Below are 57045 nucleotides of genomic sequence, written 5' to 3'. Positions count from 1 at the left end.
GGGCTTCGAGCATCGCCTTGTACGCCGTGGTGGTGACGATCGGAATGCCGTACTGGCGGGCCAGCTTGGCCACACCGGACAGCGAGTCGGGATCGGCCGCGACCAGCAGGCGGGTCTGCTTGGTGACCTTGCGGGCGGTCCGCAGGCCGTGGGTCAGGGCGTCGACCTCGAGATGCTCGCGAGGCGGGCGCAGCGTCCCGGTGAAGACGATCTGGTCACCGGGGCTGAGCTGCCACTGAGCGGGCTGGGCGGCCGGTTTCGCGGCGGCGTCGGCGAGGGCCCGGTCGACGTCGGCCGTGGTGAGGCCGAGAAGTTCGGCCACGCCGTCCAGGTCGAGCCGCTCGGCGGGGGTCAGGATCTGGTCGGCGAGGGCGACCGCGGCCAGGCCGGACAGGTAGCGGTGGTGCAGGAACTCGGCGTCGGCCCGGGACAGACCGATCTTCTCGGCCGCGCCGACCAGTTGGTCGGCCTCGCTGGCCGAGATGTGCCGGTCCAGCAGCACCCCGTCGAGCAGGGCGAGGTACGCGTCGGCCCTCGGGTTCAGCTGGCGGGGCAGGCGCTCGACGAGCCGGGTGAGGAAGTGCGGCTCCCGCTCCTCGGGGCGGCGGCGCGACACCGGCGCGATGCCGGTCACCGGCAACACCGGCCACTCCGCCTTCCCGGCCGCGTCGATCAGCTCGGCCCACGGCGGCGGGTCGCCGGCCCGTTCCAGGTAGTACGCGAGCAGTTCACCGGCGGCGCGCGCCCCGTGCAGCGCCGAGTACTCCCGGTGCGGGCCCAGGCCGGCGGCGGCGCGGCAGGCCTTCAGGCTGCGCGAGGCGGTCGGCAGGAAATGCCCGGCCAGGCGCATGGTGCACAGGCCCCGGTCCTCGTCGACCGGCACGCTCACCCCCAGCTTGGCGAACGCCGCGGCCAGGAAACCCGCGTCGAAGAGCAGGTAGTGCGCCACCACTAGCTGCCCGGCCAGCCGCTCGGCGATCGCCCCGGCCAGCTCCGCGAAGACGGGCGCCCGGCGCGCCTCGGCACCGGTGATCCCGTGCAGCTCCTGCGGGCCGAGATCACGGTCCGGGTTGACCAGGGTGCACCACTCGTCGAGGACCTTGCCGGTCTCGTCCAGGCGGACGATCGCGATCTCCACGATCCGGTCGTGCCAGCTGGTCTTCGTGCCGGTGGTCTGCAAGTCCAGAACGGCGTACATGAGGAAAAGCTAGGCGACCGGTTGGGCGCGGCGCCAGGCGGGCACCATGAAGCCATGGGTTCTGGTGAATACAGCCGCGACCAGCGTTACCTCGCCACCCGGATCACCGCCGACGGGCGCGACGGCTACCCGGTGGAGCCGGGACGATATCGGCTGGTGGTGAGCCGGGCCTGCCCGTGGGCGAACCGGGCGATCATCGTGCGGCGGCTGCTCGGCTTGGAGGACAGCCTGTCGATGGGGGTCTGCGGGCCCACCCACGACGAGCGGAGCTGGACCTTCGACCTGGACCCGGGCGGGCGGGACCCGGTGCTCGGGATCGAACGCCTGCAGGAGGCGTACTTCGCGAGGATCCCGGGGTACGACAAGGGAATCACCGTCCCGGCGATCGTCGACGTACCGTCCGGGAAGGTCGTCACCAACGACTTCGCGCGGATCACCCTGGACCTCTCGCTGGAATGGACCGCCCTGCACCGGCCGGGAGCGCCCCGCCTCTACCCGCCGGAGCTGCGCGCGGAGATCGACGAGGTGAACGAGGTCGTCTACCGGGATGTGAACAACGGCGTCTACCGAGCCGGGTTCGCCGGGTCACAGGAGGCCTACGAGGAGGCGTACCACCGGCTGTTCGATCGCCTGGACCGGCTCTCGTCCCGGCTGGAGTCGCGGCGTTACCTCGTCGGGAACACGATCACCGAAGCCGACGTGCGGTTGTTCACCACCCTCGTCCGCTTCGACGCCGTGTACCACGGGCATTTCAAGTGCAACCGGTCGAAGCTGAGCGAGATGCCGGTGCTGTGGGCCTATGCGCGTGACCTGTTCCAGACGCCGGGGTTCGGGGACACGATCGACTTCGAGCAGATCAAGCAGCACTACTACCGGGTGCACCGCGACATCAACCCGACCGGCGTCGTCCCGCTGGGACCGGACGCCGGTGGATGGCTGACCCCGCACGGCCGCGACTCTCTCGGCGGCCGCCCCTTCGGCGACGGCACTCCCCCCGGCGTGGCCTCCGTCAGCGGCCGTTGAGGACTTCTCTCAGCAGGCTGGAGAGCTGGGCTTGCCGGTCCGGGCTGAGGTGGGCGAGCAGGCGCTGCTGTTCGGCGAGGCCGGCGGCGACCGCCTGGTCGACGACCTCGAGACCGCGGTCGGTGAGGCTGACCAGGACGCCGCGGCGGTCCGACGGGTCGGGTGAGCGGGCGACCAGGCCGGCTTTCTCCAGGCGGTCGATGCGGGCGGTGGTGCCGCCGGTGCTGAGCATCATCGAGGCGGCCAGGGCGCCCGGTGACAGCCGGTACGGCCGACCGGCGCGGCGCAGGGTGGCGAGGACGTCGAATTCGGGACGGCCGATCCCGTACGGCGTGTAGGCGCGCTCCTGGACGTCGCCGGCGAGCCTGGCGATCCGGTGGATCCGGCCGAACACCCCCATGGCGGTGGTCTCCAGGTCAGGGCGCTCGGTGGCCCACTGGGTCAGGATGCGGTCGACGCGGTCGGGCTCGGTCATCGGCACATTGTCTGATACGCCACTCTCTCGATGACGATTTTCTCGATCCGAGTTATCTTGATGTCGAGATACTTTACGTCGAGGGAGTTGCGATGCGCCTGCTGCTGGTCACGGCCCTCACGCCGGCTGTCTGGGGCACCACCTACGCGATCACCACGGAGTTCCTGCCACCGGACAGGCCGCTGCTCAGCGGCGTGCTGCGGGCGTTGCCGGCCGGGCTGGTGCTGCTGGCGCTGACCCGGCGGCTTCCGCGCGGCGCGTGGTGGTGGAAGTCCGCGGTGCTGGGGGCGCTCAACGTCGGGTTCTTCTTCGCCCTGCTCTTCGCCAGCGCGTACCGGCTGCCCGGTGGCATGGCGGCCGTGCTCGGGGCGGTGCAGCCACTGCTGGTGGCCGGACTGTCGGCGGTGCTGATCAACGAGCGAGCCACCCTGCGTACCGTGCTCGCGGGTTTGATCGGCGTCGTCGGCGTCGCCCTCGCGGTCCTGACCGCCACCGCCCACCTCGACCCGATCGGGGTGGTGGCCGGGCTGGCCGGAGCCGTCTCGATGTCGGTCGGCCTGGTCCTGACCAAGCGGTGGGGGCGGCCCGGAGTCTCGCTGCTGACCGCGACCGGCTGGCAGCTCACCGCCGGCGGGCTGATGCTGATCCCGATCATGCTGATCGGCGAGGGCCTGCCGGCCTCGCTCAGCGGCGAGAATCTGCTGGGGTACGGATATCTGTCGCTGGTCGGGACCGCGCTCGCCTACACGCTGTGGTTCCGTGGCCTGGACCGGCTGCCGGCCGCGCGACTGTCGCTGCTGAGCCTCCTCTCGCCGCTGACCGCGACCGTGATCGGGTGGGCGGTGCTCGGGCAGTCGCTGACGCCGGTGCAGGTCGGCGGCATGGTGCTCGCCTTCGGCGCGGTGGTCTGGGGACAGCTGTCCCGCTCCCGGCCGGCCGGCGCTGTCCACAGCCACCCGATCGAGTCGGCGAAACGTCATACCGTCGGCCTAGGGTCGTCTCGTGCCCACCGAACGATGGTCAACCGCCCAGGCTGAGTCGCTCGCTCCCGACCCCGCCGCGCTCAAGCGTGCCCGCGGCGTCTCCGGGCAGTTCAGCTCCACCGGGCACCTCGACGACATCCTCTGGGGCCTGTGCCGGGGCTATCAGGTCGCGGCCGACCTGGCCGGGCCCGCGTTCAAGTGCTCCTGCCCGAGCTTCCAGGCGCCGTGCAAGCACGCGGTCGGCCTGGTGCTGCGCTGGGCCGAGTCCGGCACCGGCGACGAGCCGGCGCCGGAGTGGGTCACCGGATGGCAGGCCACCCGGGCGGCCCGGGCGAAACCCCGGACCGCCTCCACGCCCGACCCGGTGGCCGCCGCCAAGCGCGCCCGCGAGCGTTCGGAGCGGGTCGCCGGCGGCATGACCGAGCTGCGCCGATGGCTCGACGACCAGGTCGAGCAGGGCCTGGCGGGCCTGGGCCGGCACGGTCACCAGGTGTTCGAGCCGGTGGCGGCCCGGCTGGTCGACGCGCAGGCGCCGGGCGCGGCGAGCGCCGTCCGCCGGCTCGGTGGCATCGCCGGCATCGGCCCGCAGTGGGCCGACCGCCTGCTCGGTGAGCTGGCCATGCTGCGGCTGCTGGTCGCCGCGCACGAGCGGCTCGACTCGCTCGACCCGGCCACGGCCGCCACGGTCCGCTCCCGGATCGGGTTCCCCACCTCGACCGAGGAGGTGCTCTCCGGCCCGCCGGTCAGCGACCGCTGGCAGGTGATCGGGCAGCACGACACCGACGACGGCGCCCTCACCACCCGGCGGACCTGGCTGCACGGGGCGTCGACGTCCCGGTTCGCGCTGGTGCTGTCGTTCGCCGCGCCCGGGCAATCGCTCTCCGCCGACCTCGTTCCGGGCACCGAGTTCCGCGGCGACCTCTGCTTCTATCCGGGTTCGGCGCCCCAGCGGGCGCTGGTCGCCACGCGGCTCAGCGCCGCCGAGCCGTTCGGCCGGCCGGATGGCGCGGAGCCGGTGCGGGCGGCCCTCTCCCGATGGGCCGCGCTCCTGGCCGCTGAGCCTTTCCGGTACGACGGACCGATGCTGCTCGCCGAGGTCACGCCGACCGCCGACGGCTGTCTCGTGGACGCCGAGGGGGCGGCGCTGCCCCTGGCCGCCGGGTTTCGCGAGCCGTGGTGGCTGCTCGCGGCCGCGGGCGGGCGACCGGCCCCGGTGGCGGCGGAGTGGTCGCCGGGCGGCCTGCGACCGCTGGCCGCCTGGGTGGACGGGGAGTTCGTGCCGGCCGCCCCGCCCGTTCCCGATCCCTGGGCACCACGGCAGCCGGAGCTGCCACCCGAGATGCTCGCGGCGGCGCTGGTGGGGACGGCTCGGCGGCCGTGGCCCGCGCAGCCGGTGCGGGTCGGCTCGATCACGGTCGACCTGGCCCCCTCCCCCGCCACGGCGGCCGGCCTGCTCGACGCGGCGGCGGTCGCGGTGACCGCGCGGCGGGCCGGGGTCCTGCCCGCGACGAAAGCCGCGGTCGTGGCCGCACCCGAGGAGATCGAGCCGCCGTTGCCGATCGCCGCCGGGGCGCGGCTAAGGCGGATCCTGCGCGGAGGCGCGCCCGGCGGCACCCACCTGGAGCAGGAGTTGCTGGCGCAGTGGCTGTCCGCGGCGGCGGCGCGGGGTGGTGTCGTCCCACCGGCGATCCTGCCGGAGCTGCTGGACGCCGCGCGGCGCAACACCACGGTCCGGGCGGACGTGGCCCGGGTCGCCGGGCGGCGCGGCGGCTGGCTGGCCGGGCAGCGGACGGATTGGCGCTGGCTGCTCGAGGAGGCGACACCGGTCACGGTCGTCGACTGGGCCACCGCGACCGGCGCCGAGCGACTGGGCCACCTGATCACGCTGCGCCGCACCGACCCGGCGCGCGCCCGTGACCTGGTGGAGAGCACCTGGCACACCGAGTCCTCGGAGAATCGTGCCCGGTTCCTCGGCACGTTCGCCGAGGGGCTCACCCTCGGCGACGAGGAGCTGCTGGAGCGGGCCCTGGACGACCGCCGCAAGGAGGTCAGGCAGACCGCGACCGACCTGCTCCGGCGGCTGCCCGGGGCGGCGTTCGGCGAGCGGATGCGGCAGCGTGCGCACGCCGCGGTGCGACTGGCGCCCGGCGACCCGGCCCGGCTCGCCGTCCGGCCACCCGAGGAGCTGGACCCGGCCCTGCGGCGGGACGGGGTGGGCGCCACCCCGGCACACGGCACCGGAGCCGGCGCGTGGCTGCTCGAAGAGGTGGTCGCGGGAGCGCCGCTGGAGTCCTGGGCCGAGCTGGAGCCGAGCGGTTATGCCGCCCTGGCCAGGGGAAACGACTGGGCCGCGGCACTGCTGCACGGCTGGGCCAAGGCCGCCATCGCGGAGCACGACGGCCGCTGGGCGGCGACGCTGCTCGGCTCCGACGCGGGGGTGCTGCGCGAGGCGGTCCGCTGGGACCTGCACCTGGTGCTGCCCCGGGATTCGCTGGCCCGGCTCGCCGCCGAGGCGCTGCGCACCGAGGACGGGTCGGCCCATCGACTGCTCGCGCTGCATCCCGGGCCGTGGCCGCAGCCGCTGAGCGTCACGGTGCTGGAGACGATCGCGCACCGGGCCCGCACCGATCGGCACACCTGGCAGCTCGGTGAGCTGTGCCGGACGGCCGCGCTCGCCATGCCGCCGGAGTATGCGGATCTCACCAGCCGCCTGGCCGCCCAGCTGGAGCCGGAGGTCGATCCCGGCCGGGTCCGTCCGGTGGCCGATCTGGCCCGCACGCTGAGTTTCCGCGAGCAGATGCTCCGCGAGTTGAACAGTCCGCCGGAGGTGCACTCCGCGGATTGAACAGCCCGCCCGGTGGCGCACTCCGCGAGTTGAAACAGCCTGGGGTGGCGTCACGAACGGGTGGCGGGCGCGCCCGAAAATGTCGCACCTCAGCGGTAGCTTGCTGTTCGAGCCACCTACCAGAAGGGTCCCGCGGCGGATGAGCCGTGGCGCCGGAGAATCAGGAGTTCGCGTGACTGCTCTGCGACCGCACGCCGAGGATCAGTATGCCGACGAGCTGGCTCTCCTCGCCGCCGCCGACGACCGGTCCCGGCCGCCCGGCTGGCGGTTGTCGCCGCAGGCCGTGGTGACCTATCTGCTGGGTGACGGCGCCAAGATCACCCCGAAATATGTCGGACCGAGGCGTCTGATCGAGGTCGCCGTCTCCACGCTGGCGACCGACCGGGCGCTGTTGCTGCTCGGTGTCCCGGGCACCGCCAAGACCTGGGTCTCCGAGCACCTGGCCGCGGCCATCTCCGGTGACTCCACGCTGCTGGTCCAGGGCACCGCCGGGACACCCGAGGAGGCGATCAGGTATGGGTGGAACTACGCCCGCCTGCTCGCCGAGGGCCCGAGCGACGCGGCCCTGGTGCCCAGCCCGATCATGCGGGCCATGCGGACCGGGTCGATCGCCCGGCTGGAGGAGCTCACCCGGGTCCCGTCCGACGTGCAGGACGCGCTGATCACCATCCTGTCGGAGAAGACGCTGCCGATCCCGGAGCTGAACACCGAGACGCAGGCGCAGCGCGGCTTCAACCTGATCGCCACCGCCAACGACCGCGACCGTGGGGTCAACGAGCTGTCCAGCGCGCTGCGGCGGCGGTTCAACACGGTCGTGCTCCCGGTGCCCGCCAGCGCCGACGACGAGGTGGAGATCGTCGCCCGGCGGGTGGCACAGCTCGGCGAATCGCTCGACCTGCCCGAGGTGCCGGCCGCGCTGGACGAGATCCGGCGGGTGGTCACGGTGTTCCGCGAGCTGCGCACCGGGATGACCGAGGACGGGCGCACCAAGCTGAAGTCGCCGACCGGGACGCTCTCCACCGCCGAGGCGATCTCCGTGATCACCAACGGGATGGCGCTGGCCGCCCACTTCGGCGACGGCACGCTGCACCCGGCCGACGTGGCGGCCGGCATCGTCGGTGCGGTGGTCAAGGACCCGGTCTCCGACGCCGTCGTCTGGCGGGAATACCTGGAGACCGTGGTCCGCGAGCGGCCCGACTGGCTCGCCTTCTACCGGGCCGCGCGCGATGCCTGAACGGTTCTACGGGATCCGGCATCACGGGCCCGGGTCGGCCCGGGCGGTGTTGCGGGAGCTGGCGGCACAGCAGCCGGACATCCTGCTGGTGGAGGGACCGCCGGAGGCCGACGAGCTGGTCCGCTGGGTGGCCGCCGACGGGCTCGAGCCGCCGGTCGCGCTGCTGGGATATGCGGCGGACGATCCGGCGCGGGCGGCGTACTGGCCGTTCGCGGACTTCTCACCGGAGTGGCAGGCGATCCGGTGGGCGGTGGGCAACGGGGTGCCGGTTCGCTTCTTCGACCTGCCCTATGCGTACCGGGTGGGTGCTTCAGATGCAGGCGGGGCGGGTGCTGCCGGCGTACCTCAAGGGGCACTTGAAAGGAAAGAATCCGGCTCTTCCGGCATTCCGGAAGGCGCTGTTGTCCAAGTGGGCGATCCGCCCGCAGGGGCCGGCGGGCCGGACGCCTCCTCACCAGAGCAGGCAGGGTCCGGCGGATCTGACGCACCGGCGCCGAAGGAACCAGGCGCCGGCGGGCCGGACACCGCTACCGACAGCGCGGGCGAGCCGCCCGTCGTTCCCGGCGGGCCGGACACCTCCTCACCAGCGCAGGCAGGGTCCAGCGGGTCTGACGCACCGTCGCCGAAGGAACCAGGCGCCGGCGGGCCGGACGCCACTGCTGACAGCGCGGGCGAGCCGCCCACCGGGAACGGCAGGCCGGACGCCTCGCCACCATCGCAGGCACGGACCGGCCGGCCAGACGCGCCGGCGCCGCCAGGCGCCAGCAGGCCGGACGCCACTGCCGACAGCGCGGGCGAGCCGCCCGCCGGGAACGACGGGCCGGACGCCTCGGCGGCGGAGCGGGCAGGGGCCGGCGCGGACCACCCGGTGGGGACAGGGGCTGGCGCGGGCCAGCCGGAGCAGGCCGGGGACGGCACGGATCAGCCCGAGGAGACGCGGGACGGCGCGGGCCAGCCGGCGGGGGACGGGGCGGGCCAGCCGGTGCGGCCGGTGGATCCGATCGGAGAGCTGGCCGCGGCCGCCGGGTATGACGACCCGGAGCGCTGGTGGGAGGACATGGTCGAGCACCGGGGGGTGCCGGTGTTCGAGGCGATCGCGGAGGCGATGGCGGCGATCCGGGAGGGAGCCCCGGAGGATCCGGAGGATCTGCTCCGCGAGGCCTACATGCGCACGGTGCTGCGGGAGGTCCGGCGCCGGCACGAGAACATCGCGGTGGTCTGCGGGGCGTGGCACGTGCCGGCGCTGACCCGGAAGGTGCCGGTCAAGGCGGATGCCGCCCTGCTCAAGGGGCGGCGCAAGGGCAAGGTCACGTTCACCTGGGTGCCCTGGACCTACGGTCGGCTGGCGTCCCGGTCGGGATACGGCGCGGGTGTGACCTCGCCGGGGTGGTACCACCATCTGTTCACCAACGTCGACTCGGTGGTGCCACGGTGGCTGGTGGACGCGGCGGGCGTGCTGCGCGCCGAGGGCGTTCCGACATCGTCGGCGCACGTGATCGAGGCGACCCGGCTGGCCGAGGCCCTCGCCTCGCTGCGCGGGCGCCCACTGGCCGGGCTGACCGAGGTGACCGAGGCCGCCGAGGCGGTGATGTGCGACGGGGAGCCACTGCGCACCGAGCTGATCAACCGGAGGCTGGTGGTCGGTGAGCGGCTCGGCGCCGTGCCGGACGAGATGCCGGTCGTCCCGCTCGCCAAGGACCTGACCGCTCAGCAGCGCACCCTCCGGCTCAAACCGGAGGCCACCGAGCGTGAGCTGAAACTCGACCTCCGCAAGGACATCGACCTGCGGCGCAGCCGGCTGCTGCACCGGCTACGGACGTTGGACGTGCCGTGGGGCGAGCCGGCGACGGGACGGCGCGGCACCGGGACGTTCCGCGAGGAGTGGGTGCTGCGGTGGCAGCCGGAGTTCGCGGTTCGACTGGTCGAGGGCAGCATGTGGGGCACCACGGTGGCCGGCGCGGCGACCGCCCGGGTGATCCGGCGGGCCCGGGCGGCGCAGACCCTCGCCGAGGTGACCGCGCTGCTGGAGACGTGCCTGCTGGCGGAGCTCGGGGAGGCGTACCCGCACGTGCTGGCGGCCCTGGACACCCGGGCGGCGCTGGACGCGGACATCCATCACCTGATGGCGGCGCTGCCGGCCCTGGCGCGCACGTTGCGCTACGGAGACGTCCGGCGTACGGATCTGGCCGGTCTCGCCGCGGTCACCGCGAGCCTGTTGAAACGGATCTGCGCCGGGCTGCCGTCGGCGGCCGGTTCGCTCTCCGACGACGCGGCCAAGCAGCTGCGCGACGGTATCGACCGCGTGCATCAGGCGGTCAGCCTGCTCGCCGAGGACGAGCTGCGTGAGCTGTGGCTGGTGACGGTAGAGTCGTTGGCGCGGCGCCCGGATCTGCACGGTCTACCCGCCGGGCGGCTGACCAGGCTACTGTTCGACGCGAGCCGGCTGGACGCGGCCGAGGTGCGGCGGCGCCTGCGATTGCCGCTGACCATCGGCACCCCGCCGGCACATGCGGCCGCCTGGGTGGAAGGTTTCCTTGCCGGTGGCGGGCTGCTGCTGGTGCACGACGACGTGCTGCTCGGTCTGGTCGACGCCTGGCTGGCGGATGTTCCGGCAGAGGCGTTCGAGGACGTGTTGCCACTGCTACGGCGTACGTTCGGGACTTTCGACGCGGGTGAACGGCGGGCCATCGGTGAGCGGGTGGCCGGACCGCGGGCGGGTGCGACCCCCACCGGGGTCATCATGATCGACACGGAGCGGGCGGTGACCGTGCTGCCCGCGCTGGGTGCCCTGCTCGGGCGCGAGATCCGGATCCGGGAGGACCAATGAGCGAGCCTGCGAGCGAATCAATCCGCTCAGTCTTCAACCCATTTCGACGCCGGAGCGCAGCGGAGGTGACGGCATGAGCGATCTTGCGAACGAATCGATCAGCTCAGTCTTCAACCCAGGTCGACGCCGGAGCGCAGCGGAGGTAACGGCATGAGCGACGACATCTCTGCGAACTTCTCGCATTTCCTGGAACCGTCCCCGGTGGGTCCCGGCGAGTCGGCCCTGCCCGCGGCGCTGCTCTTCTCGCACCCGACCGAGCAGGCGGACGAGCAGGCCCCGACCCCGGCCGCGCCGCCGGCCCGAATCTTCTCCCATCCAGGCGCGGAGGCGACCGGGAACGACCGGGCGAGCGCGATGGACGGGGTCCGGCGGGGCGATCGAGGGCGAGGGGGCGGTCGAACCGGCCGGGCGGATGGCGCTGCTCAAGGCGCGGGAGGTCGCCGCCGGAACACGAACGGGCGGTCCCGCTCCGGGGAAGCGGATGCCTGACACGGACAAGGCCGCACGGGAACAGCGAGGCGGCCCCGCTCCGGAAACGCAAACGGCCGACACGGACGAAGCCGCGCCGGAACAGCGAGGCGGCCCCACCCCAGAGACGCGGATCGCCGACACGGACAAAGCCGCACGGGAACAACAAGACGGCCCCGTTCCGGAGGCGCGGATGGCGGACACGGACGAGGCCGCGCGGGAGCGGCTGCGGCGGTGGCGGCTCGTGCTGGGTGGGCCGGCCGAGGGGTCGCTCGGCAAGGCTGAGGGACGCGACGGGGCGATGGACGCGGCGCTCGCGGCCCTTTACGACACGGGGGCGGACTCCGACGGGGCGCCGGCCAGACGATCGGCCGGGCTGGGCGGGTCGGCTCCGAAGGTGGCGCGCTGGCTCGGCGACATCCGGGAGTACTTCCCGAGCACGGTCGTGCAGGTGATGCAGGCCGACGCGATCGAGCGGCTCGACCTGACCCGGCTGCTGCTGGAGCCGGAGATGCTCGCCGCTGTGGAACCGGACGTGCACCTGGTCGGCACGCTGCTCTCGCTGAACCGGGTGATGCCGGAGGCCACCAAGGACGCCGCCCGGCAGGTGGTGCGCACGGTTGTCGAGCAGCTCGAACGCCGGATCGCGCAGCAGACCCGCGCGGCGGTGTCCGGCGCGCTGAACCGGGCGGCCCGGATCAGCCGGCCCCGGCACGCCGACATCGACTGGGACAGGACCATCCGCGCGAACCTCAAGCACTACCAGAGCGAGCATCGGACAGTGATCCCGGAACGTCTGATCGGGTACGGGCGGCGGACCTCCGCGGTCCAGCGGGACGTGGTCCTCTGCGTGGACCAGTCCGGCTCGATGGCCGCCTCGGTGGTATTCGCCGGCGTGTTCGCGGCGGTGCTGGCGTCGTTGCGGTCGCTGCGGACGTCGCTGGTCGTCTTCGACACCGCGGTAGTGGACCTGACCGAGCAGCTCAACGATCCGGTCGAGGTGCTGTTCGGCACCCAGCTCGGCGGCGGGACGGACATCAACCGGGCCATCGCCTACAGCCAGCAGTTGATCACCCGGCCGCGGGACAGCATCTTCGTGCTGATCAGCGACCTGTACGAGGGTGGCGCGCGCGACGAGATGCTGCGCCGGGTCGCCGAACTGACGGCGGCGGGCGTGCAGGTGGTGGCGCTGCTGGCGTTGTCCGACGAGGGCGCCCCGGCCTACGACCACGAGAACGCGGCGGCGCTGGCGGCCCTGGGTGTGCCGGCGTTCGCGTGCACACCGGACGCCTTCCCCGATCTGATGGCCGCGGCCATCGAACGGCGTGACCTCACGGCCTTCGCCGAGCGCCTCGCCGACCGTAAGGCCTCCGGCGCAACCCACTGACGCGCGCTATCAAGTTCTGCCGACAACCGTGACGAACCAGCCGCGCAACTCCGGCCGTCACGCTCGCATCCAGGCCACTTTCACCACCACAAGACCCAGCCCAGCCACCCTCAGCTGGCCGCCACGGTCGCATCCAGGCCACTTTCACCACCACAAGACCCAGCCCAGCCACCCCCAGCTGGCCGCCACGCTCGCATCCAGGCCACTTTCACCACCACAAGACCCAGCCCGGCTACCCCGGCTGGCCGTCAGGGTCGCATTTAGGCCAGTTTCACCATCACCGGAACCAGCTCGGTCGTTCCAGCCGGTGGCACGGTTGGTTCGGTCCATCGTCGACACCGGCGGGTTCGGCTCGGCCGTGATGTGCGCCCCAGCACCTGCCGATCGGCCGACGGTACGGGGGTGACCGGCGAGGTGAATGTAACTACCCTAACGAGCATGACTGCTTACCTGAAGAACGTCGAGGTGTGGCAAGAGTCCTGGGACCGACAGCAAGAAGCCTTCCTTCCCGACCGGGAGCAGCGCTTCGAGGCGATGCTCACCGCCGTCGCCGCGGTGACCGGCGGCGCGGCGCCGCGCCTGCTCGACCTGGCCGGCGGCACCGGGTCGATCTCACTGCGGACGCTGACCCGCTTCCCCGGTGCACAGGTGACCGTCCTCGACCAGGACCCGGTGCTGCTGACCATCGCCGAGTCCTCGCTGGCCGGCCGGGCCACCGTCGTCGGCGCGGACCTGGGCGACGCGGGCTGGCGCGCCAAGCTGCCGCACGAGGGTTTCGACGCGGTGCTGACCGCGACCGCGCTGCACTGGCTGCCCGCCGACCGGATCGGCGCGCTCTACTCCGAGATCCGCGAGGTGCTGCGCCCGGGCGGGATCTTCGTCAACGCCGACCACATGCCGGACGAGGGGCTGCCGGAGTTCTCCGAGCGGCTGCTCGACCACGCCCGGGTGAAGCGGAACGCCCGGTACGAGTCCGGCGCCGCGACCACCTGGGCCGACTGGTGGGCCCGCGCCGCCGCCGACGAGCGACTGGCGCCGAAGGTCGTCGAGCGGCAGCGGATCTACCCGACCAGCCACGCCACGGAGTGGAACCCGGCCGCGACGTGGCACCTCGACGCGCTCCGGGCGGCGGGCTTCCGCGAGACCGGCCTGCTCTGGCGCGGCGGCACCGACGCCGCGGTCCTCGGCCTCAGCTGAAACGACTCGCCACCCGTCGATGCGATCTTGGCAAGTATCGGCTGCCATTCGGGCACAGGTAGCCAAGATCGCATCGGGTGGAGCGCCCGAGCAGTGCTCACGGGATCGACACGATCGTCGGCGCCCCTGCGCGGGGCGCCTGTCACTGGGTCCAGCGGAGGAATCGATTGAACAGCTCGGAAGCGGCCGTCTGCGGCATGTCCTTCGCGGCTTCCTCGAGGTAGTTCCACATCAGCACGGCCAGCCCCATCCGGCTGTGATCCCGGCTCAGCTCGCTCTGGGCCGGCTGACAGGGCCACGGCCGGCCACACACCCGGCAGTCCCACGACGGCCGCGCGGGAAGATGCTCCACTCCCTCGGTCACGCGGCCTCCCTCGGCTCCGGACGCGGCGGGACGATCCCGGAGCCGTCCGCCATCCCACCGGTGCACCACACGATCCGCGCGCCGGTTACCGCGGTCAACCGGCAGCGGCCCGGCCCCCTCTTCGGGGTGACACGAGCGACCGAAAGCCGACAGCCACCGGGTACGTACGGCAAAAGAATCGGAAAAAACACGGTATGTATGGATCTTTGGAAACATGAGGTCGGGTAGCTGAACGGAGGACGGCGAGATGAGCGAGCGGGACCGGCACGACCGCCTTCATCAGGGCCAGCTCTACGTCTCCGCGACGGTCACCGCCCAGCGACGCCGCGACTTCCGCCGCAAACTCACCGTGGCCGGCGTGACTGGCGCGGTCGCGGTGCTGGCCGGGGCATACCTGCTGACCACCAGGGTGACGGAGACCGGGCAGGAGGCGGTGCCGGAGCCGGCCGCGCTCGCCCCGCTGACCACGGCGGCGACACCGGCGATCGACGAGACAGGGCGCTCCGCCGTACCGGGGAATCTTCGGGCGTCTCGAGCCACCCGCCCGGCGCAGCCCGCCAAGCGTGCCCCCTCGCCCACGCCGGCGACCCTCGCGGCGCTCTCCGCGCCGGTCGGCGGCCCGTCGGGGCCGGAGCAGCGAGGAATCGTCACTCGCCGCGTCGAGACGGTTCAGAACGGGACGGTACGGGTGTCCAGCGCCCGTTTCGACCTGACCGGCCAGAACGATCTGCCGTTCGCGGCGGATGCCGGTTACGCCGCCGGAAACGACGTTCGCTGCACGACCCGTGTCCGGTTCAGCGCGGACGAGCCGGTCGCGGCCCAGCCCAACCTGCTGCTCTGCTGGCGCGTCTCGGACCGCCGCAGCGTCGTCACGATGGCGGTCGCCGCGCACGGCCTGCCGGACCCGCGGGACAGCGTCGACATCATCGCCCGCGAGTGGGCGTCCCTGGAATAAGAAAACACGAGCGGGCGGCCCCAGAACGGAAAACGCGAGTAGGCGGCCCTGGAACGAGAAGACACGAGCGGGCGGCCCAGGAACGAGAAGAACCGCGGCAGGGCGAGGGTGCCCTGCCGCGGTTGGCGTCTCGTAAGGGGTCAGCCGACGACGACGGCGCTGGTCGCACCGGCGATCGTGGCCGTTCCGGCGACCACGACGCGATACTGCGACCGGCTGGTCAGGTTGCTGACCACGTAGTTCGTGGTGGTGCTCCGGGTGGTGAACCGCAGCCCGGTCCGCCAGGCCCCGCCGACCAGCTGCTGCACGTCGACGTTCACCCCGGCCGGCGAGGCGATCTTGATCGTCATGGACCGGCCGGCGCCGTGGACCGCCGAGACGGTGCTCTGCACGGTGTAGGTGGCCGTGCCGGTCGCGGCCTCGTTCCCGCCGGTCGCGGCGATCCGCAGCTGAAGCTGGTACCCGGCGGTGGCGACCCGGTTGGCGGTGACCACACCGGTGGCCGAGGTGACCACGTCGACGCACTGGAACGCCTTGCCGGTCTCGGCGACGCAGAGCTGGGCGGGCTGCTTGACCCAGGGCCGGCCGGCGGCGGTCACGGTGAAGCTGGTGACCGTGGTGCTGTTGTACGCGACGCGAGCGGTGGTGACGTTCGGGACGACGACCGGCTTGGCCTTCCCGACCGGAGCGGTGGGGACGCCGGGCGAACCCGAGGGCGACTTCGGGGGTGACGCCGGGCTGGTCGGTGCACTGGTCGGCACCTTCGAGGTCGGTACGGTGGTGGGCGGCGTCGTCGGTGCGCTCGACGCCACGGCGGCGAGGGCGGCCACGGCGTCGACCCGGCCGTACCCGAAATCGTTGTCCCTGCCGGACGGCCCGAGGTCGACGGCGGACTTCTCGATCGCCTGCTCGATCTGGTCCGGGGTCAGGCTCGGCTGCGCCGACTTGAGGAGCGCCACCAGGCCCGCGACGTGCGGCGCCGCCATCGAGGTGCCGCTCATCGTGGTGTAGCTCTTGCCCAGCGCGGACGGGTAGGTGCTCATGATGTCCGAACCGGGCGCGGCCACGTCCACATAGCTGCCGGCGTTCGAGTAGCTCGCCACCCGATCCGACGAGTCGGTCGCGGCGACCGCGATCACCCCGGCGTCAGCGCCCGGGTAGCTGACCGGGCTGCCCTTGGCACGCTCGTTGCCGGCCGCGGCCACCACGGTCACCCCCTTGCCACGGGCGTACGCGATGGCGTTGCTGACCGCGGTGACCTTGGAGGTGCCGCCCAGCGACATGTTGATCACCTGGGCGCCGTGGTCGGCGGCCCAGATGATGCCCTCGGCGGTGTCCGACATGTTGCCGCTGCCGTCCTTGCCGAGCACCCGGACCGGCATGATCTTCGTGTCCGGCGCCACCGAGGAGACGCCGATCGTGTTGCCGGTCACCGCGCCGATGGTGCCGGCCACGTGGGTGCCGTGCCCGTTCGCGTCGACGTTGCCGCCGGCCTTGTCGGTGGTCGCGTCCCACCCGGTGAGGACCTTGCCGTAAAGATCGACGTTCGTAGCGTCCACCCCGGTGTCGATCACCGCGACGGTAACGCCCGCGCCGGTCGACTTCTGCCAGGCTTCGGTGGCGCGCATCGTGGCGAGGTCCCACTGCTGGCCGCGGTACTGGTCCGAGCCGGTGGGCGCGCCCAGGGCGTACACCTTCGCGTCGAGTTCGACGCCGACCGCGTTCTCCGCCCGCTGCGCCTTCTCGACCAGCTTGACGGCAGCGGCCTTGTCGGTCGCCGTCTTGACGGTGACGACCGGCTTGCCGCTCTTGTCGACCGTGGTGCTGACCACCCGGGCCGGCTTCTCCGGCGTGACCGTGGCAGGGACGAGCCGGTCCGCACTCTCGGTCAGGCCGTAGGTGACCGGTGTCCAGTCCGCCGTGCCGGTGGGCAGGACGAACGCGGCGGCTCCCGCCAGCACGGCGGTGGCAACGGTTCCGACGGCGTACCTGCGCAGAGCGACCTTCATCAACCACAACCCCCAGCTCGAAGACGAGCCCTACCGTCTTCGAGCCGGGTTGTGCCGTGAGGAGTCGCCGGGGTGCCGCCCAGGTGCAGGATTTCTCGGTGCCGGAAAGCTGGTGATCGTCGATCATGGGCGCCGCATGAGACGAACAGCTACGAGGGGGTGCCTCACCAGCGGTGAGGCACCCCCTCGGCAACCGACCGGAAGCCGTCAGCTCTGGCGTCCGCCGGCGTCGGTCTTGGACGCGGCGAGAAGCATGTCCTGGTGGCGGGCGATGATCGGCTGGGCCTCGGCGGCCAGCGCCTTGACCGAGGACTCGGAGCCCGCCGAAGTCTGTGTCGACGTCAGCTTCAGCGCCTCGCGGTGCGCGGTGAGCTGGGTCGAGATGAAGTACGTGTCGAACGTGGCGGCGGCGGCCGACTCGTAGCTCTTGACCAGCGCCTGCTGTGCCGGCGTCGGCGCGGTCGGCAGGATGACCCGCAGCTTGCGTGCCGTCGTGTACAGGTCCGCGTCCATGCGGATGTGGTCGCGCATCAGGGCGGCGGCCAGATCCTTGAGCTCCGGGTTCTGGGTCGTCGACCAGGCGATCCGGCCGAGCGTGATCTCGGCGAGGTTCACCTGGTGCGCCGCCTTCAGATACGCGGAGTCCTGGACGGACGGCGCGACCTGCACGGCGACGGCCGGCGCGAGATCAGGCTCCGAGTCGGTGGCGCTGGAGGCTTGCGCGGCCGTGCCCGGAAGGGCCAGAAGCCCGGCGACGCCGAGCGCCGCAGAAATTCGGCGAAAAAGCATACTTATCTCCTCGAATAGGTCATCTCAACCCTAGCCAAGGAGACGTGTAGACAATTCGCTTTTCATGACATTGCCGCAGGTCACCGACCCGGAAACACCCGGCGACCGCTCTCAAGGAATTCACAGCGGCAGCTGGCGGGTTTTGGACCGATATGTCGGTATCACTGAGACGATGGCGTGAGGGACCGGGAAGGGTTCCGTAGTCGAGACACAGAAGGACAGCGGAAATGACCACTCGTGATGACGATCGGCCCAGCGACGACAGCCCCCCTCCGCCACTGAACCGGCGTCGCCCGGGTCACCGCCGCACCCGGATCGTGGCCGGAGCCGCCGGCCTGGCCGCCGTGCTCGGCGGCGCCGCCTACCTGACCACCTCCGCCATCGTCTCGAAAGACTCGAACACCACAACGGACGAAGCCGCACCGGTACGACTGATCACTCCAGCACCCAGCCCGTCCAATGAGTCCGCCGCTCCGGCACGCACGACCACATCCGAGACGTCGTCGTCGGCGATACCCACCACCGACGTCACCGGAAATCCCCTCCCCGAGGAGATCCGGGAGAGGATCAGGGAAGCCCGCCGGAAGATGGCCGAGGACGGCGTCCCGGTCCAGCACCCCGTCGCGCCGAAAGCCAAACCGCTCCGGGATGTACAGACGACCACCGAGGGATCCTTTGCCGAGGGCGGCATGATCCGGATCCTGTCCGCACGTGGAGACCTCACCGGCCAGCGGGAGCTTTCCGGCGTCGCCGGCGGAATCGAGAAGCACGGCAACGTTTCCTGCTCGCAGACTTTCAAGTTCGCCACCAGTCCGCGACCGGAGAAGAAGCCGAACCTGCTGATGTGCTGGCGGGCCACTGCCGACAAGAGCGTGGCTGCGATCGTGGTCGACCCAAATGGACACCCGTCCCGAGAAAAGGCGGCCGCCGCGATCGAGAAGAAGTGGAAGGCCATGGGCTGACTGCGAGAACCGGCGCGGCCTGGAGCGAACGAGTTCCGGGCCGCTTCGCATTCGCCAGGCGCGGCGGGACAGCATGGCGGCGACCCGGGGCCGAAGCCCCGGGCCGCCTAAAGATCTTGCAGGATCAGTACGGAGCGACAGTGAACGTAGAACCGCTGGAAAGGTCGGTCTGCGTGAGGTCATCCGCGAGGACCGGTCCGATCTTGCCGATACTGGCGACGGTGAGAGTGTACGTACCGTTGGTAACAGCAGTGGGCGCGACGATCTTGACGCCGGTGGCGGGGGTGTAAGCCGCCGTGGCCAGGTTCAAGCCGCAGATCAGCTCGCGGTCACTGATCACCGCGACGGCACCGCACTCGGCGACCGGTCCGTTCGTGTAGTCGCCGGAATTGTCGGTCGGATCGTAGACGCCATTGACCAGGAACACCCGCGCCTTGGTATCGGCGGCGGGTGCGATCACCCTGCCGGCGCCGCCGACGCCACTCGCCGAATCGAAGCTCAGCCCAGAGAAACCAGAGCCCATGACATCGACGTATACCGCAGCTGATGTATTCGGGGCGGTGTTCGGCGCGATGTTGATGCCATTGGAGTAGGTGTAAGCGCTCGGAAGGCTCACCGATCCGGCATTGGTGGTCACCGTCAGCGTAGCCGCGCCAGGCTTACCGCTCGGCACCGTTGCCTTGAAACTGCCGGGGCCGATGGCAGTGACCCCGGTAAGCGGGTTGCCTCCGAGCGTCGCGGTGATCGCAGTGGATGTGGTCGGGAAGTTGGTTCCACTGACGGTGATCGTGGTGCCACCGACCGCAAGACCGCTTGCCGGGGTGACGCTGGTCAGCGTCGCCGGAACGCCGACAGTATAGACAGCGTTGCCTTGGAGCGGCGCATCGTTGGTACTGCTGGAATAGACACAGATGTTGTACTTCTGGGACGTCGCCCCGGAAGCCATCGGCAAGGCGGCGGGAAGCCCGATCGCCGCCTTGTTGTCCGTCAGCCTGGTGGCGGTAACGCCGGTGACGACATAGCCGGTGGTGGCGGTGACGGTGCCACTGTCCGTGGTGGCGGTAGCGAACTTCGCCGGGCACACCGGGACCGACAGGGTGGCCTGCAGCGGCGCGGAGAGGCCGGCAAGCCATGCCGTCGTGGACGACCCGGTGATGGTGACGGCGGCCGCTCCCGCGCCACCTGGGCCGTAGGCGGAGCTGAGAGTCAACGTCGCCGCCGCCGCGGCCGGGCTCGCCACCCCCGCGACAACGGTCGCGGTGGCCGCCGCCGTAGCGATTCCGCCGCGGAGAATCCGCCTGCGGATGCTGCTGGATTCGGTCTTGCTCATGCGATGTCCTCCTGCGGCCTGAAGACCGCGCAAGTCGGAAGTGTGCCCGTAGCGGGCGCGAACGCCAGTCGGGCCGTCTCGCCGTGAGCGTAACTATTTGTAGCGTCCTAGTAGCACAAAGCAGGAAAGATCCTCATAGATCAGACATCATCCAAACCGAAGCACTACGATCACCAACTCAAACATGCACGCCACGACATGCATGAGTCGAAAAAACTGTACATATAACTTAGGCAAGCCTCTCCTGAATTCCCCCAGGAAAGGCTTGCCTAACAATTATCGGTTCCATAGATATTAACGCCGCAAACACATAATCGTTCGAAGTAATGGCTATATTCAAGGGCAGAAAAACCGGGAGCCAGAGGGAGGACGCGCGATGACCCAGATGATGAACATGCCGAGGGTCCAGACCTGCACGGTTACGGACTGTGGCTACAACCACGACGGTTGCACCGCCTTCGCGATCACGATCGGTGACATGAACGCGGAGTGTGACACCTTCGTCGGCTCCGGCCTCAGTGGCGGAATGGGCGTGGCCACCGCCCAGGTCGGCGCCTGCAAACGCGCCGACTGCAAGTACAACCATGATCTGGAATGTCAGGCCCCGGCGATCACTGTGGGCGCGTCCACGGACCGCGCCGACTGCCTGACATACGAGCAGGAGTAAACACCGCAAAAGATCAAACCCGCTGTCTCATCCCACCGGAGAGGCGGCGGGTTTTTCGTGCCCGGGACGCGTTGACACCGGAGATCGACCGCGCTAGGTTCGTCTCACATCGAGTCTTACTCAATCTGAGAAGTATTGATCACGTTGCGAAGGATGGATCATGGACGAGGCGAGCTTCCTGGCCGGCTACAACCCCCGGGACTACCCCGCCGTCGCCGTGACCGTCGACGTCGTGGCCCTGACGATCCGGGACGGCAAGCTCTGCGTCCTGCTCGTCGAGCGCGGCCAGAGTCCCTTCGCCGGCCACCGCGCCCTCCCCGGCGGCTTCGTCCGTGACGAGGCGCTGGACGAGGCGGCCCTGCGGGAGCTCGCCGAGGAGACCGGCCTGACCCCCGGCGACGGGAACCAGCTCGACCGGGTCCACCTCGAGCAGCTCAAGACGTACGGGGATCCCGATCGCGACCCCCGGATGCGCGTCGTCTCCGTCGCCTACCTCGCGTTCGCCCCGCACCTGCCGGAGCCGACCGCCGGCAGCGACGCCGCCGGCGCCTACTGGGTCCCCGTCGACGAGGCCAAGGACCTGGCCTTCGACCACGACCAGGTGCTGGCCGAGGGCCTGGAGCGGGCCCGCGACAAGCTGGAGTACACGCCGCTGGCCACCGCCTTCGTCGGCACCGAGTTCACCATCTCCGAGCTGCGCCAGGTCTACACCACGGTCTGGGGCGAGGAGCTGCACGCCGGCAACTTCCACCGCAAGGTGCTGTCGGTGCCGGGCTTCGTGGAGAGCACCGGGGAGACCTCGGCCCGCGGCGGCGAGCGCGGCGGGCCCAAGGCGCGGCTCTACCGAGCCGGCGACGCACGGTTGCTGCACCCGGCCCTGCTGCGGCCGACACGGGAGGACAGGGTCAGATGATTCCGGGGTACGCCACCACAGACCAGCCGGCACAGACCCGGTTCCGGATCTCCTTCGAGGAGGCGGCCGCCCGGATCGCGACGGCGAGCACGTTCGCCGACCTGATCGACACGACCGGGGTCGGCATCGAGCGCCACACCGCGACCGGCACGGCGTATGTGAGCGTCCGGCACGCGTACCGGACCCTCGCCAAGATCGTCCACCCGGACGTGGCCGGTGCGGCCCGCCGGGGCCTCGCGAACGAGGCGTTCGCCAAGCTGAACGCGCTCTACACGGAGCGCGACGTCGACGGTGTGGTGTATCCGAACCGGCAGAGCAGGTTCGGCAAGCCGGACCTGCGAGGTGACCTGGCGGATCTCTTCGAGGACGGCGACCTGCTGGTCAAGGTGGTCCGGGACACCGCGAACAACGATCTGATGGCCGCCGAGGCCACCGCCCTGCGCCGCCTGCACCTGTACGGCCGCCCCGACTACCGGGCCTACGCTCCCGCGCTGAAGCAGTCGTTCAGCTACTACGGCCGTACCGTCAATGTCCTGGCTCGGCAGCGAGGGTTCCGCGACCTCGCGGATGCTCCGAATCTGGAGTCCGTCGATCTGGTCTGGATCTGGCGGCGGCTGCTCGCCGGCCTGGGCTGGGCGCACCGCGCCGGCGTCGTGCACGGCGCGGTCTTCGAGGAGCACGTGCTGATCGACCCGCGGGTCCGCGGCCTGGTCCTGGTCGACTGGTGCTACGCCACCGCGGTCGGCGCGCGGCCGAAGGCGCTCATCGCCGAGCGGGAGCACCAGTACCCGCCTGAGGTGCCCGCGGGACGTCCGGTCACCGCGGCCACCGACATCTACCTGGCGACCCGCCTGATGACCCGGCTGTTCGGACCGGACATGCCGCATCCCCTGCGGCGGTTCGCCGACGGCTGCCTGTACGACGCGCCACGGATGCGCCCGCAGAACGCGTGGCAGCTCCTGGCCGAGCTCGACGAACTCATCCCCCCGCGCTACCGGAACTGAAGGAGAACACCATGGGAAGCGGACGCTGGTCCAGGGACGTCTACTCCGCCGCCGAGGACTACCGGGCGTCGAGCGGGCAGAGCGCCTTCGCCTACAGCGACAGCGGCGCCCGGCAGGCGCACCCGGCGCTCGACCCGAAGGGCGTGTTCATGCGGGAGAGCCGGGACAGCGACGAGCACCCGGTGACCACCCCGATCGTGGTGATGTTCGACGTCACCGGCTCGATGGGGAACGTGCCACGGGTGTTGCAGACCAAGCTGCCGCAGCTGCTGGGCCTGCTGACCCGCAAGGGTTACGCGATCGACCCGCAGCTCATGTTCGGGGCGATCGGGGACGCCACCTGCGACCGGGTGCCGCTGCAGGTGGGGCAGTTCGAGTCGGACAACCGGATGGACGAGGACCTGGCCCGGATCGTGCTGGAGGGCGGCGGCGGTGGCCAGAAGCGCGAGTCGTACGAGCTCGCGATGTACTTCCTGGCCCGGCACGTGCTGACGGACTCGCTGGTGCAGCGGCAGCGCAAGGGCTACCTGTTCCTGATCGGGGACGAGCTGCCGTACCGGATGGTCAAGCCGAACGAGGTCCGCCGGGTGATCGGCGACGACCTGCGGGAGCCGATCCCGGTCGAGTCGATCGTGGCCGAGCTCAGGCGCAAGTTCGAGGTGTTCTTCATCCTGCCCCGCGCCGCGGGTCACGGCGGCGACCGGGAGGTGCTGGACACCTGGCGCGGCCTGCTCGGGCAGAACGTGCTGGAGCTGGACGATCTGAACGCGGTCTGCGAGACCATCGCGCTCACGGTCGGCCTCGGCGAGGACAACGTCGACCTGGACGAGGGGCTGGACGACCTGGCGACGTACGGGTCGACCGCCGGCGGCTCGGTGGCCGGGGCGCTCGCGCCGCTCGCGAATCGGCCGGTGCAGATCAGGCGGCTGTGATGCCGGACCACACCGCGGTCGTCGACCTGGGCTACGGGGATGCCGGCAAGGGCACGGTGGTGGACGCGATCTGCGGCACCCGGCCGGTGCGGGCGGTGCTGCGCTTCAACGGGGGAGCGCAGGCCGCGCACAACGTGGTCGCCGACGACGGCCGGCACCACACGTTCAGCCAGTTCGGCTCGGGGACCCTGCACGGGGTGCCGACGCACCTGACCCGGTTCATGGTGGTCGATCCGCTGGCGCTGTCGGCCGAGGCGGCGGCGCTGGGGCACCCGTTCGAGCTGCTCACGATCGACGGGGACGCACTGCTCGCCACTCCGTGGCATCGCGCCGCGAACCGTCGCAAGGAGCGCGCGAACCGGCACGGTTCCTGCGGGATGGGCGTGGGCGAGACGATGGCGTACGCCCTGAAGAACGCGGACGCGCCACGGGTCGCCGACGTGCTGTCCCCGGCGCGGCTGCGGCGCCGGCTGGAGAAGGTGCAGGAGACGTACGGCTTCATCGACGCCCCGGTCGACGACGTGGTGGACGCGTTCGTCGCGTTCGGCCGGGCGGTCCGGATCACGCACGAGAGCTTCACGATGAAGCTGCTGGCCGAGGGCCCGTGCGTCTTCGAGGGCGCGCAGGGTGTGCTGCTGGACGAGTGGCGCGGCTGGCATCCGCACACCACCTGGTCCACCACGACGTTCGACAACGTGGCCGAGCTCTGCCCGTCGTTCCGGCGGCTCGGGGTGGTGCGGTCGTACACCACCCGGCACGGGGCCGGCCCGTTCGTCACCGAGGACCCGGCGCTCGACCTGCCGGAGGCGCACAACGGGCACGACGAGTGGCAGGGCGCGTTCCGGACCGGCCACCTCGACGCGGTCGCTCACCGTTACGCGGTGGAGGTGGCCGGCGGCGTCGACGAGTTGGCCGTCACCCACCTGGACGTCGCCGCCCGGCGGGAGCTGAGGATCTGCACGTCGTACCGCGTGGATGGCGAGATCGTCGGCCGGATCGTCCCCGGCCCGCACCGCGACCTGTCCTACCAGGAGCGTACGACCGCCTGGCTGGGCCGGGCCACCCCCGCTGACCTGCATCGGCCCGAGGACTGGGCCGGCGAGATCGGCGCGCTGCTCGGGGCGCCCGTAACCCTGGAGTCGTACGGCCCGCGTACCTCCGACAAGCGATTCGTCGTCCCTCGAAGGGGTTTCCTTTCCCCGAGGAGTAGCGCGGGCCGCGCGGATACGTCTCCCGGCGTATTGCTGAGGGTGACTGCCTGACGCAACGCTGAGTGCATCGGTTTGAAGGGGGAAGAACCCGATGCGCTCCGTCTATCGTGCTCTGTCCGGTCTCATCACTCTCGGCGTCGTGGTGCAGCTCGCCGCGATCGCCGCCGCCTGGTTCCTGGTCCTCGACGACGTGGACAACGGCGGTGTCTTCGACAACAACTCCCAGAACTGGGGCCACGTCCTGCACAGCGTCGTCGGCATGATGGTGATCCCGCTGCTGGCCATCGCCCTGCTGGTGGTCTCCTTCTTCGCCCCGGTCCCGGGCGGGGTCAAGTGGGCCGCGCTCACGTTCGGCGCCGTGGTGCTGCAGATCGTGCTGGCCTTCGCCAGCTACAGCGTGGCCGGGTTGGGCGCGCTGCACGGCCTCAACGCGCTCGCCGTCGCCGGCCTCGCCCAGATGGCCGGACGTCAGGCCGGTAAGTCGGGAACCACGCCAGAACCGGTCGCCGCCTGATGCGGGCGGTGACCCGGGCCGTCATCGCCGTGTCGGCGAGCCTCGCCGTGGTGGGCCCGATCGGCTTCTTCTGGTCCGACAGCCTGGTCCCCGACACCTACGACATGGCCGAGATGGGCTATCCCGACTACGGCGGCGGCCCGGCGGGCGGCCACAACCTGTACGGCGACCAGCCACCGGCCGAGCACTACCGGTACGGCGACGAGCCGCCGGCCGAGAGCCACCACTACGCCGGGATCTCGGTCGCCGACCTAAAGGGGCCGAGCGGCACGCCCGACGTGGCGGTCACCCTGACCACTCGCCAGTCCGGGAACCGGTACACGGTCAACGGCACCTCCCCCGGCCCGGAGATCCGCGCCGTTCAGGGACAGCTGATCCAGGTGACGCTGGTGAACGAGTCGGTGCGGGACGGTGTGACGCTGCACTGGCACGGGGTGGACGTGCCGAACGCGGAGGACGGGGTCGCCGGGATCACCCAGGACGCGGTCCGCCCCGGGCAGACCTACGTGTACCGGTTCGTGGCCCGCAGCGCCGGGACGTACTGGTACCACTCGCATCAGGTCTCGCACGTGCAGGTCAGGAACGGCCTGTTCGGGGCGCTGGTGATCCTGCCGCGCCCGGACGCGGAGCGCGGTACGGTCGCGGCGGTCCACACCTACCAGGGCAAGCGCACGATCAACGGCGTGCCCGGGGTCTCCCCTCTCACCGGCCGGCTGGTCCGTGTGATCAACACCGACTCAGGACCGATCCGGGTCTGGGTCAGCGGCGCGTCGTTCCAGGTCGTCGCGATCGACGGGCGGGACTTGCACGAGCCGGCCGTCGTCGAGAACAAGGCGATTCTGGTCACCGCGGGCGCCCGGGTCGACCTGCGGTTGAGCAGCTCCGCCCGGGTCGATGTGGGCGGTGGGGCGGCGGTCGCGGCCCCGGGGAGCCGGGCGGCGGCGCTTCCGCGCGCCATCCTCGATCTCCTGTCGTACGGCACACCCGCCCCACTCGGTTTCGACCCGGCCCGCTCCGACCGCAGATTCCGGTACGACATCGGCCGCCGCTTCGGATTTCTGAACGGCAAGCCGGGCAACTGGTGGACCGTCAACGGCCACCTCTTCCCGAACGTGCCGATGTTCATGGCGAGCACCGGCGACATCGTCCGGATGACCATCCACAACGGCACCGGTGAGGTGCACCCGATGCACCTGCACGGTCATCACATGGTGGTGCTCAGCCGCAACGGGGTCGCCTCGACCGGAAGTCCGTGGTGGACGGACTCGCTGGACGTGCTGCAGGGCGACACTTTCGAGGTCGCGTTCGTCGCCGACAACCCGGGCATCTGGGCCGACCACTGCCACAACCTCAAGCACGTCCCGGAGGGCCTGGTCGCGCACCTGATGTACACCGGGGTCCGCAGCTCGTTCCTGGTCGGCGGCCCTGCCCGCAACGTCCCGGAGTGATGGCTTCCCGGTCGGAGAAACGGGTTCCTACAGATACATCCCGGTGGGCCCGAGCTGCTGCTTGGGCACGGTGACCGGCTCGGCGCCGGTCTTCAGGGCGTACAGCTCGGCCAGGGTCGCGCCGTCCGGCCCGATCCCCTTCGAGGTGCCGAGCCAGCCGACCGCCTCCTGGTACGGCAGCCGGCCCACCTCGATGCTGGCCAGGCAGCGGCCGGGCCGGACCACCGCCGGGTGCAGCGAGGACAGGTCCTCGTTGGTGGTGATCGCGATCAGCGCGTTGCGCCCCTGGCCGAGCAGCCCGTCGGTGAGGTTGAGCAGGCGGGACAGCGACTGCCCGGCGCTCGCCTTGGCGTCGCCGCTGATCAGCTCGTCGCAGTCCTCCAGCATCAGCAGCCGCCACTTCGGCTCGTCGTCGTCACCGCTGCCCAGCGCCACGCTCATCAGGTAGGCCGGGTCGCCGAACAACCGTTCCGGGTCGAGCACGCAGTCGACCTGGCACCAGGAGCGCCACTGCTGGGCGAGGGCGCGCAGCGCGGTCGTCTTGCCGGTGCCCGGCTCGCCGTGCAGCAGCAGGAGGCGGCCGGACACGTTCGACCCGTCGATCGCCATCAGCCGTTCCAGGGTGTCGGCGACCGGTCCCGCGTAGTTCGGCCGGATCGTCTCCCACGGCGCGGCCTCGATCTCCCGCTGAGTGCGGCGCGGCCCGTGCGGGCCGTAGTGCCAGAAGCCGACCGGCACGCTGTCGTCGGCCGGGGCCGGCTCCTCCACGGCGTTGGCGGTCACCGTGGCGAGCATCGTCTCGGCGAGCTCGGCGCTGACGGCGGTGACGGTGACGCGCGCCCGACGGCTCTGCTTCCAGCGCATCACGTGCAGGGTCCAGCCGTCGCCGACGCTGAGCCGGCCGTGACCGTCGTCCTCCACCGCGTCCCGGACCACCTGGGCGTCGGCGATGGTCAGCGGCGCGTCGGCGCGCAGGTTCTCCAGCCAGGTGGTGCGGCCGAACGGCTCCCGGCCGGAGACGAACGGGTCCAGGGCGAGCAGGTCGACCAGGTCCACCAGTCGATCGCCGTCGTCGATGGAACCTGACAGTGGCATGGAACCGGTGCGCTGGGGTGGGACCGCCGCCCCGTTGGCTCGGTCGAGAGGCTGGTGGGGGGTCCGCATGCTCCCATGATCGCGGGCGGACGACCTGGTGGCATCCCCTTTTTCCGCGTCCTCCGCGCCCACCCGGCGGATCGCGCCCCCGTAACGGACCGATTCGGTCAGTGCCGGGTCAGCACGAAGAGTGGGATCAGCCGCTCGGTCTTCGTCTGGTAGTCCGCGTAGTTCGGAAACGCCTCGACCGCCCTCTGCCACCAGACCTCCCGCTCGGCGCCGGACAGCTCACGCGCCGTGTAGTCGTGTCGCTCCGCCTTGTCCTGCACCTCGACGTGCGGATTCTTGCGCAGGTTGTAGACCCACACCGGATTCTTCGGGGCGCCGCCGAGGGAGCCGACCGCGAGGTACTCCCCCTCGTGTTCGACCCGCATCAGCGGGGTCTTGCGCAGCTTGCCAGACTTCGCCCCGACATTGGTGACCACGATGATCGGGCGGTCCAAGATCTCGCCGGCGCGGGCGCCATCGGAAGCTTCGTACTCTTCGGCCTGTTTGCGCGCCCAGTCGACGGTGCTGGGCTGGTATTCCCCTGTCAGCGGCATAGGCCCGAGTCTACGGCGGATCAACGGCGCTCGGCCGCGCCCCGGGATTCAACAATCATGCGCTTTACTCGTATCCCATGGGCATCATCTCCCGGGGCTTCGGCGGGCGGCGGCGTGACTCCGCCCCCGAGCTGCCGCCCGGTCAGTACCTGACACACGACTTCCCGGTGCTCTCCGCCGGGCCGACGCCGCGCATCCCGCTGGACCGATGGAGCTTCACCATCACCACCGAGGTCGGGCAGAAGCACACCTGGGACTGGAAGGCGTTCACCGCCCTGCCGGCTGAGGAGATCACCCGGGACATCCACTGCGTCACCAAGTGGTCCAAGCTCGGCACCAGCTGGAAGGGCGTCTCGCTGGACACGCTCTTCGAGGAGGTGGAGACCGCCGCGGACTTCGTGATGGCGCACAGCACGGGCGGCTACACCACCAATGTGCCGCTCGAGGACCTGCTCGACGGCAAGGCCTGGATCGCGTACGAGTTCGACGGCGAGCCGCTCGAGGAGGAGCACGGCGGCCCGGCCCGCCTGCTCGTCCCGCACCTGTACTTCTGGAAGTCGGCCAAGTGGGTCAACGGGCTGGAGATGATGCTGGACGACGAGCCCGGTTTCTGGGAGACCGCCGGCTACCACATGTACGGCGACCCCTGGCTCGAGCAGCGTTACACCGGTGACTGACCCTCGATGAAGACTCGCGCGCTGACCTGGCGGGCCGCCACCGTTTCCGCGGTCCGCTGGGAGACCCCGTCCGCCCGTACCCTCACGCTGGAGGTCCCGGACTGGCCCGGCCACCTCCCCGGCCAGCACCTCGACCTGCGCCTCACCGCCGAGGACGGATACTCCGCACAGCGCAGCTACTCGATCGCCTCCGACTGGCCCGGCGCGGGCCCGGTCGAGATCACCGTCCAGCGCCTGGACGACGGCGAGGTCTCCCCGTACCTGGCCGATATCGTCGAGGCCGGCGACCGGATCGAGCTGCGCGGCCCGATCGGCGGCTGGTTCGTCTGGCGCGCGACCCAGCCGGCCCCGGTCCTGCTGGTCGCGGGCGGCTCCGGCGTGGTCCCGCTGATGTCGATGCTGCGCGAACGCGGCCGGCTCCGGGCCCGCCAGCCGTTCCGCCTGATCTACTCGGTGCGCACTCCCGAGGACGCGTGCTTCGCCGACGAACTGAAGCGCCGCGTCCGCGACGATCCCGGCCTGGACGTCCACTTCGTCTACACCCGCAAGGCCCCGGACGGCTGGCCCACCCCGCCGGGACGCATCGACGTCGCCACCCTGAACACCCACGGCTGGCCGCCGGACTTCGCCCCGGACGTCTTCGTCTGCGGCCCCACCTCGTTCGTCGAGACCGCCGCCGACATCCTGGTCGCCCTCGGCCACGACCCGAGAAAGATCCGCACCGAACGCTTCGGCGGCGCCTGAAACCCAAAACCTTCAAACCCATGCGAAGGTACGACCACCGGAGCCCCGTCCGCAGGCCACAAGCCAAGCCCCCGGCGAATCCCGCGCGACGCCCGGCCACCCCGAACCACCCAGCGCCCCACGGTCAGAGACCGAGAACCGCACGCAGATTGGTTTCGACCTTACGCATCTCGACGGGTGCCAGGCGCCCGAGACGGCGGCGAAGGCTCGGCTTGTCCACCGTATGAATGTCGGCACAGTTCACGAATGACTCGTCATATTTCGTGACACCGGCCTCCGGTCCGACGCGTACATGCGTCGACGCCGGCCCGGCGGTTCCGGTGACCAGAGCGACAGTGACCGCGGACAGGGGCTCCGCTATCCGGTTCACTGTCAGGACGACCACGGGATGCGGGCCCACCCTCGGCAGTGCGCAGCCCCAGACCTCGCCGCGCATCGGCAGGAGGGGGTGGGTCGCGCTCACCATTGCTCGTTGTCCGCCGCGGTCAGTTCATCCGCCGTCGCGGCGGTCACGCCCTCGGGAAGCGGCGCCTGCCCACCGGTGTAGAAGTCTCGAATCTCCTCGGCTGCGGCCGTCTCTCTGGCTTCCCGGACCAGCAGTCGAATGCCCTCGCGCAGGGCGTCCGATGTCGTGTTCAGGCCCAGCTCCCGCATCGCCGCACGCAGCAGAGCCAGCTCGTCGGCCTGCAGACGCACCTGCGCGACAGTTGACGCGGCGAGTTCGGCGCCGCGCCGCCGACCACGGCCGCGAGCGGCCCTTTTCGGGGTCGGCACCGCGTCGTCAGCGACCTCCCCAGCCGGCACCTCACGCGTCGTCTCAACGCTTTGTCGTACAGGTGTCATACAGAAAGTATGCTCCGGCAAGCCCTCGCCAGCAACGCCGTGGGTTAGGAGGTGGCGGTCAGGGTGAACAGGGCGGCCTGTTCCGGGGCCAGTAGCGGGGCGGGGAGGCCGACCTCGGACAGGACGCGGCCGGGCAGCGTGATCGACCCGGTGGCGAGCCACGGGGGCGGAGCGTCCTGGACGACGCGGGGCGGGTGGCCGAGCGGGCGCACCTCGTAGTGCCGCGCCGGGTCGAGGCCCGGGAAACGGATCGGCGGGGGCAGGGCCGCGGCCGGCGAGTCCAAGGTGACCAGGGCGAACACCGCCGAGGAACGATCCTGGGCGACCACGCCGTGCAGCAGCACCGCCGGGTCGGGGGAATCGGCGCGGACGACCGCACCGGAGTGCAGCAGGGGGCGCAGCCGCTTGTACTCGGCGGTCCAGGCGGCGATCAGGGCGCGGTCCGCGGCGGAGGCGCGGGAGACGTCCCACTCGATGCCGGCGTGCCCGAACAGGGCCGTGGCCAGGCGGAAACCCAACGCGGAGGTACGGCCGGTGACGTGCGCCGTGCCCGCACCCAGGTGACCGCCGAGGAACTCGGGCGGGATCAGGACACCGGTCCAGCGCTGGATGTGCTGGCGGTCGAGCGGATCGTTGGTGTCCGAGGTCCAGAACCGGTCGACGTGTTCCAGGATGCCCAGGTCGACCCGGGCCCCGCCGGACGCGCAGCTCTCGATCTCCAGCTGCGGGAAGGCCACCCGCAGCTCGGCGAGCAGGCGGTGCAGAGCGGCCGTCTGCCGGTGTGAGGCTCCCGGTTCGAGCAGGTCACGGTTGTGATCCCACTTGAGGAAGGCGATCGGGTACTCGCTGAGCAGGTCGGTGAGCCGGCCCAGGATGTAGGCGTAGGCGTCCGGGTTCGCCAGATCCAGTACGCGCTGGAATCGCCACGTCAGCGCGGACGCCGGGCCGAGGATCCAGGACGGGTAGGACCGGGCCAGCACGGAGTCCGGGCTGATCATCTCGGGTTCGACCCAGAGGCCGAAGTCCATCCCGGCCGCGTGGACCCGGGCGATCAGCGGATGCAGCCCGTCCGGCCAGACGCCGGGATCGACGTGCCAATCCCCGAGCGCGCGCCGGTCGTCGCGGCGGCCGGTGAACCAGCCGTCGTCCAGCACGAAGCGCTCGGCGCCGACCTCCGCGGCCGCGTCGACCAGGGCGGTCAGCCGGGGAAGGGACTGGTCGAAGTAGACCGCCTCCCAGGTGTTCAACACGACCGGGCGCGGCTTCTCCAGCACCCGCCGGGAACGAATCCACGGGTGGAGCCGGTCGGAGAGGCCGTCGATGCCGGAGTCGGAGAAGACCGCGACGACCCACGGTGTCGTGTAGGAGTCGCCCTCGGCCAGCCGGATCTCCCCCGGCGCGAGCAGTTCGCCGGCCCCGGCCACGGACGGCCCGAGCGCGGAACGTTCGGCCCAGATCCGCTTGTCCCCGCTCCACGCCACGTGCAGCGCCCAGACCCGCCCACTGCGGAAACCGAAGCCGGGCTCACCGGCCATGAGCAGGAACGCGTCGTCGTGGCCGGGCCGCCCGTGCCGGCTCTCCCGGCTCCACACGCCCTGACGCAGCGTGGAGCGTTGCGGGCGCCGCTCGTGTGCCCAGAGGCCGGTGAAGTCGAGCACCTCGGCGGCCGAGGGTGGAACCGGCAGCAGCACGTCGAGGGCGGCCAGTTCGAAATCGCCCGGCCCGTGGTTCACCAGATGGTGCCGCAGCCGCAGCACACCCTCGGGCGACAGCTCGATCTCGGTGGTGACGTGCAGACCGCCGTCGGCGTTCTCCGTACGTACCGTAATCGTGTTCTCCGAAGCCTGGAGGCCGGCGACCCGCAGCGTTCCGGCGGGTCTTCCGGCACGGTGGCCCGCCAGGGCGGCCCGGCCGCTCCAGCCCTCGCCCGCGGTCGGGAGCAGGGACAACCGCAGGGGTACGTCGATCGAGCTGGGCGGAATCGCCGGAACCTGGCTCTCCGCGAACGCGGTGGGCAGGTCCCCCAGGTCGGCACCCCAGTGCAGGACGACGCCGCGGGCGTTCAGCACGAGGCTGACGCCCGCGGCGCGCAGGTGGTACATGGTCACTCGGCGACCGGGATGCTCTGCGACTTGAGGTTGTCGATCGTCGTCGTCTGCGCCTTCTTCAGCGCGTCGAGCAGCGTGCCGCTGCCCGAGACGGCGGCCTTGAATCCGTCCGAAGCGGAGGCGTACGTCGAGGTCATCGTCGGTCCCCAGGTGAAGTCGGGGGTGACCTGCGTGGCGGCCGCGGCGAAGACGTCGTAGATCTTCTGACCGCCGTAGAAGTCGACACCCTTGCCCAGCGCGGGCAGCGTGGCACCGTCCTTGGTCGCCGGGTACAGGTTGGCCTTCTCGTTGAGCAGCGTAAGCGCCTCCTGCGAGGTGTTCAGCCAGATCGCGAACTGGGCCGCCTCGTACGGGTGCTTCGAGCCCTTGAACACGGCGGTGGAGGAACCGCCCCAGTTACCGGCGACCTTGCCGCCCGCGGTCCACTGCGGCATCGGGGCGACCGCCCACTTGCCGGACGTGTCGGGCGCGCCGGAGGAGATCGAGTTGGCGCCCCAGACCGCGGAGACCCAGGTCCAGGCCTGCCCCTTGTTGTACGCGCTGTCCCACTCGGTGGTCCACGGCGGCACCGCGGAGACCAGCTTCTTGGCGATCAGGTCCTGCCAGTAGTTCGCCACCTTGGTGGTCGCCTCGTCCTGCAGGTTGACGGTCCACTTGGTGCCGTCGTTGCTGAACCAACGGCCGCCAGCCTGCCAGGCCAGACCGGCGAACTGGTTGATGTCGCTCTGCGAGAAGTTGGTGATGTAGCCGCCGGCCGCCCGCACCTTGACGGCCGCCGCCGCGTACTCCTCCCAGGTGGCCGGCACCGGGATGCCGGCCTTCTCGAACAGGTCCTTGCGGTAGAAGAGCGCCATCGGGCCGGAGTCCTGCGGGACGCCGTAGACCGCGTCCTTCTCACCGAAGCTGACCTGGTTCCAGGTCCAGTCGATGAACCGGTCCTTGGCGTCGGTCACCGGCTTGCAGGCGGCCAGGTTCGTCAGGCCGTCCTGGACGCGGAAGCTGGGCAGCGCGTCGTACTCGATCTGGCCCAGGTCCGGGGCGTTGCCGGCCTTGAGCTGGTTGAAGAAGTTCTGGTAGGTGCCGCCGTTGCCGTTCGGGCCGGTCTGCACCTTGACCTGGATCTCGGGGTGGGCGTCGTTCCAGACCTTGACCACCTCTTCGATCTTCGGGATCCAGGAGGTGAAGGTCAGGGTGACCGGGCCGCCGCTCGCCGGCGCGCAGCTCGAGGCGCCGGCCGCGACCTCGTCACCGCCGTCGGAGGAAGAGGAGCAGGCCGTCAGCGCCAGGGCTGAGGTCATCAGGACGCCGAGCAGTTTCTTCTTCATCGAAGGACTCATTTCTGATTATCCGGAGGGGTTTGTCACTTGACGGAGCCGGCCCCGAGGCCGCTCCGCCAGAAGCGCTGGAGCAGCAGGAACGCCACCACCAGCGGGACGATCGAGACCAGGGCGCCGGTGAGCACCAGCATTCGCAGCTCGGGGAGCTGGTTGACCTGGCCGTTCCAGGTGTAGAGGCCGAGCGTGACCGGGAACAGCCGCTCGTTGCCGAGCATGATCAGCGGGAGCAGGAAGTTGTTCCAGACCGCGACGAAGTGGAACAGGAAGATGGTCACCAGGGCGGGGAACATCAACCGGGTGGAGATCTTGAAGAAGGTGCGCACCTCGCCCGAGCCGTCCAGCCGGGCGGCCTCCAGCAGCTCCTCCGGGACGCTCGCGGTGGCGTAGATCCGCGCCAGGTACACCCCGAACGGGTTGACCAGGCTGGGCAGGAAGACCGACCAGAAGGTGTTGGTCGCCTCCAGCTCACTGAAGATCAGGAAGAGCGGGAGCGCCAGCGCGGTGGCCGGCACCAGGACGCCGCCGAGCACCAGGTTGAAGATCAGCTCCCGGCCGGGGAACCGGTACTTGGCCAGGGCGTATCCGCACATCGCGGCGAGCAGCGTGCCGAGCAGGGCGGCACCGCCGGTGTACAGGACGCTGTTGGCCATCCAGCGCAGGAAGACCCCGTCGCGGTAGGCGAACAGCTCGCTCAGGTTCTGTCCGAGGTGGAAGTCGGCGAACCAGAGCGGCGCCGTGCCGGAGAAGTCGCCGCGGGACTTGGTCGCCCCGACGAACAACCACCAGATCGGTACCAGGAAGTAGAACGTGCAGATCCCCATGATGCCCATGGCGGCGGTCCGGCTCTTCAATGAACCTTTTTCAACCTGGCAACGGGCCTGAAGCCCTCGGATCGTTGGCCGGCGCCCGCACAGCGGGCCCTGACCACGTTGAAAAAAGTTCACTTGTCGCCTCCCCGGGACGTGAACTTCAGGAACGTGAAGGAGAGGACGAACGTCGCCAGCGCCAGGACCACGGAGAACGCGGCGGCCAGGTTGAAGTTCGGGATCGACGAGGTGGAGTAGACGGTCAGGTTCGGGGTGTACGTGCTGGACACCGCGGAGCTGAAGGTGCGGAACACCTGGGGCTCGGCCAGCAGTTGCAGGGTGCCGATGATCGAGAAGACGGTGGTCAGCACGATCGCCGGCATCACCAGGGGGATCTTGATGGACCAGGCGGTGCGCCACGGTCCGGCGCCGTCGATCGTGGCCGCCTCGTACACCTCCTGCGGGATGGCGAGCAGGGCGGAGTAGATGATCAGCATGTTGTAACCGACGTAGACCCAGGTCACCACGTTCGCCATGGCCCAGAGCACCAGGTCGGCGGAGAGCAGGTTCCAGTTGCTGGTGACCGCGGTGAACGGGGAGAGGTTCGGCGAGTACAGGAAGCCCCACATGATCGCGGCGACCACGCCGGGGATCGCGTACGGCACGAAGAACGCCAGCCGGAAGAACCGCTTGCCCCGGACCAGGCCGGAGTCGAGCAGCAGGGCGAGCAGGAGCGCCAGGCCGAGCATGACCGGGACCTGGACCACGCCGAACAGCAGCACCCGGCCGACCGACTCCCAGAACGGGCCGTTCTGGAAGACGCGCTGATACTGCTCCAGGCCGCCGAAGACCTCGTGGGCCGGGCCGAACGTGCCGGTGCGGGTGACCTTGTAGAGGGACTGCTTGATGGCGTAACCGATCGGCGCCAGGTAGAAGGCGGCGAAGAGCAGGCCGAACGGCAGGACGAAGAAGAGGATCGGCTTTCTGCTGGTCATGCTGGTTCCTCCGCCCGGACGACGGCCACGCCGCCACCTGCGACGCGCAGCAGACCGCCTGTCTCGGTGGCGCTGACCAGGTCGAAACCGGCGACGGGATACTCGACGGGGTTCGATCCGTGGTTGACGACGAAGAGGTACGTACGGCCGTCGCCGGTGCGGCGGACGACCTCGACCTCCCCGTCGAACTCCTCAACCGTTACGCCCGCGTTTTTCGCGATATTGAGCATCAGGTCCTGCATGGTGTGCGGGTCCACGGCGGTTGCCAGGTACCACGCCACCCCGTCCCCGAACTCGTTGCGGGTGATCGCCGGGGTGCCCGGCAGCGGCCCGTCCAGATAACTGGCGATCGGCGACGCCGTGGTGGTCCGCAGCCGCTCGGTCCAGAGCGTCCCGACCCCGCCGTTGGTCAGCATCACCTCGTGGTCGGGTTTGAGCGGCGCGAACTCCTCGGTCAGCACGCCGAGCACGTCACGGAACGCGCCCGGGTAACCGCCCAGCCGGATCCGGTCCCGCTCGTCGACGATCCCGCTGAAGAACGTGACCAGCAGGTGCCCGCCGCCGGCCACGTAGTCGGCGATCCGCACGGCGGCGAGGTCACCGACCATGTACAGGCACGGGACCACGACCAGGCGATAGCCGCTCAGATCCGCGTCCGGGGAGACGACGTCGCAGGTCACGCCCAGTTCGCGCAGGGCCCGGTGGGTCGCGTGCACCTGGTCGAGGTACTCGACCGCCTGGGACGGCCGAGCCTCCCCCTCGGCGGCCCACCACGACTCCCAGCTGAAGATCAGCGCGACGTCCGACTCCACGGTCGTGCCGGCCACCTCACCGATCCGGTTCAGCGTCTCGGACAGGCGCAGCACCTCGCGCCAGGCCACGGTGCCGGTGCCGGCGTGCGGCAGCAGCGCGGAGTGGAACTTCTCGGCGCCCTGCGGGGAGGCCCGCCACTGGAAGAAGCAGATCGAGTCCGCGCCGCGGGCCACGTGGGTCAGCGTGTTGCGGAGCATCTCCCCGGGCGCCTTGGTGAGGTTGTACGGCTGCCAGTTGACCGCGCCGGCGGACTGCTCCATCAGCATCCACGGCGCGCCGCCGGCCAGGCCCCGGGTCAGGTCGGCGGCGAACGAGAGCTCGCCCACCGGGTCGCCGAGGCGGTGGTCCAGGTAGTGGTCGTTGGCGATCACGTCCATCTCCGGAGCCCAGGACCAGTAGTCCAGGTTGCGGATGTGCGCGGTGACCATGAAGTTCGTGGTGACCGGGACGGACGAGTGCGCCCGCAGGATCGCGGTCTCCCCGCGGTAGTGGTCCAGCAGTTCGTCGGAGCTGAACCGCTGGAAGTCGACGAGCTGTGCCGGGTTACGGATCGACAGGGCGGCCCGCGGCGGCTGGATCTCGGCCCAGTCGCCGTAACGCTGGCTCCAGAAGGCGGTGCCCCACGCCTCGTTCAAAGTCTCGATCTTGCCGTACCGGCGGCGCAGCCAGGAGCGGAACGCCTCGGCGCTGGTCTCGCAGTAGCAGAGCGCGTTGTGGCAGCCCAGCTCGTTGGAGACGTGCCAGAGGGCCAGCGCCGGGTGCTCGCCGTAGCGGCGGACGACCTCGCGGACCAGTGCGTAGGCCCGGTCCCGGAAGACCGGCGAGCTGGGGCACCAGGCCTGACGCCCGCCCGGGAACCGGGTGGTGCCGTCGGCGACGACCGGGAGCACCTCGGGGTGCAGCGTGGTGAGCCACGGCGGCGGGGACGAGGTGCCGGTGCCCAGGTTGATCCGGATGCCGGCGGCGTGGAGGAGCTCGATGATCTCGTCGAGCGCGGCGAACTCGTACCGACCGGCGCTCGGCTCGAGGCTCGACCAGCCGAAGATGTTGATCGCGACCAGGTCGATACCGGCCTCGCGCATCAGCACGACGTCTTCGCGCCAGACGTCCGGCGTCCACTGTTCAGGGTTGTAATCGCAACCCAGAGTGATCCCGAGGCTTTTCATGAAACTCCTGGTCAACGGTGTGTGCACGTGCACACATTGCCGCGCACTCAACAGTGTTACGGCTGTGTGAACGTGCACACAGTAGGGCCGGGCTGACAGGAGGTCAATAGCGGTGACGGCGCTATCGTGATCGCATGCCCCAACCCAGGCCCCCCAAGCGCGCCACGGTGCACGACATCGCGGCCGCCGCGGGCGTGTCCCGGGGCACCGTCAGTCGCGTCCTCAACGGCGGCTACGTCTCGGCCGAGGCGCGCGCCGCCATCGAAGCCGCGATCACCGAGGTCGGCTACGTGCCGAACACCGCCGCCCGCGCCCTCAAGATGCGCCGCTCCGAGGCGGTCGCGTTCGTCGCGCTGGAGCCGCACTCGCTCTTCCTCGACGACCCCAACATCGGGGCGATAATGCTGGGCGCCAACGCCGCGCTCTCCCTCGCCGACCACCAGATGGTCAGCCTGGTCGTCGAGTCCACGCGGGACATGGAGCGGGTCGCGCGCTACCTCAGCGGCGGTTTCGTCGACGGGGCGATCGTCGTCTCGGCCCGCGCCCACGACCCGATCATCAGGGTGATCAGCGACCTGCGGTTGCCGGCGGCGTTCGTCGGGCACCCACCCGACCTGAGCCGGACCATTCCGTACGTCGGGATCGACAACGCCGGATCGGCCCGCGAGATCACGTCCCGGCTGGTCGCGACCGGCCGCCGGCGGATCGGGATGATCGCGGCGGCCCTGGATCGCGACTCCGGCCTCGACCGCCTCAACGGCTTCCGCTCCGCAGTGGGCGACGCGTTCGACGAGGACCTGGTCGCCGAGGTGCCGCACTACGACTACGGTTCCGGCGTCAAGGGCATGCGCCTGCTGCTGGAACGGGAGCCCGCCATCGACGGCGTCTTCGCGGCGTCGGACGCGATCGCCGCCGGCGCTCTCGAGACGCTGCGCGAGGCCGGCCGGAGCGTGCCGACCGACGTGGGCATCGTCGGTTTCGACGACAGCACCTGGGCGGTACGGACGCAGCCCCAGTTATCGACGGTGCGCCAGCCGGCCAAGGAGCTCGGGGCGGTCGCGGCGCAACTGATCCTGCGGCAGCTCCGCGGCGAGCAGCTCGAGACGGCCGGGCAACTGCTGCCCACCCCGGTCGTCTGGCGCGACTCCGCCTGACCCGCCACCGGGCCCGGCCTGCCCGCAAAGGCTTCACGAAGTCCATTACGGTGCTCAGGTAACCGCCGGGCCGGACGAACAGGAGAGGGTGGAGCGGGAACGGCTTGCGGCACCGCACGAGTACCGGCTGGGTGACACGCCGCCGGAAAGCGAGCTGTCCGCCGTGCTGCGCATCGCCGCGACGATCGCCGGGGTGACCTCGGCCAGTTTGAACCTGATCGACGAACGGCGTCAGTACCGGCTGATCCGGCTCGGCGAGGCACCGGTCGACTGCTCCCGCCCCGACTCGATGTGCGCGATCCAGTTCAAGTCGGATGCGTTCGTGCACGTCCGGGACGCCCGGGTGGACCCGATCTACCAGAACAGTCCGTGGGTCACCGGGGTGCTGGGCCGACTGCGGTTCTACGCCTCGGCTCCGCTGGTCACGCCGGAGGGGCACGCGCTGGGCACATTGTGCGTCTTCGGCGAGGAACCTCGCGAGCTGACCGCCGCTCAGAGGGCCCGGCTCACCGACCTGGCCGGGATCATCATCGGGCTCTTCGATCGCCGCCGGGCCGCCCGGCTCACCTCCGAACTGGCCGTCGAAACGCAGCGCAAGCAGCAGTGGACCAACATGCTGCTGGAGACCATCGACGCCGCGGTGATCGCCTGTGACGAGGACTACCAGATCACGTTCTGGAACCGGGCGGCACGGGACTGGCACGGCCGTACTGGAGAGGATCCTTATCGGGTCGACGTCGGGCGCCGGTTCGGGCTGTTCGAACCGGACGGCGTCACCCCGATCCCGGACGCCGACCTGCCCCTGCGTGTGGTGCTGCGTGACAACGTCGCGGTCACCGGCCGGAAGATGGTGATCCGTCGGCCGACAGGTGAACCGAGGTATCTCCGGGCCAACGCCAGGCCGCTGCATGGCTCGGACGGCGCGGTCATCGGCGCTGTCCTGGCCAAGGTAGACGTGACCACCGAGGTCACTCGGCGGCGCCTGATCGAGCAGGCCCGGATGCGGCTCACCCGGGCAAACGCCGAGTTGGAACGCTCGAACGCGGACCTGACGAACTTCGCGGCCGCGGTCAGCCACGATCTGGTCGCTCCGCTCGCCGCGGTCGGCGGCTTTCTGGAGCTGCTGGCCGGCGAGGGTTATCCGGAGGCGGCCGCCGCTTCGGCGCAGGTGGTACGGATGCGTGAAGTGATCGACGGCCTGCTGGCGGACGCGCTGGCGGCCCGCTCCAGGACCGGCTCAGGGCGGGATGGCACCCGCCGATAGGGAAGGAGTGGGTCTCGTCACGGGGCTGGTCGATGAGCGTGAGCAGCGACGCCTTGCGAAGCTGCACGAGTACAGCCTGCTCGACGCGCCGGCCGGGGAAGAGCTGGAGGCGGTCGTCCGGGTCGCGGCGACGGTCACCGATGTCCCGACCGCCACGCTGAACCTGATCGACGAGAACCGGCAGCACCAGCTGACCACGGTCGGTTTCGATGGTGTGGACTCGGCCCGTGCCGAGTCGATGTGCGCGATCCAGTTCGAGAGCGGAAAGCTCACCTACGTGCCGGATGCCAGCGTCGACCCGAGGTACCGAGCCAACCCGTGGGTCGCCGGTGTCCATGGCGATGTCCGGTTCTACGCCTCCGCGCCGCTGATCACCCCGGACGGGTACGCGCTCGGCACGCTCTGTGTCTTCCACAACGAGCCGCACGAGCTGACCGCCGAGCAGTTGGCCCGGCTCACGGACCTGGCCCAGGTGACCGTGGCCCTGTTCGAACGGCGCCGGCAGGCCCGGATCAACGCGGATCTGGCCGCGATCGCCGAGGCCCGGCAGCGGTGGACCGACACCCTGCTGGAGACGATCGACGTGGCCGTGATCGCCTGTGACCGGGACGGCCGGCTGTCGCTGTTCAACCGGGTTGCCCGGGAGTGGCAAGGCGTGGACGCCGATCCGGACATCGACCCGCACGACTTCCCCGCCCGTTACGAGTTGTTCGAGGCCGACGGGGTGACCCGGTTGTCGGCCGAGCGGGTTCCGTTGCTCCTGGCGCTGCAGGAGGGCCTGGTGAGCAACGCCGAGATCGTCATCCGGCGGCCCGGCGGTGAGTCGATCCAGGCCAGTGTGAACGGCCGGGCCCTGATCGCGCCCGACGGCACCCCGCTCGGCGCGGTGGTGGCGATGCACGACGTCACCGCCGACCGGACCCAACAGCGGTTGATCGAACAGGCCCGCCGCGAACTCGCCGCCGCCAACGAGGAGCTGCGCCGCTCCAACATCGATCTGACCAACTTCGCCGGTGCGGTCAGCCACGACCTGGTCGCCCCGCTCGGCGCCGTCGGCGGCTGCCTCGAGCTGCTCGAGGACGCGGTCGACGGGCAGGCTCGGAACTGGGTCGGCGCCGCCTCCCGCGCGGTGACCCGGATGCGTGACCTGATTTCTTCCCTGCTCGGGTACGCCCAAGCCGGCAGCGCTCCGATCCGCGCCGTGATCGCGGATCTCGGCGAGGTCTTCGGCAGCGTCCTGACCGACCTGCAGGCCGAGATCCAGTCCGCGGACGCCGAGGTGTCCGCGCCGTTCCCGCTGCCCGCGGTCTGCTGCGACCCGGTCCTGGCCCGCCAGCTGCTGCAGAACCTGATCGCCAACGCGATCAAGTACCGCCATCCAAACCGTCCGCCCCGGGTCGAGGTCACCGCCGAGCGGGAGGATTCCGGCTGGGCGGTCACGGTGGCCGACAATGGCCGCGGCATCCCGCCGGAGCAGCGTGACCGCATCTTCGACATGTTCACCCGCTTGGAGGGGACGGCCACCGCGGGTCACGGAATCGGCCTGGCCAGCTGCCTGCGCATCGTCGACCGGCACGGTGGCACGATCCGGGTCGAGGAGAACCCGGGTGGCGGTTCTCGGGTGATCTTCACTTTCCCGGACCGGCCTCCGGACCGATCGAGCGAGGCCGGCTACGTAGCTTGAGTACAACATTCGGCCGGGGTGACATCGACCTTGGGGCGGCGAGGTCGCCTGATGCCACGGGACGTGGCTCTGCCTTGCTGCGGGGCGCGTAGGCCGTACCGCCGAAGCGTTGCGGGCCGACGTGGACGCTCGGTGAGCGGACCGGGTACCTGGCGCCGGGCGTTGTCGAGATTGGCGGGTAGCGCCTTTGGGCTTTGAAGGTGGCGTCAGCCGCCGAAGGTGGCGCGGAGACGGCTGCTCAGGCTCGGCGGCGGGGGTGGCGGTGTCGGGCGGCGGCCGGCGACCGGCGTGGAACGGCCGATCGGGCGGTCGTAGTCGGCGGCGGCGATCGTGGCGATTACCTCGTCGTCGGTGAAGCGCTCCGAGCCCGGGATGGATGGCACGAAGCCGACCAGGATGCCGTCGCGCATGACCTGAGCTTCGAGGCCGGCGGTGCCGTCGTTGTCCCAGATCGCCTCGCGACCGTCGGGGAGCACGACGCGGATGCCGTATCGCGTGAGACCGGCATGCGGAAGTTTCAGATGAGCGAAGACGTTGCGCCCGCGCAGCCGCTCGACGATCCGGCGGGCCCGATTCTCTTCCATACGACCGAACGTAGCCCGGTTTTCTGGGGACACGCTGAAGGCCCGCTCGGCAGCCGTTGAGAGTCCAATACAGAGCGGCCATGTAACATTCCCCAGGGACATAACCCCAGGTCACATCGACACATGTTACTCCCTTGTAACAAGAAAATCACCGGATTTCATTTCTCAGGACCCTGACTTACGGTGCGGTGACCGAAGCGCTTCGGCCCCAGAGATCCGACCTTGGATATCGGAGGCCATCGATGAGTAGGGCTACCGTCCTCGCCTGCCTCGTCTCCTCGTCCGTCCTCGCGCTCACCGTCGCCGCCTCCCCCGCCCAGGCGGCCGGCGTCGACTACGTCGCCCTCGGCGACTCCTACTCGTCCGGGGTCGGCGCGCCCGGACAATCCGGCACCTGTCTGCGCGGCAACAACAGTTACGCCGCGCAGTGGGCAGCGAAGAACAGTCCCACCACCTTCCAGTTCCTCGCCTGCAGCGGCGCGGTCACCGACGACGTGCTCAACACCCAGGTACCGGCCATGGCCAGCGGCGCCGACCTGGTCAGCATCACCATCGGCGGTAACGACGCCGGCTTCGCCCCGACCGTCATAACGTGCCTGACCAGCAGCGATTCCGCCTGCACGGCCAAGGTCAACCAGGGCAAGGCCTACGTCGCCAACACCCTTGGAGGCAAGCTCGACGCGACCTACGCGGCGATCAAGAACAAGGCGCCGGGGGCGAAGGTGGTCGTGCTCTCGTACCCGAACATCTTCGACACGTCGGCGCTGCTCTGCGAGATGAGCCTGACCAAGCGCAAGGCGCTGAACAGCGGCGCTCAGGTCCTCGACGACATGATCAAGGCACGGGCGACCGCGGCCGGGCTCACCTTCGCGGACGTCCGCTCCAACTTCTCCGGGCACGGGGTGTGCTCGTCGCGGCCGTACCTGAACGGGCTGACGATCGTCCCGCCGCAGAACTCCTACCACCCGAACAGCAACGGCTACACGTACGGCTACCTACCCGCCCTGACCAGCGCCGCCTGACCGGAAACCCCGCGGTGGGGCCCACCGGACCCCACCGCAACGGGTTGGCAACCGAGGGGAAACCCGGGTGGCCGCCCGGGGTCGGCAGGATCCCTGGGCATGGCTCGAGTGAACACGCTGCTCTTCCTCGTCACCGTCGCGCTGACCGTGGTGGCCGTGATCGACTGCCTGGCCACCGAGCGGTCCCGCGTGCGGCACTTTCCGCGCGGAGCGTGGCTGACGCTCATCGCCCTCTGCCCCGTCGCCGGGGCGATCGCCTGGTTCCGGGCCGGGCGGGCGGCGACCGCCAGGATCAAGAGTTCGCCGGCACGAACGATGCCGGTCGGGCCGGACGACGACCCTGAGTTCCTGCGCGGGCTGGCCGAGGCGATCCGGAAGCCCTGACCCGCACGTCAGATCGGGGGACGCCAGGTGTGCCTGCGCTTGTAGGTGTCAGCGCCGGCGAGGAACTCGGTCAGCAGCCGGGTGGCCTCGGTGCGGTCGGGCGTCTCGGTGCGGTAGTGCTCCTTGGGCGTGCCCTCGCGGTACTCCAGGGCGTACCGGCCGGGTTCGGTGCCGGCCGCCGGGCCGTAACCCACTCGGACGAACCAGCCGTCGGAGCGCTCCAGCGCCAGGAAGTGGTTGTCCAAGCCGAGGTGGCCGATGCGCTCATCGATCCGCTTCGACGTCGGATCGGGGACGTCCGGACCGTCGGCCGAGGTCAGCGTGAACGCCGCGACGTGACCGGCGGCGTTCGGATTGAGCAGGTGGGTCTGCGGCTCGTAGCAGATCAGACCGTGCTCGCGGGCGAGCGCGACCACGGCCGCGCCGACCTCCCCGGCCCGGGACCAGACGACGCTCAGGTGCAGGACCGTGTCCGAAGGAGACGGATCACCGCTCCACACCTCGGTGCCCGGCGGGAAACGGCCGAGCAGGGCCGCGAACATCGCGGGTACGGCGGGATTCGCCCGGAACACGTCGGACTCCCCCTCGTGCCACTGCCGCAGCTTGGTCTCGGCGAGCGCGGGCGTGATCGGCTCCGGCTCGTGCCAGACGAACAGATCAAAGCTCATGACGGAAGCCCCCTCCCGGCGTATCGAAGGATCTTAGTGGGCTGGGTCACCACGTGAAGACGCGACCCCGCGCCGTGCTGGTCGAAATACGCCCGTTGCGTTCGTACCGGATCGCCATCACGACCGTGTAGTCGTGGCCACGACGGGGCGCGGCACCGGCCGGGCCGCACGTCCTGGTGATCCGCCAGACGCTGAAGCTGAGGTCGTCGCAGGTGGTCGGACCGGCCACGGTGCGACCGGTGTCGGCGTCGCGCAGGGACACCTGAATGCGCGCACGGCCGCCGGCCGGCGCGGTGAGCGAGGCCTGGAAGCGCACGTCACGCCCGACCGAGTGACACGGGCGCGGGGTCAGCGGGCTGCTGGTGGCGAGGTCGAAGACCAGGTCCGGGTTGCACTGCCACGGGCCCCACGCCGCACCCTCCGGCAGCGGCGATCTGGCGTGGGCGTGCGGCCGGGCGGTGCGCTTTGTTCGTACATTATTAGTTTTGGTGGTTTTCTTCGCTTTTACGGAATTACGGGAGGCCACGCGGCGCGGCGCGGCGGAGGCCGCGGCGGGTCGCGGAGGGCTGGGGAGAGCGCTGGCGTGCGGCGGGACGGCCGGAGCGCGGCCGTCCCGCCGCCAGACCGTGGCGGCGGTGCCGGAGGCGAGCAGGACACCGGCGAGGACCGCCACGGAGGTGCCGGAGCGGAGCCAGCGATGGCCCGGCACGGCGTTGCGCGGCTCGCGAGCCGGGGGTACGACGGGCCGGCCGGCTCGGGGCGCTTCGACGCCCTTGCGGAGCTCGGGCGGGTCGGCGGCCATGTCGTCGGGATCGACCGCGGGCAGAACCGGCGGCGGGGACGGCGACAGCGCGGGCACCCCGGCCAGCTTCTGGGCCAGCTGACGCAGGTCACGGACGAGCGCGGTGGCGACCGGTCGCTGCGCGGGCTTGGCGCAGAGGCAGGAACGGATGATCTTCCACAGCTCGTCGGGGATGCCGGGGCGGCGCTGCGGGCGCCCCGTGGCGTGCATGCGCATCAGTTCCGGCACCGAGTCGCTGAGGTACGGCGGATGCCCGGAGACAAGCTCGTAGAGGAGCACGCCGAGCGCGTAGACGTCGGTGGCCGCACTCGGGGTCACCCCGTGGAACGCTTCCGGGGCCATGTAGTGCGGGGTGCCGACGACCGCGTTCGGGGTGGTCATGCTCGGCACGTTGAGGATGCGGGCGATGCCGAAGTCGGTCAGCCGGGTCTCCAGCCGGCCGTCCCGCTCCAGCAGCAGGATGTTGTCCGGCTTCAGGTCCCGGTGGATGATGCCGAGCTCATGCGCCTCGGCCAGGGCGTCGGCGACCTGGGCGGCGAGCCGGGCCGCCTCGGCGGGCGCCATGGTCCGCTCGCGCTCCAGGTAGTCGCGCAGGCTGCCGCCGGCCACCAGGTCCATCACCAGGCCCAGGGTCTCCCCGACGCTGAACAGGTCACGGACCCGCACCACGTTGCGGTGCCGGAGCATCAGCAGGATGGTCCGCTCCTGCACGAAGCGGGTGACCAGCCTCGGTTGGCGCAGCAGACTCTCGTGCAGGAGCTTGACCGCCACCGGCTCGTCGGTGGCGCTGTCCACGCCGGCCCAGACGGTGCCGGTGGCGCCCTGCCCGATCGGTCTGATCAGACGATAGGAGTTTCCGACACTGCGTCCGGCGAATTCCGCGTCGTCCGTGGGATCCTGCGTGGGATCCTGCATCAATCCGGGGTCCTTCCGCCTGGCGGCAATGCCCCGGAATAGTGCGTTTTATCGGTATGGATTGGCAAGCCCGGCGGTCCAGATTCGCACGGTCCGGGAGGAGTACGGCCCGGCCCGTCACAAATCCGCGCGGGCGTCGTTCAGCCCGTCGGAACCGCCGCTCCGCCACCACCCGGCATCGGCTGCGGCCCGCACAGCGAGCGGATCGCCCCGATCAGCGTGGACCGGGTGAACGGCTTCTCCAGCAGCATGCTGTTGTCGTCGAGGTGCAGCTGCGGGCCGAGCGACGCCGCGGTGTAACCGGACATGTAGAGCACCGGCAGGTCCGGCTGGTGCGCCCGCAGCGCGCCGGCCAGCTCCGGCCCGGTCATCGTCGGCATCACCACGTCCGTGATCAGCAGGTCCGGCCGGGCACCGGAGGCCACCTCGGTAACCGCCGTCAGCGCGTCGGTGGCCACGCTGATCTCGTAGCCGGCCGGCGCGATCAGCCGCTGCACCAGCTGAGCCACGTCCGGCTGGTCCTCGACGATCAGCACCCGGCCGATCACCGCGGCCTTCTCCTTACGTTCCCCGGACGGCTGCGGACGCTGCTCGGCGGCCGGCAGATAGATGTGCACCGTGGTGCCCATCCTGGGCTGCGACTCCAGCTCGATGTGGCCGCCCAGGTTGTGCACGATCCCGGCGGTGGTCGCCAGACCCAGACCCGCGGCGGTCGGCCGGGTGGTGAAGAACGGCTCCAGCGCCCGCTTGCGGATCTCCTCTTCCATGCCGGTACCGGTGTCGGTGACGACCAGGTGCACCAGCCTGCCGCCGGGCGCGTCCTCGGCCAGCTGACCGGGTTCGACCACCTCGTTTGTCGCGACCACCCGGACCATGCCGCCGTGCAGCATCGCGTCCCGGGCGTTCGCGGCCAGGTTCACCAGAGCCTGCTCGAGCGGGCCGCGTTCCGCCTTGACCGGCCACACGTCCGGACCGAACGTCAGATCCAGGCCGATCCGCTCCCCCAGGGTCCGGCTGAACAGCGACTGCACATCGGTGAGCAGGTCCGGGATCGGGATCACCTCGGGCCGGTTGCCCTCGCTGCGACCGAACGCCAGCAGCTGGTGGGTGAGGGTGCGCCCGGTGTTCACCGCATCCATGATGTCCTTGGCGAGCTGGTACTGCGACGAGCCCTCCTCGGACTGGGCCAGGATCATGTCGGCCGAGCCGGCCACCACGGTCATCAGGTTGTTGAAGTCGTGCGACAGGCCGCCGATCAGCTGGCCCAGGCTGTCCAGCCGGCGCAGGTGATCGAGCTGGCGCTTGAGGCCACGGGCGTCGATGTGGTCGGTGGTGTCGGTGACCATGCACAGGACGCCGCCGAACTCGTTGTTGTCGTCGCGGATCGGCATCATGCTGATCCGTACGCTGCGCCGGGACCCGTCGGCCCGCATCAGCCGGGTGGCGCCGACCGTCGAGTGCCCCTTGCGGCACTCCTCGATCCGGCGCTCCAGCTCCTTCTGGCCCTGGTTGTCCAGGAAGCCGCGCAGCGACACCCCGATCAGCTCGCTGCGGGGCATGCCGAGGACCACGCCGATCGGCTCGTTCGCGTACGTCGCGACCCCGTCCGGGCTGAGCTGCAGCACCCCCTCCGGAATGGTCTCCAGCACCCGGCGGTAGCGCTCCTCGGCGACGCGCAGCCGCTCCTGCGCCCGGGCGCCCGCCAGCGCCAGCGACAGCTCGCCGGCGATGTCCCGGGCCAGCTCCACCTCCGGCGTCGCATAGAACGCCTCCGGCGAGTGCCGGGTCAAAATCAGATAGCCGGCGTACGTGTTGTCCACGATCACCGGGCAGAGCACCGCGGCCGTGATCTTGTGCTCCGGGGAGCCCAGCTCGGCCGCCGAGTCACCGCTGAGCACGATCGGGCGACGGCTGGCGGCGAGCTTCGTCGAGTACTCGTCGTCGGGGGTCCGGCCGGACCGGTTCAGCGCCCGGGCCAGCGGGCTGGCCGGGTCGTTCTCCACGTCCTGGTACACGATCTCGTCGTAGCGGCCGTCATCGAGCAGCAGCTGCACGCCGGCCCCGTCCCCGATCATGTCGGCGGCGGCGCGGGCGGCCGTGGACCGCACCTCGGCTGGATCCGCTGCGGCTCTGCTGAGCGCGAGGGCTAGGTCGGCGAGCGCGTACCTGAGGGGGTAAGCCATGACACCCATGTGCATATTTTTCGCGTTGTGGGGCGCGCGTGAGGGGCGTTCGGCGGAATCCGGCCCGGTTGTTCACCCCGGGCCGGGTTCCGGTCACGTTCACACGAAGAGCGCGCTGACCGACTCGCCGTTGTGAATCCGGCGCATCGCCTCGGCCAGCGCGGGCGCCACCGAGAGCACGGTCAGCTTCTCGTGCCGCTTGCCCGGCGGGATCGGCACCGTGTTGGTGCAGACGATCTCCTCGATCTCCTTCTCCGCGGCCAGCCGCTGCACCGCGTCGTCGGTGAGCAGCCCGTGCGTGCAGGCGACCCGGACACTGCGGACATTACGCTCACGCAGCCGGGCGAGCAGCTCGAAGACGGTGCTGCCCTTGGCGATCTCGTCGTCGAGCACGATCACGTCCCGGTCGGCGACCTCACCTATGACCGAGCTGATCACCACCTTGTCGTCGGCGAACCGCTGCTTGGCTCCGGCCGCCACGTCGATGTCCAGCAGCCGGGCGAAGGCCGCGGCCTCCTTGGCGTTACCCAGGTCGGGCGAGACGACGACGGTGTTGCTCAGGTCGTAGCCGCGGAAGTGATGGGCGAGCTCGCGCAGCGCGTGCAGGTGGTCCACCGGGATGCTGAAGAAGCCGTGCACCTGCGGGGAGTGCAGGGTCATCGCCAGCACCCGGTCGGCACCGGCGGTGGTCAGCAGGTCGGCGACCAGGCGGCCGCCGATCGAGATGCGCGGGGCATCCTTCTTGTCCGAGCGGGCGTACGCGTAGTGCGGCAGGACCACGGTGATCCGGCCGGCCGACGCGCCCCGGGCGGCGTCGAGCATGAAGAGCAGCTCGGCGAGGTGCTCCTGGGTCGGAGGGACCAGCGGCTGGATCAGGAAGACGTCCCGCTCCCGGCAGTTCCCCTCCAGCTGCACCTCGATGCAGTCGTTGGCGAAGCGGGAGATCCGGGTCGGCAGAAGCGGAACACCTAGGTGCTCACAGATTTCCGCGGCGAGTTCAGGATGAGCAGATCCGGTGAAAACGGCGATGTCGCGCACAGACGCCCATAGTAAGTGCCGCCGAACCGGTGTCGTCAGGACGGTCCGGCCCCGTTAGCGTGCACTCATGAACGGATTGGCGGTCGCGTGCCGACGGGTGGTGCACATCTACCGCGCCGAGGCGGGGGACGTGGTGGCCCTGGCCGGCGTCGATCTCTCCATCGCGCCGGGTGAGACCCTCGCCCTGGTCGGGCCCTCCGGGTCCGGCAAGTCGACGTTGATCGCGCTGCTCGCGGGACTGATGCGCCCGTCGGCGGGGCGGATCAACGTGGGGACGTACGACATGGGCAAGCTCTCCGACGCGGAGATCTCCCGGCTGCGCGGCACCGAGATCGGGGTGGTCCTGCAGGGCGCGGCGCGCAACCTGCTGCCGTACGCCACGCTGCACCGCAACATCTGGCTGGCACAGCGCCGGGCGGCACACACCCGGGGCATCAAGCTGGACGATCCCGACCGCATCCTGGACCTGGTCGGGCTCCCCGGTCAGGGCCGTCGCAAGCTGGCCGACCTCACCCCGGGCGGGCGGCAGCGGGCCGCGCTCGCGGTCGGCATCGCCACCGGCCCCGGGCTGCTGCTCGTCGACGAGCCGACCAGCCGCCTGGACACCGCCGGGCGGGACGAGGTGCTGGACGCGCTCGAGACGGTGAACCAGGAGCGGGAGACCACGATCGTCGTGGTCACCCACGACAACGAGGTCGGCGCCCGGCTGGGACGGGCGGTCACCATCCGCGACGGACGGGTCGGCGCGGAGGGCCGGGACGGTCAGGACTTCGCCGTGGTCGCGGGCGACGGGACGGTGCAACTGCCGCCGGAGGTGCTCGGGGCCTATCCGCCGGGGACCCTCTTCACGGTCCAGCACCTCGACGGCGAGGTGACCCTGGTCCCCGGCAGTGCCGAGCCCGCCGCCTGACGATCCTGGGCATCCGCCGCCGGGGACGACTCACCGCCTGACGGCTCCGGTCATCTGTTGTAGCGGCGGCGCCGGGGCGAACTCGGCCACATGCGACGCGTGACCAGGAAGGCGACCCCGAAGCTCGCGACCACCACGCCGACGACCAGCGGAGTGCTCATCGAGGAGGTCTGCTGGTTCGACCCGGCCGTCGAGAGCGCGGTGGTGGAGTTGCCGGTGTTGGTGGTCACGGCCTGAGCCGTCGTCGGCGGCGGCGCCGTCGGCAGGGCGGCGAAGTCGACGATGCCGCTGCTCTCCAGCAGGGTCAGGTGCGTCATCACGAACTGGTTCGCCCGCTGCGCCAGCTTGCGAATCGTGTCGTTGCGGGTGCTCGTCCGGATCGTCGCGATGGCCGGGAAGATCTTGCCGTGCGCCGCACGTAGCCGGTCGATGTAGATCTGGTCGAAGTCCTTGCCTTCGGCGGCACGCATCTCACCGAGCCAGCCCTGCTGGTCGGAGTTGGGCTTGGAGGGCAGCTCGATGTCGAGCTTCTTGGCCGCCGCGGTGACCATCTGGTCCAGCACGACGTGCTGGGCGGCGATGTCCTTGCCGATCTGCTGGATCCGGGTGTCGCCCGACTTGTCCTGGGCCATCTCCCCGGCGGGAATCTCCCACAGGCCCGCGAGCTTCACCTTCTTCGCGAAGTCGATGTCAGCCGCGGAGACCTTGCCCTCTCCGGTATCGGTGATCAGCTGGTTCGGCGGGTTGGGCACGCCCGGCTCGGCCCACGCTGCCTGGGGCTGAAGCAGCACCAGTGACAAAACGGCGAAACCGAGCCCGGTCAAGTGACGCCAGCGCGACATACCTTCTCCTCCACAGCGGTCTCACAGCGTTGTCATGAACAAAGAACGGATCGTGAGCCCGTATAGATCAATGCGTTTGGTTTCGGAAGGGCCGGAAGTCACCAGAACAACAAACTGAGCGCGGCCGTGGCCGATTTGGGCGGTTGCTCGGCCGGCCGCGACCACCGCAAGGATCGCGGCGGTTGACGCCGGCCGGCTTCTTGGTCGCGGTGGCTCCGGCGGCTGCCCGGGCTGGCCGGCTGCGGCAACCGGCTGCAAGGCGAGACCCGGATGCGTGCCACCTACATGTTCAGCGCCGGATCAGCCGATGCGACGGCGTAGGTCCCGGCCGCCGAGGACAGCCGCGAGCAGGTACGGCAACAGGATCGCCGCCGTCCACCACAGCAGGACCCCGGCGCGCGGGCTGCCGGGCAAGGGCAGATCCGGTGGGTGCACCCCGGCCAGGGGCAGCGCCCAGCCCGTCACCCACCAGCCCACCAGAGCCACCAGCACACCGGTCACCACCGCGGCCGTGACCAGCACCGGGTAGGTCCAGAACGTCGCCTGTCCGGCCGGGCCGCGTCGCAGACCCTGGGCCCGCAGGGCGACCAGGTCCTCGGTTCGCCGGCCCCGGTCCACGGTCACGGTCAGCACCAGCGCGCCGACCCCGAGCAGCGTCGCCAGGCCCGCGGCAAGCAGGTAGAAGCCGAGCGAAAGCGCCGGCCCCTGCCGGTCCAGCCGCGCCCGGATCGCCGCCGCCCCGGTGTCGTCGGCGAACGTCAGGCCCTCTGCGGTGAGCCGCTCGACCGCATCGGCGGGGGCCGCCGCGGAGAGCCAGACCTGTGCTCGTGGCACGCTTCCCGTCCCGGAGCCGAGCAGGCCGACATATCCCAGGTCGACCAGGAACGCGTCGCGTCCCAGCGACGGCACCGCAGGCAGGGCCACCACGCCCGCGACCGGAACCGGCTCGTCCGCCAGCCCGGTGATCGCCACGGGCGCTTCCCCGGCGTACGCGACGGGCAGCGGATCCGGCACTCCCGCCGGCCGCAACCGGACCGTCTCCGCGTATTCCGGCGCGAGGTCGACATCGAGGGTGATCCCCTCCGGGGCCTCGGAGAGTTTGCCCCGCTCGGACACCAGCCACTGATTCCCCAGCCCGCGGAGCACCAGGCGACCGGCGACCCGGTCCCGGCCGGTCGCGCTGATCTCCAGGCTGTTGATCCGGCAGCCGGCACGGCAGACGTCCGGCTGGGTCCGGTAGGTCGACCGCCCCTGCCGCAGTTCGCCGAGGTCGGCCACGGCCTCCCCGGCCACCGAGGAGACCGTGACGGTGAGCCGGAGCCGCCCGACGCTGCTGGTGACGTCGGCGGCGAGTGCCGGGCCGGCGACCTCGGTCGGTGTGACCCGCTCCGGCCGAAGCCGGTTCGCCACCGCGGTGACCGAGGGCGCACCCGCGGGCCAGATGGCCACCCGGGCCAGCCGCTCGGTGTCCACGGCCAGCCCCGGCACCGGATGCTCCCCGCCGCTGGAGATCTGGGCGGCCGCCATCGCCCACCTCCGCTCCGGATCGGCGGCACGCACCGCCGCGAGCAGCTGACGCCCGGAGACCGGCTCGACGGTGAGCACCCGCTCGGCGCCCGCGCTCAGCCGGGCCTGCGTGTCGCGCCCCCGCACGGCGGTGTCCACCGCGCAGCCCGCGTACCCGGCCACCGCCGCGGCCGCCACCAGCAGCGCGAACAGCCGGGCGGCCCCGGGCCGGCGGGTCAGTTGCAGCCCGGCCAGCGCTGGGCCGAGCCGGCCGCGGTGCAGCGCCCGGGCGGCGGCCCGGCCGAGCAGCGGGAGCAGCGCCCGCGACACCAGCAGCGCCAGGGTGAGCAGGACGAACGCGGGCGCGAACAGACCGATCCCGGTCAGCGAGCCGTGGGTGAGGAACAGTTGGCCGCCGGCGAGCAGGGCGAGCACCAGCAGCACGGCCTCGCCGAACGGGGCCCGCCCGGCGGGGGCGGTGGTCCGCCGGAGCAGCCCGGCGACCTGCCGGGTGAGCTGGCGGCGCTGTGCCGCGACCGCGGCGAGCAGCGCGATCAGGGCGGCGACCGGGGCGTACCGCAGCGATGACCAGTCCGCGGTCTGGCCCACGCCCGGGAACCGCACCGCCGTCACCGCGTTGGTCAGCAATTGCCCGGCGAGACAGCCGAGAAGCGCCCCGGCCAGCACCGCGATCAGGCTCTCGCCGGTCGCCAGCCACCAGCGCGACCACCAGCGGGCGCCGCGCAACGCGACGACGGCCAGCTCACTCTGCCGCCCCTGGGTGCCGTAGCCGACGGTCAGATGGATGCTGAAGCAGGCGAGCAGCACCAGCGGTACGGCCAGCACCGGCACCAGCAGGCGCGCGGCCGCCCGGCCCTCGTCGATCCGGTCCAGCAACCGTGGGATGTCGGTCTCGATCTGCAGGGTCTGGTCGAGGTCGGCGGCGGCCCGGTCCAGCTGGTTCAGCTCGGTGCGCAGGGCGTCGAGCCGGCCGATGTCGAGCGTGCCGGGCGCGGCGATCCCGTCGATCGCCATGCTGGTGGTGGTCCGGTCGGTGGCGGGCAGTGTCATCGCGGTGGTGAAGACCGGCTCGCCCGACCCGATCTCCGGGCCGCCGACGAAGTAGCCCTGCCGGCCCCAGTAGGTCTCCGCGGGCCGCACCGCCCGGTAGACACCGGCCACGATCAGGGTCTTCGGCCGGCCCGCGGCCGTGAAGCGGGGTGTTCCACCGGAGGTGTCCATGGTGGCGGCGGAGAGCGTGACGTCGTCGCCCGGGGCGAGGCCGTACCGTTTCGCGGTCTGTTCGCCGAGCAGCGCGTCGCCCTCGCCGAACAGGCAGCGACCCGCGACGATCCGGACGTGGGCGCAGACGTCCTGCCGGAAGACGAGGCGGGACGGGTACCGGTCGGTCTTCTCCAGACCGACCGTCGGCGTCTCCGCGGAGTAGTAGTACGTGAAGCCGGGCAGCGCGATCAGGGTGCCGCCGAGGTCGGCGAAGTCGTCACCCGGGCCCTCCCGGGTCTGGTTGTCCTGGGTCGCGCGAACGGTCAGGGTGAGTTCGCCGGTGGAGGCGGTGGCGATCTGACCGGCGGCCACCGCGCGGTCGGCGGCGACGAGATAGGCCGGGGCGGCCACCGCCGCGGCGACCGCCAGCAGCGCGAGCAGGGCGAGGGTGACCGCCTGGCCACGGCGGTGCCAGACCATCGCCAGCACGAGAGTCATCATCGGTGCAGCTCCCGGATCATGGAACGCAGCGCGAGCCACCCCACCAGGCCGAGCAGGGCCAGGCAGCCGAGCGCGGACGGCGCCAGGACCCCGAGGGGCAGGGGCGACGGCGTGGCCAACACCCGCCAGCCGTCGGTGAACGGCGGCACCGCGCTGCCGGTCAGCGCCACGCTCACCAGGGTCGCCACCATCCCCGTCAGCACCCCGGCGACGATCAGGGCGGCCGGCCCGGCGTAGCCCGCCGCGGTCGCGACCCGGGCCGGCAGACCCTGGCGTCGCAACGCTCGCAACTGCTCGCCGAGCGATCGTCGCTCCGCGGTGATCGCCGTGGCCACGGTCGCCGCCGCCAGCAGCACCGCGGCCACGCCGGCCAGCAGCGCGAACCGGACCACCGCGGCCGGGCCCTGCCCACCGAGCCGGTCCTGACGTCCGGTGGCTGTGGTGTCGGTGCCCACCGTCAGCCCAGCCGCGACCAGCGCGCCGGCGAGGCCGGGCCGGGCGCCGGGCGCCAGCCAGACCTGGAACTCGCCGCCCGGGTCGATCGTCGCGGCCAGCCGCCGGGTGACGTCCAGGTCGACCAGCACCCCGGACCGCCCGACCACCGGCAGCGCCCGGACCGTGCCGGTCACCTGCACCGGCACGGGTTCCCCGTACGTTTCCAGCAGCGCGTCCGTGTACCGCCACGCCTCCGGTTCCACGCCGGCCAGCACCACCGGCAGCGGGCCGCGCGTCCCGGCCACCCACAACTCGGCCCCGAGATGCGGCAGCCCGCTCCCGTTCCGGTCGGTGACCAGTCGCAACGCACCACCGGTCGTGGCCACGTCGAGCGCCGCCCCGGCCGTCCCCGGACGCCATCGGGTGATGTCGCCGAGCGTCGCCCGGTCCAGCACCGTCGGCTCCGGCCTGTCCTGGGTCAGCTCCCTGATGGACACCGCGGCGCCCTCCGGCGGTGGCCCGGTGCGCCCCTGCTCGTCCGGCGGCGAGGTCATCGTCCAGTTGACGATCCGGCAGCCGGGTGCGCCCGTGCAGCCGGCGACCGGTGCTGTCGCGGTCCCCTCCCCCGCCCCGAGCACACCGAATGAGACGGTGACCGGCGTCCCGGTCGCCTCGTGCCGCAGGGAGAGCGTGAGCGCGACCTCTTCCGGCCCGTCCCGCCGGAAGCGCACGGTGAGCCGGTCACCGGTGACAGCCGGGAGGTCCGGCAGGATCGCCGCGGCGGTGGCCGTGGGCAGCGTGGTGACCGGGCCGTACTCCGGACGCCAGGCGGCGACCGCAGCGAGCCGGGTGGTGTCCACCTCCAGGATTCGCTGCACACCGTCCCGGCTGAGCACCGCCGCCATCGCCTCCCGTCCGCTCGGGTCGGCCCGGCGCACCGCGTCGATCAGGGCCGTCCGGTTCGTCTCCGACACCGTGAGCACCCGGACCGCCCCGAGGTCGGCGGTGCTTCGCGCGGCGCGCGCCTGGCGCTCGGCCCACTGGCCGCCGGCCGCCGCCAGGAACAGCGCCACTCCGACCACGAGCAGCGCGAACACCCGCTCCACCCCGGCTGACCGGGACAGTTGCACGGCGCTCAGGCCGAGCCGCAACCGCCCGGCGCGCAGCGCCACCCGCCCGGTCCGGGCCGCGACCCGTCCCAGCAGCCGCGCCGCGAGCAGCCCGACCGCGAGCGCGGCCAGGGCCGGCGCGGCGGCGTCCACACCGACCACCGCGCCACCGGAGCCCGCCTGGACCAGAGCGGCCGCGGCGATCGCCAGCAGCAGCACGTCGGCGAGCGCCGGCCACCAGGGGCTGCCGCCACTGCCGGCCGGCCGCAGCAGCGTCGCCACCGGCTTGCCGAGCAGCACCGCCTCGACCACGGCCAGCACGGCCAGGCCGCCGAGCAGAACAGCACCGGCCGCGACCCCCGACCAGATCAGCGCCGCGGTGCGGTCGCCGCCCTCCGGTGCCGTGCCGGACAGGACCCGGGCCAGCAGGAACCCGGCCGGGGCGCCGAGCAGGACGCCGAGCGCCAGCGGCACCAGGTGCTGTCCCCAGGCCAGTCGCAGGGTGCCGGAACGGCTGACGCCACGCAGCTTGAGCAGGGCGGCGTCGGAGCGCCGGGCACCCGAGGTGTACCGCCCGGCCAGGCCGATCGCGAACCAGGTGAGGACGATCAACTGCACCGCGGAGGTGAGGACGCCACGCAGCACGGTCGAGCGGTCCCGGTCGATGGTCTCGAGCAGTCCGCGGGCACCGGTGGCGAGGCGGACCTGGTCCACACCGAGCCGCCCGTCGGCGGCGGTCAGTTCGGCGAAGAGATTCCGGTCGTTGCGGAGGACGTCGTCGGGGAGCACGGCGTCGTACGTGAGGTTCGCGCCCCACAGTGGCTGCGCTCGAAACGTCCCGACCGGGACGAAGACCCGGTCGAAGCCGGTCGTGCCGCGGTAGGTCTCATCGGTCCAGT

Annotated in this window: 48 protein-coding genes (2 of these 48 running past the window's edge); 25 read left to right on the top strand and 23 right to left on the bottom strand. The window is 71.1% G+C overall.

Annotated elements, in window-relative coordinates:
• On the bottom strand, positions 1–1198 hold the 5' portion of the coding sequence (locus tag CHC09_RS29135) for an exonuclease domain-containing protein (RefSeq protein WP_089296426.1). 20 nt of this gene lie to the left of the window's left edge; 1198 of the gene's 1218 nt are visible here — the first part of the coding sequence; it begins with the start codon at positions 1196–1198; its stop codon lies off the left edge, out of view.
• A 54-nt stretch (positions 1199–1252) separates the two neighbouring features.
• On the opposite strand from CHC09_RS29135, the gene CHC09_RS29130 reads away from it, so the two are divergent.
• A complete protein-coding gene (locus CHC09_RS29130) occupies positions 1253–2221 on the top strand; it encodes a glutathione S-transferase family protein (RefSeq protein ID WP_089296425.1) in 969 nt (322 codons plus the stop codon).
• Here CHC09_RS29130 and CHC09_RS29125 read toward each other — a convergent pair.
• A complete protein-coding gene (locus CHC09_RS29125; protein ID WP_089296424.1) occupies positions 2208–2696 on the bottom strand; it encodes a MarR family winged helix-turn-helix transcriptional regulator in 489 nt (162 codons plus the stop codon). The genes CHC09_RS29130 and CHC09_RS29125 overlap by 14 nt on opposite strands.
• Before the next feature lie 92 nt (positions 2697–2788).
• On the opposite strand from CHC09_RS29125, the gene CHC09_RS29120 reads away from it, so the two are divergent.
• The 7 genes from CHC09_RS29120 (at position 2789) to CHC09_RS29095 (ending at position 13637) form a co-directional block, all read left to right on the top strand.
• Positions 2789–3733 (top strand): EamA family transporter, encoded by a 945-nt coding sequence (locus CHC09_RS29120; RefSeq protein ID WP_089296423.1) that lies wholly within the window; start codon positions 2789–2791, stop codon positions 3731–3733.
• The gene (locus CHC09_RS29115) at positions 3699–6524 is read left to right on the top strand and encodes an SWIM zinc finger family protein (RefSeq protein ID WP_089296422.1); all 2826 of its coding nucleotides are present in this window, start codon (positions 3699–3701) and stop codon (positions 6522–6524) included. Before CHC09_RS29120 ends, CHC09_RS29115 begins: the two co-directional genes overlap by 35 nt.
• Before the next feature lie 172 nt (positions 6525–6696).
• A complete protein-coding gene (locus CHC09_RS29110) occupies positions 6697–7758 on the top strand; it encodes an ATP-binding protein (RefSeq protein ID WP_089296421.1) in 1062 nt (353 codons plus the stop codon).
• Complete coding sequence (locus tag CHC09_RS47900; RefSeq protein ID WP_239138554.1) at positions 7751–10585, top strand: DUF5682 family protein; 2835 nt, start codon at positions 7751–7753, stop codon at positions 10583–10585. Before CHC09_RS29110 ends, CHC09_RS47900 begins: the two co-directional genes overlap by 8 nt.
• A gap of 150 nt (positions 10586–10735) precedes the next feature.
• Positions 10736–11074 (top strand): hypothetical protein, encoded by a 339-nt coding sequence (locus CHC09_RS45500; RefSeq protein ID WP_143232640.1) that lies wholly within the window; start codon positions 10736–10738, stop codon positions 11072–11074.
• 172 nt (positions 11075–11246) lie between these two features.
• Complete coding sequence (locus tag CHC09_RS29100; RefSeq protein WP_089296420.1) at positions 11247–12440, top strand: VWA domain-containing protein; 1194 nt, start codon at positions 11247–11249, stop codon at positions 12438–12440.
• Between the two features lie 438 nt (positions 12441–12878).
• Positions 12879–13637, top strand: a complete 759-nt coding sequence (locus CHC09_RS29095) for a class I SAM-dependent methyltransferase (protein ID WP_089296419.1) — start codon at positions 12879–12881, stop codon at positions 13635–13637.
• 142 nt (positions 13638–13779) lie between these two features.
• Here CHC09_RS29095 and CHC09_RS29090 read toward each other — a convergent pair whose 3' ends face one another.
• Positions 13780–14001, bottom strand: a complete 222-nt coding sequence (locus CHC09_RS29090) for a hypothetical protein (RefSeq protein WP_089296418.1) — start codon at positions 13999–14001, stop codon at positions 13780–13782.
• 247 nt (positions 14002–14248) lie between these two features.
• Here CHC09_RS29090 and CHC09_RS29085 point away from each other — a divergent pair, with 247 nt between their 5' ends.
• On the top strand, positions 14249–14956 hold the full coding sequence (locus tag CHC09_RS29085; RefSeq protein WP_089296417.1) for a hypothetical protein: 708 nt from the start codon (positions 14249–14251) through the stop codon (positions 14954–14956).
• A 140-nt stretch (positions 14957–15096) separates the two neighbouring features.
• On the opposite strand, the gene CHC09_RS29080 is transcribed toward CHC09_RS29085, so the two are convergent.
• Together CHC09_RS29080 and CHC09_RS29075 are read right to left on the bottom strand one after the other, a co-directional pair.
• On the bottom strand, positions 15097–16965 hold the full coding sequence (locus tag CHC09_RS29080) for a S8 family peptidase (protein ID WP_089296532.1): 1869 nt from the start codon (positions 16963–16965) through the stop codon (positions 15097–15099).
• A 207-nt stretch (positions 16966–17172) separates the two neighbouring features.
• Positions 17173–17754, bottom strand: a complete 582-nt coding sequence (locus CHC09_RS29075; RefSeq protein WP_089296416.1) for a DUF4142 domain-containing protein — start codon at positions 17752–17754, stop codon at positions 17173–17175.
• A 227-nt stretch (positions 17755–17981) separates the two neighbouring features.
• On the opposite strand from CHC09_RS29075, the gene CHC09_RS29070 reads away from it, so the two are divergent.
• A complete protein-coding gene (locus tag CHC09_RS29070) occupies positions 17982–18716 on the top strand; it encodes a hypothetical protein (RefSeq protein WP_143232639.1) in 735 nt (244 codons plus the stop codon).
• Between the two features lie 124 nt (positions 18717–18840).
• Here CHC09_RS29070 and CHC09_RS29065 read toward each other — a convergent pair whose 3' ends face one another.
• Positions 18841–20046, bottom strand: coding sequence for an IPT/TIG domain-containing protein (locus CHC09_RS29065; RefSeq protein ID WP_089296414.1), 1206 nt, complete (start codon positions 20044–20046; stop codon positions 18841–18843).
• Between the two features lie 376 nt (positions 20047–20422).
• Between CHC09_RS29065 and CHC09_RS29060 the strand changes: the two genes are divergently transcribed.
• The 7 genes from CHC09_RS29060 to CHC09_RS29030 all read left to right on the top strand — a co-directional run bounded on the left by CHC09_RS29060 (position 20423) and on the right by CHC09_RS29030 (position 26735).
• Entirely contained in the window at positions 20423–20713 is a 291-nt protein-coding gene (locus tag CHC09_RS29060; protein ID WP_089296413.1) for a DUF1540 domain-containing protein, read from the top strand.
• 160 nt (positions 20714–20873) lie between these two features.
• Positions 20874–21626, top strand: a complete 753-nt coding sequence (locus tag CHC09_RS29055; RefSeq protein WP_089296412.1) for an NUDIX hydrolase — start codon at positions 20874–20876, stop codon at positions 21624–21626.
• On the top strand, positions 21623–22630 hold the full coding sequence (locus CHC09_RS29050) for a hypothetical protein (protein ID WP_089296411.1): 1008 nt from the start codon (positions 21623–21625) through the stop codon (positions 22628–22630). Before CHC09_RS29055 ends, CHC09_RS29050 begins: the two co-directional genes overlap by 4 nt.
• Before the next feature lie 11 nt (positions 22631–22641).
• Entirely contained in the window at positions 22642–23562 is a 921-nt protein-coding gene (locus CHC09_RS29045) for a hypothetical protein (protein WP_089296410.1), read from the top strand.
• Entirely contained in the window at positions 23562–24824 is a 1263-nt protein-coding gene (locus CHC09_RS29040; RefSeq protein ID WP_089296409.1) for an adenylosuccinate synthetase, read from the top strand. The genes CHC09_RS29045 and CHC09_RS29040 overlap by 1 nt, the downstream gene beginning before the upstream one ends.
• Positions 24825–24864: 40 nt before the next feature.
• Positions 24865–25287 (top strand): DUF6220 domain-containing protein, encoded by a 423-nt coding sequence (locus CHC09_RS29035; protein WP_089296408.1) that lies wholly within the window; start codon positions 24865–24867, stop codon positions 25285–25287.
• Positions 25287–26735, top strand: coding sequence for a multicopper oxidase family protein (locus tag CHC09_RS29030; RefSeq protein WP_089296407.1), 1449 nt, complete (start codon positions 25287–25289; stop codon positions 26733–26735). The genes CHC09_RS29035 and CHC09_RS29030 overlap by 1 nt, the downstream gene beginning before the upstream one ends.
• Positions 26736–26762: 27 nt before the next feature.
• Here the strand turns inward: CHC09_RS29030 and CHC09_RS29025 are convergent, their stop codons facing one another.
• Together CHC09_RS29025 and CHC09_RS29020 are read right to left on the bottom strand one after the other, a co-directional pair.
• On the bottom strand, positions 26763–27899 hold the full coding sequence (locus tag CHC09_RS29025) for a DUF5925 domain-containing protein (RefSeq protein ID WP_089296406.1): 1137 nt from the start codon (positions 27897–27899) through the stop codon (positions 26763–26765).
• Between the two features lie 98 nt (positions 27900–27997).
• Positions 27998–28432, bottom strand: coding sequence for a nitroreductase family deazaflavin-dependent oxidoreductase (locus CHC09_RS29020; RefSeq protein ID WP_089296405.1), 435 nt, complete (start codon positions 28430–28432; stop codon positions 27998–28000).
• 77 nt (positions 28433–28509) lie between these two features.
• On the opposite strand from CHC09_RS29020, the gene CHC09_RS29015 reads away from it, so the two are divergent.
• Positions 28510–29109 carry a sulfite oxidase-like oxidoreductase gene (locus tag CHC09_RS29015; protein WP_089296404.1) on the top strand — a complete coding sequence of 200 codons (600 nt, stop codon included), beginning with the start codon at positions 28510–28512 and terminating at the stop codon, positions 29107–29109.
• 6 nt (positions 29110–29115) lie between these two features.
• A complete protein-coding gene (locus CHC09_RS29010; RefSeq protein ID WP_089296403.1) occupies positions 29116–29853 on the top strand; it encodes a ferredoxin reductase in 738 nt (245 codons plus the stop codon).
• Between the two features lie 124 nt (positions 29854–29977).
• Here the strand turns inward: CHC09_RS29010 and CHC09_RS29005 are convergent, their stop codons facing one another.
• The 7 genes from CHC09_RS29005 to CHC09_RS28975 all read right to left on the bottom strand — a co-directional run bounded on the left by CHC09_RS29005 (position 29978) and on the right by CHC09_RS28975 (position 37921).
• Positions 29978–30316, bottom strand: coding sequence for a type II toxin-antitoxin system PemK/MazF family toxin (locus CHC09_RS29005; protein WP_203833243.1), 339 nt, complete (start codon positions 30314–30316; stop codon positions 29978–29980).
• Positions 30313–30549, bottom strand: coding sequence for a hypothetical protein (locus CHC09_RS29000; RefSeq protein WP_239138553.1), 237 nt, complete (start codon positions 30547–30549; stop codon positions 30313–30315). Before CHC09_RS29000 ends, CHC09_RS29005 begins: the two co-directional genes overlap by 4 nt.
• Before the next feature lie 191 nt (positions 30550–30740).
• Positions 30741–32798 (bottom strand): alpha-galactosidase, encoded by a 2058-nt coding sequence (locus CHC09_RS28995; protein ID WP_239138560.1) that lies wholly within the window; start codon positions 32796–32798, stop codon positions 30741–30743.
• Positions 32799–32800: 2 nt separating this feature from the next.
• Positions 32801–34129 carry an ABC transporter substrate-binding protein gene (locus CHC09_RS28990; RefSeq protein ID WP_203833242.1) on the bottom strand — a complete coding sequence of 443 codons (1329 nt, stop codon included), beginning with the start codon at positions 34127–34129 and terminating at the stop codon, positions 32801–32803.
• A 35-nt stretch (positions 34130–34164) separates the two neighbouring features.
• Entirely contained in the window at positions 34165–34992 is an 828-nt protein-coding gene (locus CHC09_RS28985; protein WP_239138552.1) for a carbohydrate ABC transporter permease, read from the bottom strand.
• Between the two features lie 89 nt (positions 34993–35081).
• Positions 35082–35942, bottom strand: coding sequence for a carbohydrate ABC transporter permease (locus CHC09_RS28980; protein WP_089296398.1), 861 nt, complete (start codon positions 35940–35942; stop codon positions 35082–35084).
• Positions 35939–37921, bottom strand: coding sequence for a beta-galactosidase (locus CHC09_RS28975; protein ID WP_089296397.1), 1983 nt, complete (start codon positions 37919–37921; stop codon positions 35939–35941). Before CHC09_RS28975 ends, CHC09_RS28980 begins: the two co-directional genes overlap by 4 nt.
• Before the next feature lie 134 nt (positions 37922–38055).
• Here CHC09_RS28975 and CHC09_RS28970 point away from each other — a divergent pair, with 134 nt between their 5' ends.
• From CHC09_RS28970 to CHC09_RS28960, 3 genes are all read left to right on the top strand, one after another.
• A complete protein-coding gene (locus tag CHC09_RS28970) occupies positions 38056–39075 on the top strand; it encodes a LacI family DNA-binding transcriptional regulator (RefSeq protein ID WP_089296396.1) in 1020 nt (339 codons plus the stop codon).
• Between the two features lie 88 nt (positions 39076–39163).
• On the top strand, positions 39164–40339 hold the full coding sequence (locus tag CHC09_RS28965; protein WP_089296395.1) for a PAS domain-containing protein: 1176 nt from the start codon (positions 39164–39166) through the stop codon (positions 40337–40339).
• Positions 40340–40346: 7 nt separating this feature from the next.
• The gene (locus CHC09_RS28960) at positions 40347–42023 is read left to right on the top strand and encodes an ATP-binding protein (protein ID WP_239138551.1); all 1677 of its coding nucleotides are present in this window, start codon (positions 40347–40349) and stop codon (positions 42021–42023) included.
• A 206-nt stretch (positions 42024–42229) separates the two neighbouring features.
• Here CHC09_RS28960 and CHC09_RS28955 read toward each other — a convergent pair whose 3' ends face one another.
• Entirely contained in the window at positions 42230–42607 is a 378-nt protein-coding gene (locus CHC09_RS28955) for a hypothetical protein (protein WP_089296393.1), read from the bottom strand.
• A 242-nt stretch (positions 42608–42849) separates the two neighbouring features.
• Between CHC09_RS28955 and CHC09_RS28950 the strand changes: the two genes are divergently transcribed.
• Positions 42850–43629 (top strand): SGNH/GDSL hydrolase family protein, encoded by a 780-nt coding sequence (locus CHC09_RS28950; RefSeq protein ID WP_089296392.1) that lies wholly within the window; start codon positions 42850–42852, stop codon positions 43627–43629.
• A 99-nt stretch (positions 43630–43728) separates the two neighbouring features.
• A complete protein-coding gene (locus tag CHC09_RS28945) occupies positions 43729–44013 on the top strand; it encodes a PLDc N-terminal domain-containing protein (RefSeq protein ID WP_089296391.1) in 285 nt (94 codons plus the stop codon).
• Positions 44014–44021: 8 nt separating this feature from the next.
• Here CHC09_RS28945 and CHC09_RS28940 read toward each other — a convergent pair whose 3' ends face one another.
• From CHC09_RS28940 to CHC09_RS28925, 4 genes are all read right to left on the bottom strand, one after another.
• Complete coding sequence (locus tag CHC09_RS28940; RefSeq protein WP_089296390.1) at positions 44022–44681, bottom strand: hypothetical protein; 660 nt, start codon at positions 44679–44681, stop codon at positions 44022–44024.
• Between the two features lie 46 nt (positions 44682–44727).
• A complete protein-coding gene (locus tag CHC09_RS28935) occupies positions 44728–46398 on the bottom strand; it encodes a serine/threonine-protein kinase (protein WP_089296389.1) in 1671 nt (556 codons plus the stop codon).
• Positions 46399–46538: 140 nt separating this feature from the next.
• Positions 46539–48581, bottom strand: a complete 2043-nt coding sequence (locus CHC09_RS28930) for a hybrid sensor histidine kinase/response regulator (RefSeq protein WP_239138550.1) — start codon at positions 48579–48581, stop codon at positions 46539–46541.
• A 99-nt stretch (positions 48582–48680) separates the two neighbouring features.
• Positions 48681–49619, bottom strand: coding sequence for a ribose-phosphate diphosphokinase (locus CHC09_RS28925; protein WP_089296387.1), 939 nt, complete (start codon positions 49617–49619; stop codon positions 48681–48683).
• 67 nt (positions 49620–49686) lie between these two features.
• On the opposite strand from CHC09_RS28925, the gene CHC09_RS28920 reads away from it, so the two are divergent.
• Positions 49687–50529: an ABC transporter ATP-binding protein gene (locus tag CHC09_RS28920; RefSeq protein ID WP_089296386.1), complete on the top strand. Its 843-nt coding sequence runs from the start codon at positions 49687–49689 to the stop codon at positions 50527–50529.
• Positions 50530–50579: 50 nt separating this feature from the next.
• On the opposite strand, the gene CHC09_RS28915 is transcribed toward CHC09_RS28920, so the two are convergent.
• The 3 genes from CHC09_RS28915 to CHC09_RS28905 all read right to left on the bottom strand — a co-directional run.
• Positions 50580–51371, bottom strand: a complete 792-nt coding sequence (locus CHC09_RS28915) for a DUF4142 domain-containing protein (RefSeq protein WP_089296385.1) — start codon at positions 51369–51371, stop codon at positions 50580–50582.
• Positions 51372–51671: 300 nt separating this feature from the next.
• The gene (locus CHC09_RS28910) at positions 51672–54602 is read right to left on the bottom strand and encodes an FtsX-like permease family protein (protein ID WP_089296384.1); all 2931 of its coding nucleotides are present in this window, start codon (positions 54600–54602) and stop codon (positions 51672–51674) included.
• On the bottom strand, positions 54599–57045 hold the 3' portion of the coding sequence (locus CHC09_RS28905; protein ID WP_089296383.1) for an ABC transporter permease family protein. 535 nt of this gene lie beyond the right edge of the window; 2447 of the gene's 2982 nt are visible here — the last part of the coding sequence; its start codon lies off the right edge, out of view — the gene reads right to left on this strand; the stop codon is at positions 54599–54601. Before CHC09_RS28905 ends, CHC09_RS28910 begins: the two co-directional genes overlap by 4 nt.

It is taken from the genome of Actinoplanes regularis, assembly GCF_900188005.1.
GTDB classification, from domain to species: Bacteria; Actinomycetota; Actinomycetes; order Mycobacteriales; family Micromonosporaceae; genus Actinoplanes; species Actinoplanes regularis.
This window is presented reverse-complemented; position numbering and strand designations above follow the sequence as displayed.

What these genes read in the sequence shown, in the direction of transcription:
- CHC09_RS29080 (WP_089296532.1), bottom strand. Translation starts at nt 16,965, where the DNA reads ATGAAGGTCGCTCTGCGCAGGTACGCCGTCGGAACCGTTGCCACCGCC.
- CHC09_RS47900 (WP_239138554.1), top strand. Translation starts at nt 7,751, where the DNA reads ATGCCTGAACGGTTCTACGGGATCCGGCATCACGGGCCCGGGTCGGCC.
- CHC09_RS29130 (WP_089296425.1), top strand. Translation starts at nt 1,253, where the DNA reads ATGGGTTCTGGTGAATACAGCCGCGACCAGCGTTACCTCGCCACCCGG.
- CHC09_RS29010 (WP_089296403.1), top strand. Translation starts at nt 29,116, where the DNA reads ATGAAGACTCGCGCGCTGACCTGGCGGGCCGCCACCGTTTCCGCGGTC.
- CHC09_RS29100 (WP_089296420.1), top strand. Translation starts at nt 11,247, where the DNA reads ATGGCGGACACGGACGAGGCCGCGCGGGAGCGGCTGCGGCGGTGGCGG.
- CHC09_RS28940 (WP_089296390.1), bottom strand. Translation starts at nt 44,681, where the DNA reads ATGAGCTTTGATCTGTTCGTCTGGCACGAGCCGGAGCCGATCACGCCC.
- CHC09_RS29125 (WP_089296424.1), bottom strand. Translation starts at nt 2,696, where the DNA reads ATGACCGAGCCCGACCGCGTCGACCGCATCCTGACCCAGTGGGCCACC.
- CHC09_RS28990 (WP_203833242.1), bottom strand. Translation starts at nt 34,129, where the DNA reads ATGAAGAAGAAACTGCTCGGCGTCCTGATGACCTCAGCCCTGGCGCTG.
- CHC09_RS28910 (WP_089296384.1), bottom strand. Translation starts at nt 54,602, where the DNA reads ATGATGACTCTCGTGCTGGCGATGGTCTGGCACCGCCGTGGCCAGGCG.
- CHC09_RS29020 (WP_089296405.1), bottom strand. Translation starts at nt 28,432, where the DNA reads ATGCCGCTGACAGGGGAATACCAGCCCAGCACCGTCGACTGGGCGCGC.
- CHC09_RS29120 (WP_089296423.1), top strand. Translation starts at nt 2,789, where the DNA reads ATGCGCCTGCTGCTGGTCACGGCCCTCACGCCGGCTGTCTGGGGCACC.
- CHC09_RS28920 (WP_089296386.1), top strand. Translation starts at nt 49,687, where the DNA reads ATGAACGGATTGGCGGTCGCGTGCCGACGGGTGGTGCACATCTACCGC.
- CHC09_RS28915 (WP_089296385.1), bottom strand. Translation starts at nt 51,371, where the DNA reads ATGTCGCGCTGGCGTCACTTGACCGGGCTCGGTTTCGCCGTTTTGTCA.
- CHC09_RS29065 (WP_089296414.1), bottom strand. Translation starts at nt 20,046, where the DNA reads ATGAGCAAGACCGAATCCAGCAGCATCCGCAGGCGGATTCTCCGCGGC.
- CHC09_RS29070 (WP_143232639.1), top strand. Translation starts at nt 17,982, where the DNA reads ATGACCACTCGTGATGACGATCGGCCCAGCGACGACAGCCCCCCTCCG.
- CHC09_RS29075 (WP_089296416.1), bottom strand. Translation starts at nt 17,754, where the DNA reads ATGCTTTTTCGCCGAATTTCTGCGGCGCTCGGCGTCGCCGGGCTTCTG.
- CHC09_RS29055 (WP_089296412.1), top strand. Translation starts at nt 20,874, where the DNA reads ATGGACGAGGCGAGCTTCCTGGCCGGCTACAACCCCCGGGACTACCCC.
- CHC09_RS29050 (WP_089296411.1), top strand. Translation starts at nt 21,623, where the DNA reads ATGATTCCGGGGTACGCCACCACAGACCAGCCGGCACAGACCCGGTTC.
- CHC09_RS28995 (WP_239138560.1), bottom strand. Translation starts at nt 32,798, where the DNA reads ATGTACCACCTGCGCGCCGCGGGCGTCAGCCTCGTGCTGAACGCCCGC.
- CHC09_RS29085 (WP_089296417.1), top strand. Translation starts at nt 14,249, where the DNA reads ATGAGCGAGCGGGACCGGCACGACCGCCTTCATCAGGGCCAGCTCTAC.
- CHC09_RS28950 (WP_089296392.1), top strand. Translation starts at nt 42,850, where the DNA reads ATGAGTAGGGCTACCGTCCTCGCCTGCCTCGTCTCCTCGTCCGTCCTC.
- CHC09_RS29035 (WP_089296408.1), top strand. Translation starts at nt 24,865, where the DNA reads ATGCGCTCCGTCTATCGTGCTCTGTCCGGTCTCATCACTCTCGGCGTC.
- CHC09_RS29060 (WP_089296413.1), top strand. Translation starts at nt 20,423, where the DNA reads ATGACCCAGATGATGAACATGCCGAGGGTCCAGACCTGCACGGTTACG.
- CHC09_RS28980 (WP_089296398.1), bottom strand. Translation starts at nt 35,942, where the DNA reads ATGACCAGCAGAAAGCCGATCCTCTTCTTCGTCCTGCCGTTCGGCCTG.
- CHC09_RS29040 (WP_089296409.1), top strand. Translation starts at nt 23,562, where the DNA reads ATGCCGGACCACACCGCGGTCGTCGACCTGGGCTACGGGGATGCCGGC.
- CHC09_RS28945 (WP_089296391.1), top strand. Translation starts at nt 43,729, where the DNA reads ATGGCTCGAGTGAACACGCTGCTCTTCCTCGTCACCGTCGCGCTGACC.
- CHC09_RS45500 (WP_143232640.1), top strand. Translation starts at nt 10,736, where the DNA reads ATGAGCGACGACATCTCTGCGAACTTCTCGCATTTCCTGGAACCGTCC.
- CHC09_RS29015 (WP_089296404.1), top strand. Translation starts at nt 28,510, where the DNA reads ATGGGCATCATCTCCCGGGGCTTCGGCGGGCGGCGGCGTGACTCCGCC.
- CHC09_RS28930 (WP_239138550.1), bottom strand. Translation starts at nt 48,581, where the DNA reads ATGGCTTACCCCCTCAGGTACGCGCTCGCCGACCTAGCCCTCGCGCTC.
- CHC09_RS29030 (WP_089296407.1), top strand. Translation starts at nt 25,287, where the DNA reads ATGCGGGCGGTGACCCGGGCCGTCATCGCCGTGTCGGCGAGCCTCGCC.
- CHC09_RS28955 (WP_089296393.1), bottom strand. Translation starts at nt 42,607, where the DNA reads ATGGAAGAGAATCGGGCCCGCCGGATCGTCGAGCGGCTGCGCGGGCGC.
- CHC09_RS29025 (WP_089296406.1), bottom strand. Translation starts at nt 27,899, where the DNA reads ATGCGGACCCCCCACCAGCCTCTCGACCGAGCCAACGGGGCGGCGGTC.
- CHC09_RS28970 (WP_089296396.1), top strand. Translation starts at nt 38,056, where the DNA reads ATGCCCCAACCCAGGCCCCCCAAGCGCGCCACGGTGCACGACATCGCG.
- CHC09_RS28935 (WP_089296389.1), bottom strand. Translation starts at nt 46,398, where the DNA reads ATGCAGGATCCCACGCAGGATCCCACGGACGACGCGGAATTCGCCGGA.
- CHC09_RS29045 (WP_089296410.1), top strand. Translation starts at nt 22,642, where the DNA reads ATGGGAAGCGGACGCTGGTCCAGGGACGTCTACTCCGCCGCCGAGGAC.
- CHC09_RS29095 (WP_089296419.1), top strand. Translation starts at nt 12,879, where the DNA reads ATGACTGCTTACCTGAAGAACGTCGAGGTGTGGCAAGAGTCCTGGGAC.
- CHC09_RS28975 (WP_089296397.1), bottom strand. Translation starts at nt 37,921, where the DNA reads ATGAAAAGCCTCGGGATCACTCTGGGTTGCGATTACAACCCTGAACAG.